Raw genomic sequence first — 56,157 nt, 5'->3', positions numbered from 1 at the left:
AAAAAACGGAGAGACCAAGGCGAAAGTGCGCAAGAAGTTGCGCAGTACTGCGCAACTTCTTGCGCACTTGGCTGCAGACCTTGTGCGACGTGGCTTTCAGCGGTTTTATCAGGCTTTTTTACAAAACAAGTGCGCAACTTCTTGCGCACAGTGGCTACGCGCCATCATTTGGGTCGAGGCGGCTGATTAAAACTTTTAGATCAAAAGATCGCAGCCTTCGGCAGCTCCTACATTTGGAATGTATTTTTCCTGTAGGAGTTGCCGAAGGCTGCGATCTTTTGATTTTTCAACGCGCAAATCGGGACAGACAATCATCAATCGAACGCTGCTGCGTCGCGGCATACAACCCCAACTCATCAATGGTCGCGCGCTCCAGCGCCCGCTCGAAGGCCTGCCGATTGGAGTGCTCGCCATAATGCGTCTGCGCAGCATCGCCGAGGTTCGACTGAAAAATCCCCGCCGCGCTGACCGGCAGGAAATCTTCGTACACCAGTGGCTCCGCTTTCACATGGCCATCGCGGAGCAAATCCTCCAGCGAGGTCTGCGCGAGACTACCTGTCGCGAGTCCTTTTTCCGTAGCGAAATAGCGAAAATACGCCAGCCCTTGCTCACGCATGCCTTCGACGCTGTCAGGGAACTCGCCAAAGTGCCGGGTCATCAGCGCGTTGTAGCGTGCGGCGTTGCCCTCGTTAGGGAAGTCTCCCAGCTCATCTCGCGCGGCATTCAGCAAACGGTCATACAGCGCACGGCCCTTGGGCGTCAGCGCCGCGCCGCGTTGTTCGATTTCGCCGAAGCGCGCGCTGTGGCTGCCACGGGATTTGTTCTGGTCGGTGAAGGCGACGGGCTCGTCCAGCGCCTTGAAGCTGGTCTGGCGCAACAGGATCGGACACTGCCGGCGCGGCGGGCCTTCGATGACTGCTTTCGGCGTAATGCCATGGGCCGGCATCTGTGCTTGAACGATGTCGATGTCGAGGGTGCGCGGTGTCAGGTGATTGATGTGCGGGCCTTTGAAGGCGACCACGTCGGCGATCAAGCGGTGCTGGGCGCTCAGCGTCTGGTACTGCGCAGCGGTGACCGTTGCGCTGTGATGCCAGCGAAAGGTCTCCAGTGCCTGTAGGACAAACTCCTCAGACTCGTCAGTGTTCAAGCCTCCGACCGTTTCGGCGCGTTCGATCAGTTGCAGGGCGGCAGGGGTGAAGATCGTTCGCTTGGCCAACACCGATTCGGCAAAGGCGCGCAGTTCGGGGTCTTCAATCAATTCAAGACGCAGCAACGAGGTAAACACTCGAAACGGGCTGATCTGCAGCGCGTCCTCATGCACCGCGCGAAATGCCGTGGAATGCACCGGCACACCCGCTGGCGTCAGGTCGTAGTAACCCACCGGTTGCATGCCCATCACTGCAAACAGGCGGGCGAGGGTGGCCAATTCGCTGGCGGTGCCGACGCGAATCGCCCCATGGCGTTCCATGCCCAGCCGTTCGATTTCCCCGGTGCTGTGCAGTTGTGCGGCGATCGGCGGATCGCGTTCGAGCACGTCGCGGTTGGTCTGCTCGACCAGTTCCAGCAGTGCGCCGTACAGCGGCACTTCTTCGCGGTACATGTCGGACATCGCTTTGGAGAAGCGCTGGCGGATCAGATCGGGGCTGACGAAAGGCTGCACGGTCATGAAAAAAATTCCTGCCACGGTCACGTAAAGGATGCTGGAAAAGATCGCAGCCTTCGCCGACGTCGGCAAACGAAGAATCCTACGAACTTCATTCTGCCAATGACTGATCCCGCATTCTGTCAGTGTGCCTGTTGCCCGAGAAACTGCCGATACAAGCGCGCAGTGCTTGCCGGATGTTCGACCATCGGCATGTGGCCCACGCCTTCCCAGACTTCCACCTGCAGATTGGCGATGCCTTTGCTCCAGATCGGCACGCTACTGACGTCGATCAACCGGTCCTTGCGCCCCCAAAGCAAGAGCGCCGGGCATTTGATGTCGACCAGTTTCGGCTCCATCGGCGGGCTGGCGCGAAAATCGCGGAAGATCTCCTCGAGATCATCGCGTTGTTGTTCGTAGCGCTGCGCGATCGCGTCCAGCACCAGGCCGGGCACCCACGGCGGCGACGACATGGTCATCGCATAAAAACGCCGGAATTCCTCACGGGAGTTGATCAGGAAGGGGTTATGTCCGCGTGCCAGATGGCGTTCCATGTCGCTGGCTTCGGGTGCCGTAACTCCGGCCGGGTCGATCAATGCCACCGAGGCAATTCGCTCCGGGTAGGTCGCTGCCAGCCACGCGGCGATGTAGCCGCCCATCGAATTGCCGATGACATGCACCTTCTCCACGCCGCAGACGTCGAGGAGTTGAATCATGCGCTTGGCCTGCAACGGAATGTCGTAGCCGCCGCCAGCCTTGAAGCCGGTTTCACCGTGGCCGGCGAGGTCCGGGATGATCACCCGATACTGGCGCACAAAGTGCCGGGAAAAGCGCAGCCACAGGTTCTTGTCGGCGCTGTAGCCATGCAGCATCAGAATCGCGCTGGCCGCTTCGTACGGCCCTCCTTGCCAGGTCGAGACGGTCATCTCGGCGATCGGCACTTCGATCTTGTGCAATTTGTACAACTTGGCCTCGATGGCCATGTTCAGGTCGTACAGCCAATGACCGACCGCCGGATAACTCAACCAGCTCCAGGCCACGAAAACCGCGAGGGCGACAAACAGCAAAAGCATCGACGTCTTCCTTTTACGTGTTCAGGACAGAATGTGGTCGGCCGGTTTCAGCGCTCGGGTCAAGCGGTGATAGCTGAAACTGAAGCCGGGAAACATCGCGATCACATGACCGCTCTTGCTTTGATACCAACTGTGGCAACCGCCGGACTTCCATACCGTGCGCTCCATCTCTCGATGAATCATCTCAGTGTAGGTACGTTCCGCTTCACGGCGCACTTCGATGCTGCGCAAACCCTTCGTCTGCACGGTGCGAATGCAGTCGAGGATGTAGTTCATCTGCGATTCGATGATGAACAGCGCCGAGGTGTGGCCGATGCCGGTGTTGGGCCCGGTGACGATAAACAGGTTGGGGAAGTCCGGCAGGCTGGTGCCGAGATACGCGCGCGGGTATTGCGCCCAGACATCTCTGAGTTGCACGGCGTTTTTTCCGCTGACCGGGTAGGAAATAACCCCGTCGGTGGCGTCATAACCGGTCGACCAGACGATCAGATCAACATCGATGTGCTGACCGTCCTCGGTGTTGATGCCGGTTTCGTCAATGGAAGCGATGCCTTGCTCGCGGGTATGCAAGGTGACGTTGGGGCGACTCAGCGCCGGGTAATAGGTGCTGGAAACCAGCACCCGTTTGCAGCCAATGGTGAAGTCTGGGGTTAGTTTTTCTTGCAGCACCGGGTCCGGCACCTGGCGTTTTAGAAAGCGCAGGGCGTGCTGCTGGACCATGTGAATTGCCGCTTTCGAGTATTTGAACGCGATGACCCGGGTTTCGAATTGCCAGTAAATCAGCCAGCGCAACAGTTTGTAGGCGGGTTTCAGGCCGAGCAGCCAGCGTTGCAGCGGCCCGAACTGACGATCGGCGCGGGGCAGCACCCAGTGTGGCGTGCGCTGAAACACGTGTAGGTGATCGACTTGCGGCGCAATCGCCGGAATCACCTGCACGGCACTGGCGCCGCTGCCGACAATCACCACACGTTTACCGCGGTAGTCGTAGCTGTGATCCCAATTGTTTGTATGAAAAGTCTTGCCTTGAAAGCGATCCTGGCCGGGAAAGTGCGGGATGACCGGTTGGCTCAATGGCCCAGTGGCATTGATCAGGAACTGCGCATAAAAGGTGCCTTTGCTGGCGGTGTGCACGTTCCAGCGTTTTTCCGTGTTGTCCCATTCGATGCGCTCGACATTGGCTTGCAGCTCCACACGTTCGCGCAGCCCGAATTGCTCGATGACATGCTCGGTATAGCGGTGCAGTTCGGCCTGTCCGGCGAACATCTGCGACCAGCGGTACGGCGCAAACGACAGCGAATACAGCGGCGACGGCACGTCCACCGCCGCGCCGGGGTAGGTGTTCTGGCACCAGGTGCCGCCAAAGAAGTCCCGCCGCTCCAGAAGGCGAAAATCATCGATCCCGGCCTTGAGCAGGTTGACCGCAGCACATTGACCGCCAAAACCGCTGCCGATGATCAACACGTGATAGGTGTGCATGGGCCTCCTTCTTATAGTTGTTTTTCCATTTTGCTCCTTTCATGTATAGCCAAATATTTGCACTGCGTGCGGCCCTGATGTCGCTCTATTCAGCCCGCTGGCCGGTGATGGCTATTTAACGTCGCCCTGTTAGACTTCCAGCACATCCGTCCTGCGGTGTGCGTGATCGAGGTCCTTATGGGAAATACCGGAGGAAAGGGACTTTCATTGGCCAGGAGGCTTTATACATCGCGCATCCTCGGGTTGATTCTCGGGCTCGTGTGCGTGAGCGTGGCGATTTACTCGCTCGATCCGCCGCTGTGGGTCTGGGCGTTGATGTTCTTCAACGGCCTGGTCTGGCCGCATCTGGCGTTTCAATGGGCACGCCGCGCCCGGGTTCCTTACCACGCTGAACACCGCAATCTGTTGATCGATGCCTTTTTCGGCGGCTTTTGGCTTGCCGCCATGCATTTCAATCCGCTGCCCACTGCCACGACCATTTCAATGATGGCGATGAACAACGTCGCAATCGGTGGTTCACGCTTTCTATTGGCAGGCTCGGCGGCGCAGTTGCTCGGGGTCGGCGTCGGGCTGGTGGTGTTTGCTCCGGCATTCATTCCGCAAACCACGCCTGCGCAAATGTACGCCTGTTTCCCGTTACTGCTGCTGTACCCGTTGGCGCTGGGCTGGATCTGCTTTCGCCAGGCCTACACCCTTGGCCGGCATAAACGCGAATTGCTTGCCCTGAGCCGCACTGACAGCCTGACCGGGTTGCTCAATCACGGCGCCTGGAAGGATCAACTGGAGATCGCTTTTCAGCGTTGCAAGCGGCAGAAGCAGGGCGCAGCGATTGCGTTGATCGACATCGATCACTTCAAGGCGATCAACGACACCTACGGCCATGTTGCCGGCGACATCGTGTTGCGTCAGTTGAGCAAGTTGCTCAAGCAGAACCTGCGGGCGACCGATGTGGCGGGGCGCTACGGTGGTGATGAGTTCTGTGTGATTTTGCCGGATCTGCCACTGTTCAACGCCGCGCAGGCCATGGAGGCATTGCGCGAGCGTTTCGCGATTCTGGGTTATGAGCAGAATCCGGCGTTGAAGGTCAGTTTGAGTATTGGCCTGGCGGCGTACGATCCGGCGCATGCCGACGCGACACGCTGGCTCAATGATGCCGATCAGGCGTTGTATGAAGCCAAGGCGAGCGGGCGCAACCGGGTGATCTGCAATTGCGATGGCAAGCCCCGGCGGACGTTGTTGGATTCGGTTTGAGCCCTGACCACAATCCCCTGTAGGAGTGAGCCTGCTCGCGATAGCATTGTGTCAGTCACCATCAATGTCACTGACAGAGTGCTATCGCGAGCAGGCTCACTCCTACAAATTTGTTCGGTGTCGATCTGGAGGAGGTCGCATTCGGTGTAGAGCCGCGCGCCGATGTCGGGTACGGTTAAATCCCCCCCGACGCGAAACAAGGATCGCTTCATGACGTTCTCATTTTCTCGCTCCCTGCTGGCAGCCAGCCTCGGCCTGTCTCTCGCTTTCTCCGCTGCCCACGCCTTCGCCGAACCGCACAAACAAGTGCTCGCTGATGCCGAACAATACCAGCCAGAAGCCCTGAAGCTGCTGGAACGGCTGGTCAATATCGACTCTGGTTCCGGCTATGAACCCGGCCTCAAGCAAGTCAGCGACATCGCTATCGATGAGCTGAAAAAACTCGGCGCCACCATCGAACTGGTACCCAACACGCCGGAAAAATCCAACCATGTACTCGCGACGTTCAAAGGCACCGGCAAGGCGAAAATCCTGCTGATGGCGCACATGGACACGGTGTTCAAGGAAGGTTCGGCGGCCGAGCGGCCGTTCCACATCAAGGACGGCCGTGCTTACGGGCCGGGGGTGATGGATGACAAGGGCGGCATCGTCGCCGGGATCTATGCGCTGAAGGTTCTGAAAAACCTCGACTTCAAAGACTATGCACAAATCACCTTCCTGCTCGACGCCAGCGAAGAAACCGGCTCGGACGTCGCCACCGACCTGATCAAGAAAACCGCCAAACAGCACGACGTGACCCTCAATCTCGAGCCGGGTCGTCCGGCCGATGGCTTGGTGGTGTGGCGCAAAGGCAGCGCGACGGCGTTGGTCGAGGTCAAGGGCAAAGCCGCTCACGCCGGCGTCGCACCCGAGTTGGGGCGCAACGCCGCGATGGAGGCGGCGCATCAGATTCTGCAACTGGGCAAACTCGGCGACGAGGCGAAAAAAACCACGATCAATTTCACCGTGCTCAAGGCCGGCGACCGCACCAATGTGATTCCCGATCAAGCCACGGCCAAGGCTGACGTGCGCGCGGCGGTGCCGGAGGAGTTTGACCGGATCGAGAAGGATCTGGCGCGGGTCTCGCAGGACAAATTGATTGCTGAGACGGAAGTGAAGACTTCGTTGCAGCGCGGCTTGCCGCCGATGCCGCAGACGCCCGAGTCGGATCGTCTGATGGCCATGGCTCAGGGGATCTACGGCGAGATTGGCCGCAAGTTGACCGAGGAGGGCAGTGGGGGCGCGGCGGATGCGAGTTTGTCTGCCGGGGTTGGCACGCCGACGCTGGATGGCTTCGGGATTGTGGGCGGCAATATTCATACGCCGGAGGAATACGCTGAAGTGGCGAGCGTGGCACCGCGGATTTATTTGTTGTCGCGGATGATTATGGAGTTGGCCAAACCGCGGTGAGGTATCGGTCGTTTCCAGGCTCTGCGTGGGAATGCCTCAACGGACGCTTTGCGTTCGCTTTGTGTGGGACGCAGAGCGTCCCGGGCTGCATTCCCACGCGGAGCGTGGGAACGATCATTAAGCCGCGGTGAGGTGGTTTGCGGTGTGATGAGGTCGGCGGGGTGCCAGATAAATCGGCCCCTCACCCTAACCCTCCCGAAACGTCGGACCGCCCAGAGGGAGGGTTAGGGTGAGGGGCTTTTGTGAAAAGTGGAAGGCGCGGGCGGCGCACAACTTTCCAAGACGTTTCCTACAACGTACCCTGTTGCCGCGTTTCGGTATCGACCCCTATAGTTCGGTGCTCTTCCTCAACACCCACTCAGAACTCAGCGACATGGCCGCCTGTGCGATGCACCGGTTTGCGGTCGTGCGCGATCTGGCCGACACCTTCGCCAGTCTCAACCTCAAGGGCATTTCCGATTGTGATCTGACGCGGGTGACCAGCGCGGTGCATCTGTTGATGCGCGAGGGCTGTGCGATTCTGAATGTGATTCAGGCGCGGGCGGTGCAGCGGGAAGAGGCTTACAAGACGCCGGTTTAGCGGTGTAGCGGCTGTTGCTATCGCGAGCAGGCTCACTCCTACATTAGATCTTCAGTGCACACAGTATTTGTGTTCAACACTGATCAATTGTAGGAGTGAGCCTGCTCGCGATGGCGTCAGCCCGGCCAATCCATCACTCCTTGACGCTCATGTATTCCTTGGCCCAGAGAATGTATTCCTCCGGTTGGGTATAGGTGTGCGTCAACTCGGTCGCGCTCAGGTCCGAAGCCTGGGTAAAAATCTGCCGCTGTTCGCGCAGGCTATCGTACGTCGCTTTGATCGCCGCAAAATAAGCGCCATGGCCATCAATGGTCACGCGTACACCGAGTTCGGCCAGACGTTTGTCATCGCGCAACGCCGGGTTGCCGTAGGTCACCAGCATCAACGGTACGGTCAGGTGTTCGGCGATTTGTTCCAACTGATCAAAATCCTGAATCCCGACCATGCAGATGCCGTCAGCCCCGGCCGCCTGATACTGGCGAGTGCGGCTGATGATTTCCTGGTTCGGCAGAATGCCGGCGTTGGTCCGGGCAATGATCGCCATTTCCGTATCGACCCGGGCTTCCAGCGCTGCGCGGATCTTGCCGACACCTTCGGCGACGGTGATCAGGTCGGTGGATTTGCGCCCGAACTGGGCAGGCAGCAAGGTGTCTTCGATGGTCAGGGCGGCGACGCCGGCGCGTTCCAGTTCGACGATGGTACGCATCACATTGAGGGCGTTGCCGTAACCGTGGTCGGCGTCGGCAATCACCGGCAGTTGGGCGACGCGGCCGATGCGGGTGGCCTGTTCGGCGAACTCGCTCAGGGTGATCAAGGCAAAGTCCGGTGCGCCCAGCACCTGCAACGAAGCGACGGAACCGCCCAGAATTCCCACTTCAAAACCCAGGTCAGCGGCAATGCGGGCGGACATCGGGTCGAACACCGAAGCGGTGTGATAGCAGGTGTCGGAGGCCAACAGCTGACGGAAACTACGGCGCAAATCTTGATGAGAAAGCCTGGTCATACGAGTTCCACCAATACAAAGGAATGGAAAGGCTTGAGCAAATGTGTCAACGCCGAAGAATGAAAAGGCTATCACGCGAATGGGTCAAGGATCATGACGAATTTGCAAGGCTGACGTTTGCCGATGAGCGCTTTGCTGAAAGGATTAATCTGATCGGGCGAAATTTGGCCGTATTGAGGGGGCAGGTAACAGCTTGACTGCATGGATTGAGGCGGGGCGGCGGTTCAGGCCGCCACCGCCTGTCGCTGTTGATTGGGCAGCATCACCGCGCGCACCGAATTACCCGGCTGAAGTTGCAGGCGTTGGGCGGTCATGCGGTCGATCGCCAGGCTGCTGCCGACTCGACGGGCGCGGGCGACGGTGATGCGGCAGTTTTCCAGGCGACGGTTGTGAATCAGCCACAGCGGCGCCAGGTCGTCCGGGGTGCCGAGGCTCAGGGTCAGTTCGAGGCTGTCACGCACGGTACGGATGTTGCGCAGCGGCGCCTCAATGACCGGGCCTCCATCAAAAATGTCGATATAACCTTTGTGGGCAAAGCCTTCGGCCTGAAGGATTTTCAGTGCCGGCTCGGTATTCGGATGCGCCTGCCCGATGGCGGCCTGTGCCTGTGCGGTGAGCAGGCAGGTGTAGAGGGGCTGACGCGGCATCAATTCGGCGATGAACGCCTTGTTGCCCAGCCCTGACAGATGATCGGCATGGCTGAAGTCCATCTGGAAAAAGTGCCGGCCGAGGCTGTCCCAAAATGGCGAACAACCTTTTTCATCGGCACTGCCACGCAGTTCGGCGATCATCTTCTCGCCAAACAGGTGCGGGAACTCGGCGGCGAACAGCAAGCGCCCGAGTGACAGCAGACGGCCGTTGCTGCCGGTGCGTTGATCGTGGCGCAAGAACAATGAGCACAGTTCCGATTGCCCGGTCAGTTCGTTATTGAGGAACAACGTCGGGATCTGCCGTTGAATACCCAGATCCGGCGCCGAACTCACCGTCAGTCCGACCCGATAGTTGTACCAGGGTTCGCGCAAGCCAACCGCGCCGGCCAACGCGCTGACGCCAACCACGCGCGTATCGTCGTCTTCGAGGACGAACAGATAATCGGCATCGGCGCGCTCCACTTGCTCGGCGAACGCTCGTTGCGCCCAGCGCACGCGGTGGGCCAGGCGATCTTCGTTGGCCGGCAGGGTGGTGAATCCCGGGCCGGCTTGTTGAACCAGTGTCATCAATGCAGGCAGGTCGCTGACGTTGACCGGGCGAACAATCATGCTGTAACTCCTTCTGCGCGCCTGTTCGGGCACGCTCGTTGGCTGCGGAACCGGGCGCGGTTCAAAGGGCAATCAGCCGTATCTGGCTGCCATCGGTTACGTTCAGCGCCGCACACATTGCAGGAGTGAGGGACAGCGGTTGATCGGGTTGGTAATCCAGTTCGGCAACGATGGCCCGGTAGCCACGCCACGCGTCGTTGCTCAACAGATAGCGGCCACGCGCATCGATTTCTGGCAACTGCTGCACCGGGGCCGTCTGGCTGCGGGCAATCGAACGGATATTCGCGGTGCGCGCATACAGGGTCGGGCCAGCATCGAACAGGTCGATGTAGCTGTTGGTTTCAAAACCTTCGCGCTCAAGGATGTCGAACGCCTCTTGCCCATCCGGGTGAATGCGCCCGATACACTCCTGCGCCGCCTGCGGCAGCATCGGTACGTAAATCGGGTATTGCGGCATCAGTTCGGCGAGGAATGAGCGGCTCTGCAACCCGCACAGGCGCTCGGCCTCAACGTACGGCAGGTCGAAGAAGTGCTTGCCCAGCGCATCCCAGAACGGTGAATGGCCGTGTTCATCGCTGTACCCGACGATTTCGGTAATCACCGCTTCGGCAAAACAGGGCGCATGGGCGGCAATGAACAACAGGCGCGCCCGCGAAAGCAATTCCGAGAACGGCGTGCGGACCAGCGCTTTGTCGATGTGAAAACCGCGCAGCAGCGTATGGTCGTTGAGGTCATGGCACAGCGACAATGCCGGCACACCGTGTTCGATGTTCAGCTCGCGCGAGGCACTGGTGAAATGGCGATTGCGCAGGCTGTAGAACGGCTCTTTAAAACCTGCCTTGGCAAGAATTTCCGAGCAACCGACCAGACGCTGCGTGTTGCAATCTTGCAGCACGAAAAAATAGTTTTCCGGCCCCTGCGTCCGTGCCGCGCTGTCGAACGAGGCGCAGGACGCGGCGATTTTGTCGCACAGGCGCTCGCTGTCATCCGGCAGCGAGGTCACTCCGACCATGCTGTCGCGGGCCAGTTGTTGCAATTGCGGCAGGTCGGTTGGCTCGACTGGGCGTAAGACCAGCATGGATGCACTCCTGTATCAAAGGGTTCGGCGAATTCACGAACCTGACTATCACTGTCGGTTTCCACGCGTTAAATCGGCGGTCGCCTGATTTGTTGTCAGACGCCGCTCTTTTTCTTGTCAGCCATTGCTCGGGTCAGGCAACGCGGTACTGGCGCCGAGCTTGTTGAGAAAGAACAGGTACACCAGGCCCAGAACGATCCAGATCAGGCCGAGTTTCTGCGCATCGACGCCCATGTTGTACATGATGGCCGCAACGATGATGAAGCCGATCACCGGGCAGATCAGGTGACGCACAACCTGACCGGACTTTTGCCGACGCCAGTAGTAGTTGATCACGGTCAGGTGCAGCAGCATGAAACCGCTGAGTGCGCCGAAGTTGACCAGCGAGGTCAGGGTGTCGACCGAGTTGATGAACAGGTAGCAGATCACCAGTGACAGCACCGCCACCAGATAAATGCTCAGATATGGCGTGTTGTGTTTCGGGTGCACCCTGGCCAGCACTTTCGGCAGTTTGCCGTCGCGGGCCATGCCGAACAGCAGGCGCGACACCGCAGCTTGCGAAGTGATCGCCACGGCCACACCCCAGGCCAGAGCGGTGGCGACAGCGGTCAGGGTGGCCAGCCAGCTACCAGCGGCGATTTCGGCAATTTCATAAAACGCGGTATCGGCGGATTTGAAGCCCATACCGGCTGCCAGATCGCTGGCAATCCAGGTTTGCGCAACGAAAATCACGCCCATGACCACCAGAGTGATCAACGCCGCTTTGCCGACGCTCTTGCCCGGATCACCCTTGATTTCTTCAGCGAGCGTCGAGATCGCATCGAAGCCGAGGAACGACAGCACCGCAATCGACACCGCTTGCATCAGCAGGGCGAAGTTGAACGTTTCCGGGTGATACAGCGGCGCCAGGGTCAGCTCGCCGTTACCCCCGCCGTTGTGCAGGGCGTTCCATGCATAGAACAGGAAGATCCCCAGTACCACCAGTTGCGCGAGCAGGAAGATGATGTTCATCCGTGCGGTGAAGGTGATGCCGCGCAGGTTGACGAACGTGGCGCTGACCAGGAACGCCAGAATGAAGCCGACCTTCGGAATGTCCGGATACAAGTGGTTGAGCGCCATGGCTGCGTACACATAAAGCAACGGCGGAATCAGCAGGTAATCGAGCAGCATCAGCCAGCCGGCGATGAAACCGACGTGTTGATTCAGGCCGCGCTGTGCGTAGGAATACACCGAGCCGGCAATCGGAAAGGCGCGGGCCATGCTGCCGTAGCTCAACGCGGTAAACAGCATTGCCATCATGCCAATGATGTACGCCAGCGGCACCATTCCCGGTGCCTCGGCATTGACGTAGCCATACACACCGAACGGGGCGATGGGGATCATGAAGATCATCCCGTACACCACCAGATCGGTGAGCGTCAGGCTACGTTTCAACTCTTGCTTGTAGCCGAATTCTTCAATTTCCATGAAGCGCAACTCCTTGTCAGCCAATCGGTTGTTTTAGTTGTTATGTCGGTCCATCGTTTACAGCGTCAGCATTCGATACGGCAGTGATTACAGCAATGGCGCAAGGTATCCGGCCCAGAGCGATACCGCTTGCGGGCTACGCAGCAAATCGTTGCGTACCTCGACCAGCACCGAGTCCAGGCCTCGGGCGTCGCCGTGCACCGGTACCGTCATGTCGCCCAGCGGGTCGATCTTGTACGGCTGATTGCCGGCCACTTGCAACGAATGTTCGCCGAGACCGTTGAGCAGCCGTTGCGCGTACGCCTTCGCCTGACCGAACAGCACGCCGATCTCCAGTGTTCGCGGCTGGCCGTAATACACCGGGGTGAAACTGTGAATCCCTACTACGCGCACCGCTTGACCTTTGGCGAGGCGTTCGTCGATCAGAGTCTGCAAGCGCGCATGGAACGGCTTGAACAGCGTCTGACGGCGGTACTCGCGAGTGGCTTCATCCAGCTCGCGGTTGCCCGGTATCTGATAGATCTCGCTCTGCGCCGGAATGCTGTCGGGCGCATGCCGTGGGCGGTTCAGGTCGATCAGCAGTCGCGAATAATTGGCGCTCAACAATGTTGCGCCGAGTTTTTCCGCCAACTGTTCGGCCAGTTGCAGCGCGCCGATGTCCCAGGCGATGTGTTCACCAGCGGCGGTATCATCAAGGCCCAGATTGTCGAGGGCTTCGGGGATGTAGCGACTGGCGTGTTCGCACACGAGAATCAACGGATTCGTCGAATCCTCGCGGCTCAGGTGGTAGACCGGTCGGGTGTACAACCCAAGCTCGGCGGATTCAGTACAGGCGTGCATAGTGCTCACACAGGTCAGCGGGCGAGAGCTGTTCCGTCAGCGCCAGTTCCTCGGTTTTAAGGGCGTGATAGGTATCGAGCAACGGCTTGGGCAGGCATTCGTTGAAGGCGCCACTGTTGCGCAGGCAATCCAGTGCCTGGGCCAGCGAGGCGGGCAGGGCGACAATGCCCCGAGCCTTGCGTTGCTCGTCGTTGAGTGAATCGGGAACTTCATCGGTGATGGCGTTAAGAGCCAGGCGCTGTTCGATGCCAAGGCGTCCGGCGATCAGCAGTGCGGCCATGGCCAGATGCGGCGAGGCCGTGGCATCCATGGCGCGGAACTCAAGGTTGAACTGCGTCGCCACCGATTTGCCGCCCAGGGTCACCGTCGGGCAGATGCGCAGCGCCGCCTCACGGTTCTGTTGACCCAGGCACGCGTAAGACGCGCTCCAGTGGTGCGGCTGCAAGCGCTCGTACGACACTGGCGTTGGCGCAGTGAACGCGCACAGCGCCGGCAAGTAATGGAGGACTCCGGCGGCCCAGTGCTGGCCGAGGCTCGACAGGCCATTGCTGGTGCCAGCGTCGTAAAGCATCGGCTGTCCGCCCGGATCGAGCAGGCTGACGTGCAAGTGCACGCCGTTGCACACGGCATCGGCGGCGGTCTTCGGCGCGAAACTGAGTTCGAGCCCCATCTGTCGGGCGATCTCGCGGGTGATTTCGCGCACGTTGACCGCACGGTCGGCAGCGGCTACGCCGAGGGTCGGCCGGCAGGTGATTTCGTATTGGTGCTTGCCGTATTCGGGGAGGAACATTTCCGGTTCGACACCGCCGGCGCGCAGAGCGCTGAGCAACCAGCCGCCGAACGCTGCGCCTTGGCGCTGAGCCTGCAGCGAAAACGCCAGGTGCTCGGCAACACCTGCGTGCAGGTTGAATTCGTGTTCGAACGCGGCGTTGACCTGTAAACCCAGTTCGTCGCGATAGCGTTCGACTTCATCGCGCAGCAGCGTGCGTGGACAGGCGCCCCACGGCCGGCCATCGGTTTCACGAATATCACCGTGGATGAAGTCCAGCGCCGGTGCGTCGGCATCCGGACCGTTGGCGACGGTGACGCGGCTGGCCAGATCCGGAATCAGGCGCAGATCGCCATAAGCGCCCCACGGATTGGTCGAGGCAATGATGTCTTGCGGGGTCAACGCGCTGTTGGCCGGCACCCAGCCACAACCGGCCGCCTGATAATGCTCAAGCTCATCGGTGGGAAACGAGCGCCCCCGAGTGATACCGATCAGGTCAGTGGTGACGATGGTGGTCATCGGCACAGCCGCCAGGCGCGAAGTCACGGCTGCATCTCCCGCAAACGGCCGAGCACGGTATTGGTGTCGGTGATCCAGCAATAACCCTTGATCGCATTGAGGCAAGCGTGATGACGTTCGGCGCTGTAAGTGGCACAGGCGTCTTCGACCAGAGTCACCAGATAACCACGATCGGCAGCGTCGCGCACGGCCATGTCGACGCACTGGTCGGTGACGATACCGGCGATGATCAGGTGACGGGTTTGAAGGTTGCGCAGCACGTAGTCGATGGCGGTCGAGTTGAACACGCCGGACGAGGTTTTCGGCAAGACGATTTCGTTGTCGCCCGGGGTCAGTTCGCCGATCACTTGTGCCTGCGGACTGCCCTTGGGCAGGTGCATGTCCGAAAGTTTATGGTCCAGCGAGCGATCGCGACCGTCGGCCGTCAGGCTTTCGATCAGAGTGTGCAGCACATTTTGCCTGGCCTCGCGAAAGGCGCTGAGCAACCGTTGCTGGTTGGGCACCACCTGCGTACGTGCGCGGTTGAGGAAATACTCGGCGTCCGGCTCACTGAGGTGCGGATCGAACTGCGGTTCGAGCCAGGCGCGCTGCATGTCCACCAAGAGCAATGCAGTGTGGTCGGTGACAAACGGCAAGTCCCGCGGCGAGCGGTGGGGAAGGCTGAACATCCTTATTTTTCCTCCAGCAGGTGAGTGGCGAAGTCGTTGCGCAGGGCATCGATGCCCTCGAGGCGATCGGCCAGATCCGGGCTGCGCAGGGTCAGGCAGGCAATCAGCGCTTCGACCTGTGCCAGCGCCGGGACCATGGTGTCGAACGGCGAGGCCGATTCGACCGGAGCGCTAATGATCAGGTCGGCCATTTCGCGCAGTGGTGAGGCATAAATGTCGGTGAACAGAACCACGCGGGCATTGTTGTTTTTTGCCGCTGTGGCGACACGCAGTGCCTGGGTCTGATAGCGGCGGTAATCGAATACCAGGACGACGTCCTGGCGCTGCAGATCGAACAGGCGGTCGGGCAACAGCGCGTTGTCTTCCAGGGCAAAGCAGCCGGGGCGCAGCAGACGCAAATGATTGAGCAGGTAAGTCGCCATCAGGCTGCTGAAGCGGCCACCGAAGCAGTACACCTGATGTCGGGCATCGAGCAGCCAGTCGGTGAGGATTCGCACGTCTTCGGGCTGGGTCAGCGATTGCGTGTCGACCAGCAGGCGATGGCTGTCAGCGAGGTAATGAGCCCAGGCGTCGTCTTTGTTTTGCTGCGCGCGCGGTTGCAACAGCGTGCGCGGCGAGCGCAGGCGATGGTCCATGTCGCTGAGCAGGGCGTCCTGGAATTCGGCATAACCGCCGAAACCGAGTTTTTTCACCAGACGCACGATGGTCGGATCGCTGACGCCGGCATGCTCGGCCAGGCGCGCCATCGGTCCAAGACCATTGCGCGGATACTGATCGAGCAAGGCGCGAACGACTTTGCGCTCCGATGGCGTGAGTTCCAGGCCGGGATCGGTGATCAGGTCTCTGAGAGGGGGCATCCGGGCTCCTGCTGGATGGGGGGTGTCGAATTCGCTTCATAATCCGTTAAAACAGTATTTATGTAACTCACGCTACATGTCTAGCGAATTTTTCGTCGTGTTTAAAAGGCTCCAAAATGGCGCAGGATGCCCGCGTCATAAGGGCTACACGGAAGTCGACAGGTGTTGTAGTCCATTGCCCATAGCTATGTCAGATATCGCCGCTTTTCTAACATCCAGAGTTCGCTCGGAAACGTATCGATCCCCCCGGCAACCGTTGGTTTACGGCACAATTGCCTTCAATCCGGCTCTACGCCGTTGATGTTTCTGATCCTCGGCAGAGTGAGCCCATCGTGCAGACCACCCGCTTGACACTGATTTGCCACGCACGAACCGTCGCACAGAAATTGGCGTGTTTTCCTACGAACGAGCCCGTTGAAGATGTTGCTCTGCCGCTTGGCACAATGGCTGCTCGCTTCAATGCGGCGCGACGTTTGCTCTGCGGCCCCGAACTGCGCACCCGGCAGACAGCCGCCTGGTTCGGGGCGGATGCTCGGGTTGACGAGGCATTGCGCGATTGCGACTGGGGAAATTGGCACGGGCGATCAATCAAGGACCTGCAAACGACGCAAGCGCAGGCTTTGCAAGCGTGGCTGACAGATCCGCATGCAGCGCCCCCCGGCGGCGAATCAGTGACGGATCTGGCCACGCGAGTCGCGGCATGGCTGCAAAGTTTGCAAACGACGCCGGGGCATGTGGTGGCGATCACCCACCCGTACATCGTGCGTGCCGTGCTGATGCAGGTGATGCAAGGCGCGGCGTTCAATGCAATCGACGTCGAACCGCTGTCAGTCATCGAGTTGCGCTTCAACGGGATCTGGCGGCTACGCTTGCCGGGCATCGACATCGAAGGAGCATGCTAATGAAACAACTGCTGGTGATCGGCATCGGTGCCGGTAATCCGGACTACATCACGATGCAGGCGGTCAAAGCGCTGAATCGGGTCGATGTGTTCTTTCTGCTGGATAAAGGCCAGAGCAAGGACAAACTGATCGATCTGCGCCGCGAGATCTGTGAACGCTACATCAGCGATCCCGCCTACCGTTTCGCCGAAGCCGCGAGCCCGGAGCGCGAGCGCGGCGATGTCGACTACAACGCGAGCGTCGATGAACTGAACTGCGCCAAGCAAGCGACCTTCGAGCGGCTGATCAATGAAGAATTGTCTGACGGCCAGTGCGGCGGTTTTCTGGTGTGGGGCGACCCGGCGCTGTACGACAGCACCCTGCGTATCCTTCAGGCGATTCTGGATTCGGGTCGTTGTCAGTTCGAGTTTGAGGTCATCCCCGGCATCACCAGCGTTCAGGCGCTGGCGGCGCGGCATAAAGTGCCGTTGAACAGTATTGGCCGCTCCGTCGAGATCACCACGGGCCGGCGTCTGGCGGCGGGGCAGGTGAGTGATGCCGACAGCCTGGTGGTGATGCTTGATGCCGAGGATTCCTACCACCACGTGGCCGACCCGCAAACTGCGATTTACTGGGGCGCGTATCTGGGCACGGCGGATGAGATCCTGATCAGCGGCAAACTTGGCGATGTCGCCGATGAGATCGAGCGGGTGCGCAAGGCTGCACGGGCGGAGCATGGCTGGATCATGGATACCTATCTGTTGCGCAAGTCCTAGATTTTCGCTGGCCTCATCGCTGGCTTGCCGGTGATGAGGCCCACCAGATCACCTCAAGACCTGACAAGGGCGCCACGCCCGAACCGCTCCCGATACACCGACGGCGGCACGCCCACCACGCCGCGAAACGCCACCCGAAAACTCTCCACCGAGCGATACCCGCAACGCTGCGCAACCTGTTCGGTGTTGTCCGTCGTGCTCTCCAGCAACTCCCGCGCCCGCGCCAGTCGTTCATGCTGTAGCCACGCCTTGGGCGACTGCCCGCAGGCTTCGGTGAAACGCCGCAAGAACGTCCGCTCGCTCATCGCCGCTTCGCTGGCCAGTTCGCGCACCTCCAGTGGTTCATGCAGGCGTTCGCGCGCCCATTGCATGACCCGTGACAAATCGTTGCGCGGCGTCGGGCTGACCGGCGTCGGAATAAATTGCGCCTGACCACCGGTGCGCTGCGGCGACATCACCAGCCGCCGCGCCACCGTATTGGCAACCTGAGTGCCAAAGTCACGGGCCACCAGGTGCAGGCAGGCATCGATTCCGGCGGCACTGCCCGCCGACGTGATCAGCTGTCCCGAGTCGACGTAAAGCACATCGGCGTCAACAGCAATCATCGGGAAGCCTTGTGCCAGTTCCGCCGCGTAGCGCCAATGCGTGGTTGCCGCATGGCCGTCGAGCAGACCGCTGGCGGCCAGCACAAACACCCCGGAACAGATCGACAACAGTCGCGCACCCCGGCCGTGAGCCTGGCGCAGAGCATCGAGCAACGCTTGCGGCACCTCGGCATTGCGGTCGCGCCAACCTGGAATGATGATGGTGCGTGCGGTGGCGAGCAGTTCCAGGCCGCCATCGGCCAGTACTTGAATGCCACCCATGGCGCGCATCGGGCCTTGATCGACCGCGGCAATCACGTGTTCGTACCACGGGAATTCGAACTCCGGCCGAGCCAGACCGAAGATCTCCACGGCAATGCCGAACTCGAACGTGCAGAGGCCGTCGTAGGCCAGAATCGCAACCAGTCCTGGAGAGGCAGGCATTTGGCGGAAAACTCCCGATGAGTGTCTTGTGCGCCACTGTAGCGATTCGCGTCGTCTCGATAAAGTCTGTTCATTCCCATCGATACGTAGGAGCAACACCACATGCCGAGCCTGGTTCGCGAAATTCCTGCCGCCCCTTCGGCGATTGCACTGATGCATTTCAGCAATCGTCTGACCTTCGAAACCGATTGTTCCGACGTGTTCGGCAGCCAGCAGGCCGGCGAGGTCGATTTTGTGTTGGTGGACGTGCGCGGACCACTGGCGTTTGAACGCGGCCATGTACCGGGCGCGATCAATATTCCCGGACGGTTGCTGACGGCAGAAGGTTTAGCCAGCTACCCGAAGAGCGCGCTGTTCGTGGTCTATTGCGCGGGCCCGCACTGCAACGGCGCCAACAAGGCTGCAGTGAAACTGGCGGCGCTGGGTTATCCAGTCAAAGAGATGATCGGCGGCATTACCGGTTGGCTGGATGAAGGCTTCGAACTCAACGTGCCCAAAACTGCAAACACCCCCATCAACTGCGCCTGCTGATCACCTGTAGGAGCTGCCGCAGGCTGCGATCTTTTGCCGTTGTTTTCAAAAAAAACACCAGATCGCAGCCTTCGCAAGCCCCCGCATAGGGCTTGTCCTACAGCCTTTGCACCACGACAGAGCAGCCGTTGACCCCGGTCAATGGTCGCGCCGAATTTTTGTAAGTATTTGTCGCTTAAACACAATTTACCCTGTGCGCGCCGCCATAGACTGCCGGCCACTTCGGTATTTGCCGTTAAAAGGCCATGACCGAACGCTGAATCGAAGCTGCCAATAAAAGCCTCCGCACACAGGAGTTATAAATGAAAAAGCTAGTGATGTTCGGTGCCCTGGCACTGTCGATGTTGTCTCTGACCGCTGTGGCCGAAGACGCCAAGCCGATCCGCATCGGTATCGAAGCCGGTTATCCGCCATTCTCGATGAAAACCCCTGACGGCAAACTGACCGGTTTCGACGTCGATATCGGCGATGCGCTGTGTGAGCAGATGAAAGTCAAATGTACTTGGGTCGAGCAGGAATTCGACGGTCTGATCCCGGCGCTGAAGGTGAAGAAAATCGACGCGATCCTGTCCTCGATGACCATCACCGACGATCGCAAGAAGAACGTTGATTTCACCATCAAGTACTACCACACCCCGGCGCGTTTCGTGATGAAGGCAGGCTCGGGCGTGAAAGACCCGCTGACCGAGCTCAAGGGCAAGAAAGTCGGTGTGCTGCGCGCCAGTACTCACGACCGTTACGCCACTGAAGTGCTGGTTCCGGCCGGGATCGACCTGGTGCGTTACGGCTCGCAGCAGGAAGCCAACCTCGACATGGTTTCCGGGCGTATCGATGCGATGCTGGCCGACTCGGTCAACCTCAGCGACGGTTTCCTGAAAACCGAAGCTGGCAAAGGTTTTGAATTCGTCGGCCCGACCTACGAGGACGCCAAATACTTCGGTGGCGGCGCCGGCATCGCGGTGCGCAAGGGCGATACCGCGCTGGCCGAGCAATTCAACCAGGCCATCACTGAAATCCGCGCGAACGGCAAGTACAAGCAAGTGCAGGACAAGTACTTCGACTTTGACGTGTACGGCCATTAATACGCCGTCAAAAAGTGGCCCCGTGTAGGCGGAGGCCACTTTTTTTATGGCCATGATTTATCCTGCCCCACACCTTCCAACGCAGGAGCCTGCGGCAGCTCCTACAGAGATAGCGGAGTTTTCTCATGCAACGTATCGACCATGTTCTACCCTGGAGCCATTTGGGCAGCGAACGCTCTCTCAGCGTATTCCGTTACGGCGCCGGCGACCGCAAGGTGTATATCCAGGCCAGCCTGCACGCCGATGAGCTGCCAGGCATGCGCACCGCATGGGAACTCAAGCAACGCCTTAACGACCTCGAACAGCAGGGCCGCCTGCACGGTGTGATCGAGCTGGTGCCGGTGGCCAACCCGATCGGCATGGACCAGCATCTGCAAGGCAATCACATGGGCCGTTTCGAAATGGGCAGCGGCAAGAACTTCAACCGCGCGTTCGTCGAACTCAGTGCGCCGGTCGCCGCTTTGATCGGCGCGCAGTTGGGTGCCGATGCCGAGACCAATGTCGTCCTGATTCGCCAGGCCATGGGTCAGGTGTTCGATCAACTGCCGGCTCCCGCCTCGCAACTGGAAGCCCTGCATCGACTGCTGCTGCGCCACGCCTGCGACGCCGATATCACCCTCGATCTGCATTGTGATTTCGACGCTGCGATCCATCTTTATGCGCTGCCGCAACATTGGCCGCGGTGGCAATCTCTGGCGGCCCGTCTGCAGGCTGGCGTGGCGTTGCTGTGTGAGGATTCCGGCGGCAGCTCGTTCGATGAATCCTGTTCGACGCCTTGGCTGCGTCTGGCGCAAGCCTTCCCCGCTGCGGCGATTCCGCCAGCGAACCTCGCCACCACGCTGGAGCTGGGAAGCATGGGCGACACCCGGGTCGATCAGGCTCAGGCCAATTGCGAGGCTATTCTCGGTTTTCTCGCCGAGCAGGGTTTCATCAGCGGAGAATGGCCGGCGGCGCCGAGCGAATGCTGCGAAGGCATGCCGTTCGAAGGCACCGAATACCTGTTCGCGCCGCACCACGGCGTGGTGAGCTTTCTGCGCCGCGCCGGCGAATGGGTGGAAAAGGGCGATGCCTTGTTTGAAGTGGTTGATCCGTTGCAGGATCGTCTGACCACCGTGTATGCGGGGACCAGTGGTGTATTGTTCGCGATTGATCGCGGGCGCTATACCGAACCCGGGATCTGGCAGGCGAAGGTGGCGGGACGGGTGCCATTTCGCACTGGCAAGCTGACAAACGACTGATCGTCGCCTGGCGCGTTTGCCGGCTGGTTACCGGCAGATGACGCCCCTTGATCGTTCCCCCTCGCGCGTTATCTCGCCGGCCGGCGGCGGTGTAGGACAGCTGAGGCATTCGGCCAGTAAAAAAACCACTGAAAAGCGGCAAATTGCTGGCCCCCGAGGCGCATCTTCATCGGCAAAATCGCCTTTTTTCAAAAGGTTAGGTTGGCTATATGCGGACGATTGTCATAACCGTTGCAACGCTTTCCCTGGCTGTTCTTGCCTCGGGCGTCCAGGCAAAAGAGTTAAGCAAGAGTCACCGGTTTGCCTGCATCTGGGGTTCCGATATCGCCGCCGGCGCACAGCAATCCAAGCTGTCGGGCATCTCCCTGTATGGCGCGCGCAAGCAGTTGCAGGTGCGCAGGTTTCAGCAGCCATGGATGCGCATGACGGCGATGGGCATCACCGAGCAGACCTACAACAGCACTTCAAAGCTCAAGCCTGCGGCGGTCAAGCAGACTTACTACGAGCAGTGCGTCAGGCACGAACTGGCGCAGCGTTGAAACACCAGCGAGGAACCCTTGTCGTGTGAAATTCAGTGTTGGCGCTGGAGTACCATGAGCCATCTTTATCACCTGCAGAGTCCATTACCGCATGCCTGATCTAACGCGTATCACGTCCTTGTTCGATCAGGCGCAGCGGGCCATGCGGCTGGTCTGGGGGACATCGCGAGGCTTGTTTCTCGGGCTGGTACTGGCAACGCTGGTTGCCGGGCTGCTGCCGGCACTGGCCGCATGGTTGGGGCAGCGGATCGTCGATGCCGTGGTTGCGGCGATGCAGTTGCACGCGCAACAGGGCAGTGCGCCGCTGTGGCCCGTGTTGCGTTATGTGTTGTTGGAAGCCGGGGTGTTGGCGTTGTTATCCGGCACCCAGCGGGCGCTCTCGGTGCAGCAGTCGCTGTTGCGGGTGCAACTGGGACAGAAGGTCAATACGCTGATTTTGCAGAAAGCGCAGACCCTGTCACTGGTGCAGTTCGAAAACTCCGAGTTTTACGACAAACTGGTGCGTGTGCGTCGCGAGGCTTCGACCCGGCCACTGGCGCTGGTCATGAAGTCGCTGGGCTTGACTCAGAACCTGATCATGCTGATCAGCTTCGGTGTGCTGTTGGTGCATTTTTCGCCGTGGGCGCTGGTGTTGCTGGTGGTCGGTGCATTGCCGGTATTTTTTGCCGAGGCGCATTTTTCCGGTGACGCCTTTCGCCTGTTCACCCGCCGAGCGCCGGAGAGCCGGCAGCAGAGCTACATCGAAACCTTGTTATCTCACGAGACCTATATCAAAGAGGTCAAGCTGTTCGGCTTTGCCCCGTTGTTGCTGCAACGCTACCGCGACACGTTCGCCAGGCTGTATGCCGAAGATCGACGCCTGACGTTGCGGCGTGATGGTTGGGGTTTCGGCCTTGGCCTGCTCGGAACCGCAGCGTTTTACCTGGCCTACGCCTGGGTGGTGACCGATGCCGTGCATGGCCAGATCAGTCTCGGCCAGATGACCATGTATCTGGTGCTGTTCAAGCAAGGCCAAAGCGCGGTGAGCAGCAGTCTGAGTGCGATCAGCGGTCTCTACGAGGACGGCCTCTACCTGACCAGTCTGTATGAATACCTGGCCGAACCGGTGCAGGTCGATACCGGTCACCTGACGGTCGGCGTCCGCCCAGGGGATGGCTTGCGTTTCGAAAACGTCGGTTTCCGTTATCCCGGAGCCAGTCGGCCGGCATTGGAAAACATTGACCTGCAACTGTTGCCAGGCCAGAGCATGGCGTTGGTCGGGGAAAACGGTTCTGGCAAGACTACGCTGATCAAGCTGCTGACCCGGCTTTACCACCCCGATCAAGGGCGCATTCTGCTCGACGGCAGCGATTTGCAGGAATGGCAGGAAACCGCGTTACGTCGGCGCATTGGCGTGATTTTTCAGGATTACATCCGCTACCAGTTCACTGTCGGCGAAAACATCGGCGTCGGCGATACCCTGGCGTTCAGCGACCAGCAGCGGTGGCAGGAGGCTGCTACCCAAGGCATGGCGGCACCTTTTATCGAAGGGCTCGACAAGGGTTACGCCACGCAATTGGGACGCTGGTTTGCCGGTGGTCAGGAACTGTCCGGAGGGCAGTGGCAGAAGATTGCCTTGTCCCGCGCGTACATGCGCCGTGATGCAGACCTTCTGATCCTCGATGAACCGACTTCGGCTCTCGACCCGGCGGCGGAAGCGGCGGTGTTCGAGCATTTCAGCCAGCACAGCGAAGGGCGCATGACCTTGCTGATCTCCCACCGTTTTTCCAGTGTGCGCAATGCCGATCACATCATCGTGCTGCAACAAGGGCGGATTCTCGAGCAGGGTGGCCACGATGAGCTGATTGCCACTGCCGGGCATTACGCGCAACTGTTCGATTTGCAGGCGCGCGGGTACCGCTAGGTGTCCCGCGAGCTGCGCACGCTCGCAGGCCCGGCCACCCGAGGGGCGGTTTTGCTCTGCATCAAGCTGTCGAGCGCCTTGCGGTAATTCTGCCCGCCGAGGGCCATGCTGTTGTTGTGCGTGGCGCCCGGCACCAGCAACAGGCGTTTGGGTTGCCGGGCGGCGTTGAACAACTGTTCGCTGAAGCGCGGCGGCACGAACGCATCAGCCAGACCATGCACCACCAGTAAAGGCATATGGATGTCGGCGATTTTGTCGATCGAATCGAATTTTTGCGACAGCAACCAGCGCACCGGCAAGGACGTATTGGCCACTGCGGCCGCAACATCGGCCAGGGATGTGAAGGTCGACTCGATCACCAGCCCCCGCACCGGCAGTGGGACGTTTTTACGCGCAGCATCCTTGCCGAGTTCTGCAGCCAGATCGATCGCGACAGCGCCGCCGAGTGAGTGGCCATAGATCAGCCGTTTGCTGGGATCAGGTTGCAGCAGCTTGAAGCGTTCCCACGCCACCCGCGCATCTTCGTAAACGCTGCTTTCGGATGGCAGATCACCCTTGCTCTGGCCGAAGCCACGGTAGTCGATGGCCAGCACCGAATAGCCCGCCGCGCGCAGTTGTTCGATGCGGAACAGCTGTCCGGTGAGATTCCAGCGTACGCCATGCAGATACAGGATGGCCGGGGCATTGGGTTTTTCCGCCGGCCACCACCAGGCATGGATGTTTTGTCCGGCCTTGAAACTCTTCGGTTGCAGATCGAGTTCCTGCACGCTGCCGGGCAGGCCGCGATACCAGCCGGCCGTGCCCGGTTCAATGCGAAACAGCAGCGTGCGCTCGGTGTGTTCGAGCACGGCACAACTCGTCGGCACGCCGATAATCAGCGCAGCCATGCAGGCGAACGCCAAGCGACGGCGACGCAGACGGGTCATGAAGGCGAGGAACATTAAACGTTTCACCAAAGGTCGGACAAAGAACGCTTTTTACCAGATGCCTTGGCCTGCGGCGTGACATTTTCGACCACCGTACCTGCGCAACGATTACAAAATGCTGCAACAACTCAGCAGACCTGCAGCACGATCTTGCCGATATGGTCACCGGCCTCCATGTGCGCGTGGGCCTGGGCGGCGTCGGCGAGCGGATAGACCTTGTCGATGAGTGGCAGGCAGCGTCCGGCGGCCAGCGCTGGCCACACGTGCTTGCGCAGTTCACTGGCAATCGCCGCTTTTTCTGCAGCATTGCGCGCGCGCAGCAGCGAGCCGGTAATCACCGCACGTTTGGCCATCATCGCCAACAGATCAAAGTCGTTGGCCTTCGCGCCGCCGAGGAAACCGAGCATCACCAGCCGGCCGTCCATCGCCAGGGCACTGACGTTATCGTTGAGGTAGGAACCGCCCATGATGTCGAGAATCACATTCACGCCCTGACCAGCGGTTTTCTCGGCGATCACTTTGGCGAACTCTACTTCGCGATAGTTGATCGGCTGGCCACCGAGCGTGCTGATCGCCGCGCATTTCTCAGGGCTGCCAGCGGTGGCGAAGGCTTCGATACCGAATTCGCGGCAGAGCATCAGGGCGGTGGTGCCGATGCCGCTGGTGCCACCATGGATCAACGCGCGCTGACCTTTGCTGGCGCCACCGAGACCGAACAGATTGGCCCACACGGTGAAAAACGTCTCCGGGATCGCGGCGGCTTGCACCCAGTCGAGCCCCTCGGGAATCGGCAGCGTTTGCCCGGCCGGCACAGCGGCGTACTCGGCGTAGCCGCCACCATTGGTCAGCGCGCAGACGCGGTCACCGACGGCGAACGGGCTGACGCCGGCGCCAAGGGCCACAACCACCCCGGCAACTTCCAGGCCGGGGATCGGGTTCATGCCCGGTTTCATCGGGTATTTACCGGCGCGTTGCAGTGCATCCGGGCGATTGATCCCGGCGGCGTGCACGCGGATCAACACTTCACCTTCGGCGACGTCCGGGAGCGGCACGCGTTTGGCTTGCAAGACGTCGGGGCCACCGGGTTCGGTGATTTCGATGCGGGTCATTTCGTGGGGTAAGGACATAGTGCTTCCTCCTGATAAAAGTGCGTGTAGATGGGAGTCGTGCATCCCTCGATAAATTCAGGTCAATCCCGATAACCCTGTGGGAGCGAGCTTGCTCGCGAAGGCGCCGGGACAGTCAGTGCAGGGTTGTCAGATAAAGCGCTTTCGCGAACAGGCTCGCTCACACGTTGGGTTATGCGGGCCCAAACGTTCATGGCCTGTTCCAACAGCAACGCCACGCCAATCGCACCGCAGGCAATCATGAACAGCATCGCGTGGTGGCCGCCATTGACGTTGAACAGCGCCGAATAGGCAAACCCGGCCAGCGCCTGGAAAGTGGCAAACGACACCGTGGCGCGGCTCCAGGCGATTTGCTGGCGAGCGTGCTCCGGCACCAGTTCGTGCACCCGCGCCAACGCCAGCGGCACGATGCCCGGCGGGAACGAGCCGAGAATCACCGCGAGCAACGCCAACGCCAGGAATGATTGGGAAACCGCCAACAGCCCGAGGGTAATCGCCTGAATCACCAGCACCAGGCGAATGCTCAACCGCGCGCCGAGCTTGTCGGCCAGAAAACCATAACTCACCGGGCCGACAATCGCGCCCAAACCGTACATCACCCACACCAGCGCGCCGACGTGCGCGCCGGCACCGAGGCCGCGGGCCACGTAATCCACCAGAAAGACCATGGCTGGCACCAGTCCCGCGGCCATAAAGGCGTACTGCGCGAACAATACATAAACGCCGGCAGGTGTCGGTGCAATCACGGTGTTTTGCGCAACAATCGGCGCCGGCAGATCAGCGGGCCAGCCAAACCAGCTCACCGCTGTCAGCAACAGCGCGATGGCACCGAGCCCCAGCCATGTGGCTTGCAAACCGAGGTTCAGCAGTGGCGGCACAATCGTCCCGGAGCCGGCAATGCCGAGGCCGATGCCGAGGAATATCGCGCCACTGGCCAAGCCCTTGCGAGCCGGTGGAACATGTGGCAGCACCGTCGCCGCGACCAGCACCATGATTGCGCCCCCGGCGATGCCCGACAGCAAGCGCCAGCCGAAAAACCAGCTCACTGACAATGGGAACGCACAGGCGAAGAATGCCGCCGTGACCACCAGCATCATCAGGCGCAGGGCGTTTTTATTGCCGAGATGACGCGCCATCGGGCGGCCGAGCAGGGCGCCGATCAAGTAGCCAATCAGATTGGCTGCGCCGAGATACACCACATCGTTGGCAGAAAACCATTGCGCCTGAATCAGCGCGGGAATCAGCGGTGTGTAGGCAAAGCGTGCCAGTCCAATGCTGACCAGGCTGGCGCAGAGCCCAGCGAAGATCGGCAGCCAGAGAGCGCCGGAAGTTTGAGTGCGCATGATATTGACGTTTCCGAAGAAGGTTTATGGCACCCAGCATATCGGCTATCGTTGCTGCGTTTATGCAGCGAATTTCCATTGTTGTGATGCGAAATTGCATCAAGGGGAGGCAGGGTGAATTGGGATGATGCTCGGGTGTTTCTCGCGGTTTGCCGCGCGTCGACATTGCGCGGGGCCGCGCGTGTCCTGAATGTGGATCAGGCGACGGTCGGGCGGCGCCTCAGCGCACTGGAAAAGTCCCTTGGCGCGACGTTGTTCCTGCGTACCTCCGACGGCTACGCCTTGACGGCGGTAGGCGAGGCGGCGCTGAAGAATGTCGAGAAAATGGAGCATTCAGCACTGGAACTGGAGCGGCAGATCCAGGGGCTCGATGATCGACTGACAGGCAGTGTGCGGGTCAGTACCACCGATTCGCTGGCCATCGATTTCCTGATACCGGCCATGGCCCGCCTGCATGAACTGCATCCCCAGGTACAGGTGCAACTCGACGCCTCTACGCAAATTCTCAGTCTGGCCAAGCGCGAGGCGGATATCGCGGTGCGCAATACGCGACCGGACAACCCGGATTTGATCGCCCGGCGAATTGCCCGTTGGCCCGTAGGACTTTTCGCAACTCAGGCATATGTCGATAGCAAGGGCGCACCGGAGCCGGGCACGGCATTTGAAGGCCATGATCTGGTGGTCTATCAACCATATCTGGCGAATAAAAAGGACCTGACCCTGGTCTCTGAACCGATGAATCGCGGGCGGATCGTCGCCAGTCTCAGTTCAAGTCTGCTGGTACGCCGCTCGATTGCAGCAGGCCTGGGCGTTGGAGAAATCCCGGTCTACATGGGCGAGCGCGACGGTCTGGTCAGAGTCTGGCCAGAGCGTACCCGGCCAGAGCCCTATGAGGTGTGGCTGGTGACCCATGCGGATCTGCGTCATACCGCGCGGGTGCGGGCGGTGATCGAGCAGATAGTCGAGGCGTTTGCACTGGAGAACGAATAGGTTCCAGGGCGGTTTTGGCAGAGCTACAAGGCCTGATGAAACGGCCTACGTCCGGGTCAGAATCCGCTGGCTTGTGAGTCTGCGGGGAGAGCTCTATCGTTGACGTCAATGGCCACGGAAGGTCTCGGTAACCCGAAAGGTGTCGAATTGAACGTCAGGGAAGTGCTTCAAAATCCAGTGTGTGACACGTCGAGCGAAAGTCGGAATAGCCAAGCCATGAATGACATCAGACGCGAAGAGTTCAATGCCAGGATCGAGACCATCGAGGCACGGATGGATGCCCGCATCAGCGAGGTGTCGACAAAAATCGATACTGGGGTGAATGAACTGTCGACAAAAATCGATACCCGGGTGCGTGAAGTGTCGGCAAGAATCGATGCGTTTCTCGTCGCTCAGGCTGAGCGGGACAAGTGTCAACTCGAACGAGATAAACGCTACGATTTGCTTTCGATGGAAATGCGAGAAATTGCCAGGAGGACAGAGGAATCTGTCAGGCAAGGCGCTACGGTAAAGGCTAATGTCTGGGCGGCCACTGCCGTGCAGTTGGTTGGCATCGTGGCGATCGTTGTCGGTGCCTACTATGCCAACCAGGCCAACATGTATGTCGCGATGCAAACGACACTGGCAGCGATTCAGGCGGGCAAGGAGTTCAGCGTACCCAATCCCTTCGAGTTTTCATTGCCTGAATCGGCGCAATAAAAAAACGGCCTTCAGTGAAGGCCGTTTTTTGTGGGCGTTAATAAACTGCCTCATGGCATCTGCGGCAACTCCTGGGGCCGCAAGTCAAACACCAGCACTTCGGCATCCACGCCATTGCTCAAGGTCAGTGCCTGTTCTTCACGAACCCGCACGCCGTCACCTTCGCGCAATTGCACGCCGTTCAGTTCGACACTACCGCGTGCCACATGCACGTAGGCGTAGCGGTTGGCCGGCAGTTCCAGGGTGGCGCTTTCCTGGCCGTCGAACAGCCCTGCGTAAACCCGTGCATCCTGACGAACTTTCAGCGATCCGTGACTGCCTTCCGGCGAGATGATCAGTTGCAGACGACCGCGTTTTTTCTGCGCGCTGAAATGCTCCTGCTGGTAACGCGGTCTGGCGCCGCTGACTTCCGGCACGATCCAGATTTGCAGGAAATGCACAGGCTTGCTCGCCGAGTGGTTGAACTCGCTGTGCGCCACGCCGCTGCCGGCGCTCATCAGTTGCACGTCGCCAGGGCGGATGACGGAACCGGTGCCCAAAGTATCCTTGTGTTCCAGCGCCCCTTCGAGCACGTAGGAAAAGATCTCCATGTCGCGATGCGGGTGCTGGCCAAAACCTTTGCCGGCCGCCACGCGATCATCGTTGATCACCAGCAGGTCGGAGAAACCCTGCTCACGCGGGTCGCGGTAGCTGGCGAAAGAAAAGGTGTGGAACGACTTCAACCAGCCATGATTGGCGAGGCCGCGATCGGAGGCTTTGCGAAGAGTCAGCATGATGAAATCTCCTTGCGGGACGTGAATTCGTCCGAGTGAGGAGAAGGTTACTGTTTACCTCTCTGCACAATAAGTAGATGGAAATTGAAAGACTGTCCTGATCAGGTTGACAGTTTTGCGGCGCCGTTCACGGAATTTCTTGCCCCGGTATCGTCGCACTTGGCCATAATGTTCGGCCTGTCTGACACGTTTATCTTTTTTTGATCACAGTGATGGTTCCCATGAAAACCGTGGCAATGGTGCTGTTTCCAGACTTTCTTCTGCTCGACATGGCCGGGCCGATGGAAGTGTTTTCGGTGGCCAACCGTTACTTGCAAGCCGAGTCGCACTATCAACTGTTTACCCTTGGCACCGAGCACGGGCCATTGCGCGCCTCCAATGGCGTACGGGTGCAGGCCGATCGGCACATTGATGACGCCAGTGATCACTATGACTTGCTGCTGGTGCCGGGCGGCCCCGGCGCCTACAACGAAAGATTTCCAGGATTGTGCGCCTGGCTGCCAGGCGCGGTGCAGCGTGCTGCCTGCTATGGCTCGATCTGCACCGGTGCGTTTGTGCTGGGGCATGCCGGATTGCTTGACGGCTATCGCGTCACCACCCACTGGAACTACACCGAGCGTTTGATCAAAGGTTTCCCCAAGGCCAGCGTCGCGACCGATCAGATTTTTGTCGAGGATCGTAATCTGATCACGTCCGGCGGGGTCACCGCCGGGATTGACCTGGCACTGGCCGTGATTGCCCGGGACCACGGCAAGAAACTCGCCCAGGACGTGGCCAAAGTGCTGCTGGTGGTGATGAAACGTCAGGGCGGTCAGGCGCAGTTCAGCCCGTTGATGGCTGCCGTGGCCCCGCAGGAAACGCCCGTCACGCGGGTGCAGAACCATGTTCTGGAACACCTCGACGAAGCGTTCACCGTCGAGCGCATGGCGAGTCTGGCGAACATGAGCGCGCGTCACTTCGCACGAGTGTTCGCCCGTGACGTCAACATGACCCCGATGGAGTTCCTGCAAAGTGCGCGCATCGATTGTGCGCGAAACTTGCTCGAAACCAGTGATCTGCCGCTGAAAACCGTGGCCTATAAAAGTGGCTTTGGCAGCGTGCGGCATATGCGCTCGCTGTTCGCCGAAAAGCTCGGTCTGACCCCCGCACAGTACCGCGAACAGTTCAGCTAGAGCGGTTCTGTCCGTCTGGCGCACCCGGATGTCCGTGCTGCGCCCTGCGTGGTGGTTGTACCGTCACCTGAGGCTGCCAAGATACTTGGCATGAACAGCCATTACGATTTGAACCCGGCGTCGGTGCTGCGTTTCGGCCCTTACGCGTTTCATTTGCGCCAGCGGCTGATCCTCGACGGGGATCGGCAATTGCGCATGGGCGGTCGCGCGCTGGACATTCTGCAAGTACTGGTCGAACGCGCCGGGCGAGTGGTCAGCAAAGAGCAGTTGATCGCTCTGGTCTGGCCGACGTCGGTGGTCGAAGAGATCAACTTGCGTGTGCACATCGCTGCGCTGCGCCGCGCATTGCGCGACGGCGAGAACGGTCAGCGCTACATCGTCAATGTCCCGCAATGCGGTTACAGCTTCATTGCGCCGGTGCATTACGACAGCACGGCGCAATTGGTTTTCGAGCACTTGCAAGCGCCGCAACACAACCTGCCCGCCAGACTGACACCGGTCACTGGTCGTGATGCGCTGGTCGGCAGCCTGGTGCGGCAACTGCCACTGTGCCGGATGATGACAATCACGGGCGCGGCGGGCGTGGGCAAAACCACCGTGGCGCTGCGCGTCGCAGAACTGTTGCTCGAGCATTTTTGCGATGGCGTATGGCGGGTCGACCTGGCGTCGTTCGACAACAGCACGCCACTGCTCGAAGCCGTGCTCGACACGCTTGAAACCGACTTCGCCACACTCACGCAGCGCCATGCCTTGTTGGTGCTGGATAACTGCGAGCACCTGCGTGAACGCTGTCAGGCGCTGGTGCAACACTTGCTCGACGCCGCACCGCGCCTGTCGGTACTGGCAACCAGCCGCGAGGCGTTGCGGGTCAATCTGGAAACGCTGCAGCCGTTGCGGCCGCTCACGGTGCCCAAATCGTCCGAGTTGATCAGTGTCGAGGAGGCGATGAGTTACTCGGCGGTGCAGTTGTTTGTCAGCCGTGCGCGCACCCGTCAGCAGGGATTCATGCTGCGTGAACAGGATCTCAAAGCGGTCTGCGATATCTGCCGTCGACTCGATGGATTGCCTTTGGCAATTGAACTGGCGGTGACGCAGATCGATGCGCTGGCACTGGTCGGGCTGCAGGCGCAACTGGGCAATTGCCTGCAGTTACTCAGTCATGGTCGGCGCACCGCCGTGCCGCGTCATCGAACGCTCAAGGCTGCGCTGGACTGGGGATATCAAGGCCTGAACGACGCCGAGCAATTGGCCTTGCAACGGCTGTCGGTGTTCCCGAAAGCCTTCACGCTGGATGACGCATTGGTCGTTGTCACCTGTACGAATCTGCCGGCGCAGGTGCTGGTGGCCGTGGTTGCGCAACTGGTCGCCAAGTCGTTGCTCTGTGTCGAGCGGGGCAGTGGAATAGCGCGCTACCGGATGCTCAACACCACGCGCAGTTACGCCCGCGAGCAATGGCCTTCACAGGCACAGCGGGCCGACATCGAGCAGCGCCATGCGCGCTACAAAAGCCGCGCTTCAGAGATTCAGTTGGCGGTTTAATTCATCCAGCAGGCTGCGCACTTTGTGCAAGTCCGGGGTGGCGTAGCCTTCGGTGAAGCGTTGATAGATCGGCGCCAGCAGTTCCAGCGCTTCGCGATAGCGGTGTTGCCGCTGCCACAGTTGCGCCAGTGAGGTGGCACTGCGCAACTCCCAGGCCAGTGCGCCTTGGGTTTGGGCAATGGACAGGGCTTGGAGGAGGATTTCCTCTGCTGTCTCAAGGTTATCGCTAGCTGAACTGACGTCATCGCTGGCAAGCCAGCTCCCACAATGATTTGCAGTTGAATCCAAATCTTCAGAACACCCCGCAAACCTGTGGGAGCTGGCTTGCCAGCGATGGGGGGCTGGCAGACTGTGCCGATCCGCAGCCAACAGCCGATCCGCCCGCGCCCGCAAAATCTCCGCCGTGCTCCAACCCGCTTCGCCGCTGCGCGCTCGCTCGACCAGCGCCTCGTCGACAAACCGATCATCCAGCGTGACCATGATTTCCCGGATCAAGCCACTGTCTTGTGCCTGCACCGGCGCAGCGTTTTCGGCATCGATCACCTGCGCGTAATGCCGCGCCCACGTATGGAACAGCAGTACCGAATGCTTCTGCGATTGTTCGAGCAGCAACTGCAACAGTGCGCGGGCGTTCTGCTGGTCACCGTTGTAATGAGCGATCAGGCACGTGGCCAAGGCCAGGGTGTAACAGATCGACGTGCCGTGGTTGATCTGCACGGCGATGTCGAGCGCCTGCCGCGCGGTTTTCCAGGCTTGCTCGGGGAAGCCTTGCAGCCACAGCACCCGCGCCAGTACCGTCAGCGAGGCAACGCTCTGGTCATATTGCACGCCAAAGCCGTGGGTGAACCGATTGAGGTGGCCGCTGTGGGCCATGCGCTCGATCACCTGTTCGGCGTGCTCCCGGGCCTGCGGCTGGTCGCCAGCGTAATGCAACGCCAGCACCCGCAACCGGTGTGTGCTCAGGGACAACAACGGATCACCGTGAGTGCCGAGCCGGTCGAACTGTTCGCTCTGTACCAGAGCCTTGCGGTAATGCCCGCAACTGAGGTTGACCGCCATGTGCCCGGACACCGCACGCAACTGTGCGGCGACATCGCCATGCTCCTGCGCCAGTGCGTCAGCCTTGACGAACGCGGCGATGGTTTCCGGCGTGCCGCCCCACGTGTGATAGCAAGCGCTACCGAGGGCCAGTTGCAGCGCAATGTTCAGGTGCGGGCAGGGTGGCTGAATACCTTCAAGCAGATTCAACGCCTGGCGCACGTAGCCACCGTACTCCTTGAGCAGCGACAGCTCCTGCCAGAGCGGCGCCGACGCTGCCGTCAGGCGAATCCCCAGATCGTCCGGTCCTTCATCGTTCAAACACCAGCCCAGTGCTGCGCGCAAATCTTCCAGACCTCGGGCGTAGCGTTCGATCCACAATGTGGTCGGGGTGTTTTCCCAGTCCGCCTGCGCCAGATGCATCAACGCCAGACAACGTTCGGCATGGCGTTCACGGGTTTCAGTCAGTTCGGCAGCCTGTTCGAGTTTTTCCAGGGCATAGCGGCGGGTGGTGTCGAGCAGACGGTAGAAGACCTCTTCATCACCGACCTCGACACTGAGCAGTGATTTGGCGGCCAACTGCGTGATCGAGGCAAACACCGCACCGGGTTCGATCTGCGGGCCAACGATCACTGCCGCCGCAGATTCCAGAGTGAAACCGCCACGAAACACGCTCAAGCGACGCAGGCCAGTCTGCTCACAGCGGTTGAGCAAATTGAAGCTCCAGTCCAGCGTGGCGCGCAGGGTCAGATGGCGCTCCAGGCTGCTCTGATTACCCGGTGCCAAGGGCGGCAGACGCCCCTGCAACTGGCTCAGCAATCCCGCCAATCCCAATTCGGCGACCTGCGCCGCAGCCAATTCCAGCGCCAGGGGAATACCGTCCAGCCGATGGCAGATTTCAATCACCAAGGGCAACTGGGCATCGCCTAATACGAAGTTTTCCTGCGCCGCCGTGGCGCGTTCGACGAACAGTTGCGGGGCTGAGAACGCGAGCGCTTGCTGGTGATCCAGCACGGTCGCCATCAATGGATAATCGAGGGAATCCAGACGCTGCACATATTCGCCTTCTGCCCGCAGGCTCTCACGGCTGGTGGCGAGAATGTGCACCTTCGGCGCCCCGCGCATCACGCTCTCGCTGAGTGTGGCAACGGCATCAATCAAATGTTCGCAGTTGTCGAGCACCAGCAGCATCTGGCGTTGACTCAAACCATCGACCAGACACGCCAGCGGATCACTCTCGTTCAGTGTCAGATCGAGCAGGGCGGCCACGTGCGAGCAGATCAGTCGAGGATCGTTGAGCGGCGCCAGATCCACCAGTCGAACGCCGTCACGATACCGCTCTATCAGTTGCTCGGCGACGCGCAGGGCGACGGTGGTTTTGCCGATCCCGCCGGGACCGACGAGGGTGATACAACGCTGGCGTGGCAGGTGCGTCATCAGGCTGTCGACCAGCGCCTGGCGCCCGATCATTCGCGTGCGGCGCAGCGGCAGGTTGTGCCGGGTGGTCTTGTCGGCTGAGCGTGGCTCAATGGATTGCGAAAGAATCGGTGCGACGAAACTGTAGCCGCGCTGGGCCACGGTAATGATGTAGCGCTGGCCGGCCTGCCCATCGCCAAGGGCTTTGCGCAGCGCCGCCATGTGCACACGCAGGTTGATGTCTTCGACCACACTGTCCGGCCACACCGCCGCCATCAACTGCTGCTTGCTCAGTACCTCTCCGGCATGCGCGAGCAACGTCAACAGAATGTCCATCGCCCGGCGGCCCAAGCGCAAGGGTTGGTCGCCTTCGAGCACCAAGCGTTGAACAGGATCAATCCGATAGGGGCCGAAACCGATGGCCTGATTCGGGGAAAGACTCAACAGCTCGCTCCTGCGGTGATGCGGCGGACAAGACGAATCAGGGCCGGGCGCGCGCGCAGGCCTTCTGATCCGGGGTGTCCCGGCATAATCCTCAGGTTTTGGCGTCAGCGCAACGGCTGGCGCAGAAGCGAACGTCAAAACAGGGCAGGTTGTGGACGGCGGGTCTTCGGTTCACGCATGGCCTGACAGCGCCAGGCAAACGGGTTGATGCCTTCGCTGCGGGTGAACATATGGCAGAAATGCGCCTGATCACAGAAGCCGCATTCCAGACTGATCTGCGTCAGGCTCAGGTCGGTGTGCTGGATCAGCAGCTTGGCGCGGGCGATGCGCTGGGTGCGGATCCAGTCTTGCGGCGATACCCCGGTGCTGCACTTGAAGGCGCGGGAGAAATGGCTGCGTGACAGCGAACAGGCGCGGGCCAGTTCGGTCACCTCAAGGCTTTCGCCCAGGCGTTCGAGAATCAGTTGTTTGACCTGTCGTTCGCGTTGTGGACTGAGTCCACCAATGGCGCTTTTGCGCGGTTCGCAGGCAGGGGCGAGGGCGACGGTTTGCTGCAAATGAGCCATGGCCAAGGTCCGTGTCGGTGGGGAAGGCGCGGGCAGCGCGCTCCCACAGGTCAAAAATCAACGCTGCGCAGAGGCACTCATTGTTGGACGGGGCGTGGTCAGTGACGAGTTAATCGTTGTTAATTTCGCTCAGGCCCCACGTTCACAGGGCCGCGGATCGCGTAAAGTGCGCAGCACTTGCGTCTGGTTGGCTATAAGGAATCCGTGCCCATGAACCGTAACGATCTGCGCCGCGTCGACATGAACCTGCTGGTGATCTTCGAAGCACTGATGTTCGAGAAGAACCTGACCCGCGTCGCCGAAAAACTGTTCATGGGCCAGCCGGCGGTCAGTGCGGCGCTCGGGCGTTTGCGTGATCTGTTCGATGATCCGTTGCTGCTGCGCAACGGTCGCGGCATGGAGCCGACAGCACGTGCGCTGACCATCCTCAAGGAGCTGCAGCCGGCGATGGACGTGATTTCCGGTGCGGTCAGCCGGGCCAAGGAATTCGACCCGACAACCAGCTGTGAGGTGTTTCGCATCGGCTTGTCGGATGACGCTGAATTCGGCCTGTTTCCGCCATTGCTGCGCCAGCTTCAGGAGGAAGCGCCGGGCATTGTCGTGGTCGTCCGTCGCGCCAATTACCTGTTGATGCCGGCATTGCTGGCGTCCGGCGAAATTTCCGTTGGCGTCAGCTACACCACCGATCTGCCGGCCAACGCCAAGCGCAAGAAGCTGCGCGACATTCCCTGCAAAGTCCTCCGTGGTGATGATCGTCCGGGGCCGCTGACCCTCGACGAATACTGCCAGCGCCCGCATGCGATGGTGTCGTTCTCCGGTGATTTGAGCGGCAATATCGACGTCGACCTGGCCAAGGTCGGCCGCTCGCGCCGCGTTGTGCTGGGAGTGCCGCAATTCAGTGGCTTGCGTGCCTTGCTTGCCGGCACCGAGATGATCGCCACCGTGCCGGATTACGCCGCCTGCGCTTTGGTCGAGGGTTGTGCCTTGCGCGCCGAAGACCCGCCGTTCCCGATCGATGCGGCACAGTTGTCGATGGCGTGGAGCGGGGTGCATGACAATGATCCGGCGGAGAAATGGCTCAGATCGCGGATCAGTCAGTTCATGTCGGCTGCGCTGGATATCGAGCAGAAATGAGGCTGTGCATAGTCCCTGGATCAACCTGGGCCGTTCGTCGGGAACATGCCTTGACCTGTAACTTCTGACAGTAGCGCCAATGCACATTCCAATGTGTGATGAGGTGGTGTCCTTTGGGGCCATATCAATCATGCAAGGAGTGAATGATGAACCGTCCATTGGCCACGATCACCACTCACGACTTGCCACCACCTTTCGTTCGGGAGAGCTCGGCTCCCGCCCTCTTGAATCCGGCGCATGCCAGGTTTTCGCTGACGATCGTCGTGGAAGCTGTCCTCGAGTCCACCGACAGAATCAGTGTCAAATGGCAGGGCGCACCGGGTACTCCCGCCGAGGGCTCATACACCTCGGGCTTTTCGGAAGTGGGCGACAGACGCCCGGTAGAGCAGAAGTTTTTGTCTTCGTTGGTGTCTATCAACCAAAGCAGGACGGTCACGCTGACCTACGACATCATTCGCGGCAACGCCGCGCCAGTCACGTCTCAACCGCTGATTCTGTACGTGTTGCCGTTGGCACAGAGTGATCTGCCCAGGCCCTTTATTGAGCAGGCAGAACACGCCGGTGAGGGACAGCTGCTGTTTGTGCACGACCTGAGCCTGTTTGCGTTGAGAATCAATGCGTGGCTGCTGATCAGGCGAGGTCTTTTTTTCTGGGCCTGGCTCAAAGGCACCAACGCCAACGGCAGCGTATTTGAACAACGTTACTGGTTTGCTCCCGACAACATGGTCGACCTGGACTTCTTCCGCTTTGGCTTTTTCAGGCAAAACTTCCCCGCTGATCCGCTTAAGGGACTCAAGGATGGTAGTGTGCTGACGGTCGAGTTCAGTGTTTCGTTCGATGGTAATCTGGTCGAGGCTGATGCAATCCGCTTCGCACCGCGCCACTACATTGTCAAAACCAATGCGCCTCCCACTCCGGGAAAACCCGCCATCCTCTCGGTTAAAGATGCCGCCGGCCAAGACATTGCCAATGGCGGCGAGACGACCGATACCGGCGTAACAATCAGCGGCAGCGCGACGGCCGGCGAACAAGTGGAGGTTTTTGACGGGAGTGACTCCAAGGGCATGGTTCGCGCCGATTCCGGTATTTGGCAGCTTCCCTTGTCTCCTCTGAGTGTCGGTCCGCACCCGTTCAAGGCGCAGGCTTTGTATGGCGATGGAGAGATCTCCGACCTATGGACGATCACCGTCAAGCAGGTTCAACGTGGTGAGCTGTCCATTCAGGAGTCTGCCGATAGCGTCAATCTCGACCCGCTGAATGCCACCGCTTCCCTGACTGCAGTGCTGGATTACGACCAGCAACCCACCGATATGGTTTCTGTCACGGTGAAGGCCGCTGACGGTACCCCCGCTGTGGGTTCACATACCTCCACGCCGATTGCCGCGGGCACAACAAGACCTTTGAAGATCAATTTGCCGGTGTCGCTGGTGGCATTCAGCATCGGAAAAATAATGGAGGTGACCTTCACCTATACCCGAGGCGCTTCTGCCCCGGTGACTTCGCAACCTCTGCGCCTCAACGTTTTGCCGATTGCCCGCGATCGACTCACGGCGCCACTGATCACTCAGGCCAACGGCAGCGATATTCTCGATCTGAAAGACGTTCAATCCGGCGCAAATCTGTTGTTTGGTGTCTGGCCGCACATTTCTGTGAATCAACGTATCTGGCTTGATCTGGAAGGACAGAGAGACACCGGGACGCACAACCTGCAGATGTGGGTAGGGACGACGAACTTGGTGCATCGAGCCTGGGTTACCAATGGCAGCATCAGGCCTGTGGTCTCGGCCAGCTATCTGCGACTGCTGAAGGAAGGCAGCAAGCTGGTCATTCGCTTCAGGGTCAATCTGGATCAGGTTGCGAACCTCGATACGGCAGCGATCTTTCAAACGCGTGAGTACACCATTCGGGCTGTGCCTTAGCCAATTCGAAACCTGTCCGTTCTACTGTGTGATGAGCCGGGGAGATTTGTCTTTCCAGACGATACCGTTCGTCTTGAATTGGCACACAACTGTCAGAACTGTCAGGTGCGCAATGCCCTGATTCGCGATCTGCTAGGACCTGTCCATACCTCACTGCACAGGAACCTGGCACATGAGTACGTCCCGATCCAGCGACACCAGCGTGTTGGCACTTTTTCCACCCGACATCCCTGAGGCCGACCACTCGGTGGTGGGCGCAGACGTTGGCATACCGTTGAAAATATCCGATCAGGTCGCCGACGGGCTCGGGGCAACGGTCCGCGTTGACCCGATTGCCAGTGGATCGATAAATCCAGGCGACGTCATTCAACTGTTTCGCGTGGGTGAGTCGGCATTGCTGGACAGTCAAATCATCTCTGACGTCAATGCGGTCATTTTTCTGCGCATTCCGAATGGACGGCTGTCTTTCGACCTGGTCAATCGGGTGTTCTTCAATATCGTGCGCGGTAGTCAGAACATCGCCACCTCGCCGAATCTGACCGCGCTGTACAACAAGATTCGCCCAGGACTCAAGGACACCCAGCCCACAGTCGAAGGCCATAGCGAACTGCACTTGGTGTTGCCCGATGCCATTCTCGAAGGCGTTGGAGCTGACTTTACCAGTGCTCAGGTTTGCGTCAGTTATCCGTATTGCCGGGCTTACGACGTGATTACCTTGAAGTGCAACGCTAGCCTTCTGAATTACACCGTCAAGCCGACTGAGGCGCTACCGCCGCCCAATCCGGGATCGGCCGTTCCCATCACCGTTTGTTTCCCCGTGACCCGGGCCTTTCTCGACAGCGCCAAGCGGCCGGACCAGACATTGGAGTTCGTTTTTACCGTCACCGATCAACTTGGCAACACCGTCGATCCCGATGCGCTCTGGTCGGCTTCGCAGATCGTCGACGAAAATCTGGAGGGTACCCGGTTCGCGCCCCTGATCTTTCGGGAGAGCCAGGCGGACAGCGGCGATGTCTCGGAAATCATTGACCGGGAGAAACTCGGTAAAAACCCGCTGCTGTTGATTGTACGCACCGTCGACATCCGTCTGCGCTCAGACGACATCATTCGGGCAACCTATCGCTCCCAGGTCGCAGGTCAGCCGGACGTAGTGGTTGACGGCAAAATCGAAGCCGACGATTTCGGACAGCTCAAGCCCGTCATCTTGCAAGTGGCCAATGACCAAGTGATTTCCGGTGATGCGGTAAGTGGGTTTTATCAGGTATTGCGTAACGGTGTGCTGCTCGGCATTTCCAGCACCGCTACGGCACGGGTGGTGGGCGAAGGCTTGCCGGAGCTGCAACCGCCGCGATTGCAGAAGTCTGTCAACGGCGTGCTCGATCCAACGGATCCTGCCAACCTTCAAGGGGCGAACGGGCAGGTTGAAGTTCTTGGGTTTCAGCCGGGCGATACGGTTCGGCTGATTGTCGAAGGCGCTCCCGGCGCAGGATCGCCAGTGTTTGAAGCGAAGCCTCTGAACGCCAACAGCCGGGCCAACTTTCCTCTGGATCTGGCCTTCATCGCAGCGAACAGGGGTAAACCGGTCAAGCTTCATTTCTTGTTACTGCGCAATGGCCGGATATTCGAATCGCCATCGTTGTCGGTTTTCATCAGTGAAGCACCGAGTCTCGTTGTGCCTCTGGTCATTGGCTCACGCGGGACCACGGTCAGGTACTGGTCGAATAAAGGCAGTTCGCGGATTCTGTCGGCGCTTGATCCGGTCAGTCTCCAGCCGATGGAAACAGTGTGGCAGTACGAAGGCGATAGCCGGCAGTTTCGAGGTCAGCGTTTCGATGATGTCCAACCCCGGCGTTTGCTTCGGGTTGGCAGCGCTGGATATCAGGTGGTGTTGCAACGTGCCAATATCTTCGGCAACGGGTGGGGTGATCCCGCTACGCCTCGCGAAGAACATGGGGTGCTTGTCGCCCTGAGGGATTCCGACAGTCTGGTGGCATGGGGCGATCGCGGCTACGGGGGAATTCTGCCGCCTGCCATTGCTGCACTGCGCGATATCACTGAGGTGTTCGGTGGTGCACGGGCTATTGCGGCATTGCGCGCTAATGGTTCTGTCGTCGGCTGGGGAGACGCCGGTTTCGGTGGTGTGGTGTCCGCCGAAGTTTCGCGCTTGACCGACGTCATCAACGTCACACCCGGCGGCTATGGCTTCGCGGTCATTCGCGCCAACGGTCAAGTGCAGGCATGGGGCGACGCCCGCTTTGGCGGGGCAGTACCGGCGGCCATCGCGCGGCTCAGCACTGTCGTCAGCGTTTTTGCGACGGTCTCGGCATTCGTGGCGTTGCTCGCCAGTGGGCAAATTGTCGCCTGGGGCGATGCGCGTTTTGGTGGCGCCTTGCCCGCAGAGATCGCCGCGCTGCGCGACATCGTCGCAGTCACCTGCAACCACAACGCCTGCGTGGCGCTCAGAGCCAATGGCACGGTAATGGGTTGGGGGGAGGGGCGTTCTGGAGGGGAGGTGCCCGCCGACATTGCCCGACTCACCAATATTGTCGAAGTGACCAGCTCCGGGTCTTCGTTCGCGGTGCGGCTGTCCAGCGGGCGAGTTGCCGCGTGGGGTAATCCGGCCGCAGGTGGCCTGGTGCCGTCGCGAATTTCCGCCTACACCAACGTCATCGAACTCATTGGCGGCGGCTATGGTTTTGCGTTACGCCTGGACAGCAACAGGATCGATACATGGGGCGATCAGGACCAAGGCGGCAGGGTTCCGGACACCGTGGCGCGGCGGGACGACATCATGCAGATCGCCAGTACCAATGGTGCCTATGCGGTGTTGTATGCCGACGGCACAGCCGATGCTTTCGGCAATCCGGTTTGGGGGGGCGATGTCCGTTCAGTTGCCAGTCAATTGACAAGCGTCAGGGCGATTACCGGTAACGCCCAGGCATTCGCCTTCCTGACGGCTGACGGCAGAGTGGTGACCGCCGGACTCCCGGGGGGCGGAGGGAATAGTGATGCGGTTCAGGATCAACTGTTCCGCCAGCTTTCCTATTACCTCGTTTAGCCATCAGACCGCTGACGATACAGGCGTTGCTGCAGCTTTCGGCAGCGCCTGTACCGGTTGAGGCTTTCACTTTAAAGAGAGCACGTACATTCAAGTTTTCCCCTCCCGGCCTCGGCATCATTGCGTTCGATAAGAATTCAAGGGCGTGAGGTCATGAACACTTCGCAACAGAATGAACGGGCGCGCGACCTCGGTCTGCTGTTCCTGCGGGCCAGCGGCGGGCTGTTTCTGCTGTGGGTTCACGGCTTGCCCAAGCTGCTGGACTTCACCGCACAGCTGCAACTGATCGAAGACCCGTTCCACCTCGGTGCCCACCTCACGTTGATCCTGGCGATCTTCGCCGAAGTCGTCTGTCCGTTACTGATCGTCGCCGGATTACTGGCGCGATTGGCCTGCGTGCCTATTCTCTTTGTGCTGCTGGTGGCGCTGCTGGTCGTGCATCCGCAATGGAGTGTGGCCGAGGGGCAGTTCGGCTGGTTGCTGTTGATCCTGTTTACCACTGTGTTGATCGCCGGGCCGGGACGGCTGGCGATTTCTGTTCGTTTGCCCGGAGTGTTGCGTTATGCCTGAAGTCCTCAATCCACAAGTACCGGGGGCCGATGAGACGGTCACGTTGATCATCAAACACCGGGTCAAGGCCGGTTTCGAGTCGGCATACGAGGCCTGGCTGCGCAATATCGTCCGTGTTGCGGGGCAACGCGAAGGGCATCTGGGCGTTGATGTGGTGCGCGGCAAGCGCGGCCGTCTGGACTTTTACACCTGCGTGCTGCGCTTCAGTTCCACCGAAGCGATGCAAGGCTGGCTGGAATCGCCGCAGCGTCAGGCGCTGGTCGCCGAAGCCGCGCCAATGCTGGCTGATGGCGATCAGACCGAAGTCGCGCCGGTCAATGAATTCTGGTTTACCCCGCTCGCCGATGCCGCGTCACCGCCACCGCGCTGGAAGCAGGCCGTGGTCACGCTGCTGGTGATTCTGCCGCACACCTTGCTCGTACCGCTGATCTGGGGACCGCTGCTGGCGCTGCATCCGCTGCTTTCCAACTACGTGGTCGCCACGTTCCTGATCACCCTGACCATCGTCCTGTCGGTGGTGTACGTGGTGATGCCGCCGGTCACCCGTTTGTTTACGCCGTGGCTCGAAGCCAGCCAGGCCCATGAACACCTCGATTCCCAAGAAACCTCGCCGCGCTGAGCGCGCGGGGTTTGCTCCTTTTCACTTTGCTTGAGGAACTGCGATGAGCGCCGATCTGATTCTGTTCAATGGCCAATTTCACACCGTCGACCGCACCAAACCACTGGCCAGTGCCGTGGCCATCACCGACGGCCGTTTCGTGGTTGTTGGCAACGATAATCAAGCCATGGCCCTGCGTGGGCCGAACACGCAAGTGGTCGATATGCACGGCCGCTGCGTCATCCCTGGCCTCAACGACTCGCACCTGCACCTGATCCGTGGCGGTTTGAACTACAACCTCGAACTGCGTTGGGAAGGCGTGCCGTCGCTGGCCGATGCGTTGCGCATGCTCAAGGATCAGGCCGACCGCACACCGACGCCGCAATGGGTGCGTGTGGTCGGGGGCTGGAACGAGTTCCAGTTCGCCGAAAAACGCATGCCGACCCTGGAAGAAATCAACCAGGCCGCGCCGGACACCCCGGTGTTCATCCTGCACTTGTATGACCGCGCCTTGCTCAACCGCGCCGCCCTGCGTGTGGCCGGTTACACCCGTGACACGCCGAACCCGCCGGGTGGCGAGATCGTCCGCGACAGCAACGGCAACCCGACCGGCATGCTGGTCGCACGGCCGAACGCAATGATCTTGTACTCGACGCTGGCCAAAGGGCCGAAGCTGCCGCTGGAGTATCAGGTCAACTCGACCCGCCAGTTCATGCGCGAACTCAATCGCCTCGGCCTGACCAGCGCGATCGATGCCGGCGGTGGTTTCCAGAACTACCCGGACGATTATCAGGTGATCGAGCAGCTGGCCAAAGACGACCAGTTGACCGTGCGCATCGCCTACAACCTGTTCACCCAAAAGCCGAAAGAAGAGCTGAGCGACTTCCAGAACTGGACCGGCAGCGTCAAGTTGCATCAGGGCGATGACTACCTGCGCCACAACGGCGCCGGCGAGATGCTGGTGTTCTCGGCGGCGGACTTTGAAGACTTCCTCGAGCCGCGTCCCGATCTGCCGCAAACCATGGAAGAAGAGCTGGAGCCGGTGGTGCGCCATTTGGTCGAACAGCGCTGGCCGTTCCGTTTGCACGCCACTTACAACGAATCGATCAGCCGCATGCTCGACGTGTTCGAGAAGGTCAACCGCGACATTCCGTTCAACGGTTTGCCTTGGTTTTTCGACCACGCTGAAACCATCACCCCGCAAAACATCGAGCGCGTGAAAGCGTTGGGCGGCGGCATCGCGATTCAGGATCGCATGGCGTTCCAGGGCGAGTACTTTGTCGACCGCTACGGCAAGCAAGCCGCCGAAGCGACTCCGCCGATCAAACGCATGCTCGCCGAAGGTGTTCCGGTCGGTGCGGGCACCGATGCGACGCGGGTGTCGAGCTACAACCCGTGGACCTCGCTGTACTGGATGGTCAGCGGTCGTACCGTCGGCGGTCTGGCGCTGTATGAAGAAGGTCTGCCGCGCACCACCGCGCTGGAACTGTTCACCCACGGCAGCGCCTGGTTCTCCTCGGAGCAGGGCAAGAAAGGCCAGATCAAGGTCGGGCAACTGGCGGATCTGGCGGCGCTGAGCGCGGACTTCTTCCATGTCGAAGAAGAAGCGATCAAGTGGATCGAGTCGGTCATGACCGTGGTCGGCGGCAAGATTGTCTACGCGGCTGGCGACTTCGAAGACCTCGGCCCGCGTTCGATTCCGGTGCTGCCGGACTGGTCGCCGGTGGTGAAGGTTCCGGGCCACTGGCGGCCGAATTCGCCGTTGCAGGCGCAGGTTCACCAGTGCAGCGGCCCGTGCGCCGTGCACACCCACAGCCATGAAAAGGCGCGGATGTCGAATGCGCCGGTCAGCGACTTCGCCGGTTTCTGGGGCGCGTTCGGCTGTTCCTGCTTCGCTTTCTGATTTCCCCTGAAGCGCCGGCCATCCGGTCGGCGCTTCACGCTTCATCCATCCGTCCATCCAGGAGTTTTCCCATGAGCGTTCCTTACACACGTCTGAACAAAGATGATGCGGTTGTGCTGCTGGTCGATCACCAGACCGGCCTGATTTCGCTGGTCCAGGATTTCACCCCGAACGAATTCAAGAACAACGTGCTGGCGCTGGGCGACATCGCCAAGTTCTTCAAGCTGCCGACCATTCTGACCACCAGTTTCGACGCCGGCCCGAACGGCCCGATCGTGCCTGAATTGCGTGAGCAGTTCCCGGATGCGCCGTTCATTCAGCGTCCGGGCCAGATCAATGCCTGGGACAACGAAGACTTCGTCAAGGCGATCAAGGCCACCGGTCGCAAGCAACTGATCATCGCCGGTGTGGTGACTGACGTTTGTGTGGCATTCCCGACCCTGTCGGCGATTGCTGAAGGCTATGAAGTGTTTGTCGTGACTGACTCGTCGGGCACCTTCAACACTACCGTGCAACAAGCGGCGTGGGCGCGGATGTCGGCGGCGGGTGCACACCTGCTGAACTGGTTCTCGGTGGCGTGCGAGCTGCAGGGTGACTGGCGCAACGACATGGAAGGTCTGGCGCATTTGCTGTCGGAGCGTCTGCCGAACTATCGTAATTTGATCAACAGCTATACCAAGTTCACTGCCAAGTAATCGGCTGATCTTGAAGAGCCCCTCATCGGAACGCCGCCCGCCTAACCCTCTCCCGGAGGGAGAGGGGACTGACCGAGGGGTTCTCTCGATATACGCCGACGTGCGATACCGAGCCGAACTTCAGTTTTGAACAGCTTGAAGATCGGCTCCCTTTTCCTCTGAGATCTTGGGGAGAGGGGACTGACCGAGGGGTTCTTTCAAGGTACGCCGACGTGCAATACCGAGCCGAACTCAGGTTCTGGATTGCATGCGGTCTGCTCCCTTTCCCCCTCGCCCCCTTGGGGGCGGTCCGACGTTTCGGGAGGGTTGGGGTGAGGGGGTAGGCTCTTGATCTTAAAATCCTCGCATCAACGCTTTTGCAACCAACCCAGAAACCCGCCTTTCCTCACCGACACCGGCTTGACCATCAACGCGAGGCGACTGTTCTGTTGACGCACCGCCTGCAATTTATTCAACGCCCGACCCACCTCCGTGCGCTTTTCCATGCACTCACGAGTCAGGTTCTTGTCGAGGCGATAAATGATGCTCGACGTCAGCGCCGTGAACGTCGCCTGCGACGGCGTATCCGCCAGAATGCTCTGTTCACCCATGACCTCACTCGGCCCCATGCGCCCGGCCTCGATTTTGCTGTCGCCGTCCGGCACGGTCGCGCTGACCACGCCAGTGGCAATCACAAACAGACTGTCCGGCACTTCGTCGAGATCCAGCACCACCTGGCCCGCCGTGTATTGCTGCGCGACCATCGACTCGGCGAGCCGATCACGTTCCTCGCTGTTCAGCGAACGGAAGATTTTCACTTCATCGAGCAGCGCACGGGCGCGGGTCGAGGGTTCGATCACACCGTCGGGATGCCGGGAAATGCCTGCGGCTTCAAGGTGCCGGTGGGCGAGGTCGAACAACTGATTACGCACCTCGCTTTTCTTGCCCAGCTCAGCAATGAAACCGCTGGCCACGTATTCCGACATGGTTTCGCCGGCCTCTTTCAAAACGGCCTTTGGCGCCGGGCTAAGGAGCAAACTGCTACTGCCCTGCAAGGTGCGGTCGAGCGCATCGAGCACTCGGCGCGGACGAATGTGGTTCGGCACTTTGATGCTGATCGACACGCCATGCATGTTGTTCGGGCGACTGAGGTTGACGATTTTCGCCTTGGCCGCCACCGAGTTCGGCACCACGGCCATGGTTCCGGCGCTGGTCAGCAAGTGCGTGGCGCGCCAGTCGATGTCGAAGACCTTGCCTTCGACGCCGTCGATCATCACCAGATCGTCCACCTGATACGGCTTGGTGGTGTTGAGCACGATCCCGGAAAACACATCGGCCAAGGTGCTTTGCAGGGCCAGACCAACGACGATGGCGACCACGCCGGAGGTCGCCAGCAAGCCTTTCACCGGCAGCTCCAGCACGTAACCTGCCGCTGCGACCGTGGCGATCAAAAACACCAAGGCGCCGATCACATCTTGCAGCAAGCGACCGCTGTGGCCGATACGACGCATCAGCGCCAGGCCGATGACTTCGGTCAGCACCCGCGCAGCGTACAGCCACCAGAGAATCCCCAGTGCCGTCGCGCCCAGTTGTGCGACCCGGTCATCGACGAACACCGGCGCTTGCAACGGACTGACACCGGCGTTGATCACCAGCGCCGTGAACGCCAGAAACAGCACCAGCCGCACACCCACTCGCGGGGCGCGATGGGTGAAGGGCGAGAAGTGCCAAAGTACCGCGTCGAGCAGCAGCAGGGCGGCGCTCCAGGACAGCAGGTGAGTGTAGAAAAGGGTCATGACCAGTGCTCCGCGACGCTGGTGGGAAAAAAGATCGCAGCCTGCGGCAGCTCCTACAGGAGAACGTATTCCCATGTAGGAGCTGCCGAAGGCTGCGATCGTTTGCCGTTATGGATTCAGGTGGGTTTTCAACTCAGCCGCCGCCTGACGCACGGCCGCTTTCACCTCAGGAATCTGGCTCAGCGGATTGAGCAGGCCGAAGTCATGAATCATCCCGTTGTAACGTACCGAGGTCACCGCCACACCGGCCGCATCGAGGTGCCGCGCATAGCCTTCGCCTTCATCACGCAGCACGTCGAACTCGGCGGTCTGCACCAGTGCAGCAGGCAAGCCTTTGAGCTGTTCGGCGCTGGCGTTCAGCGGCGAGGCATGGATCTGCGCACGCTCGGCCGGGTTGGTGGTGTAGTTGTCCCAGAACCACTGCATCATGCCTTTGGTGAGGAAGTGACCCTCGGCGAATTGCTGGTACGAACCGTCATCGAACTGCGCGTTGGTCACTGGCCACATCAGCAACTGGAAGCGCAGCGCCGGGGTTTTCTGTTCCTTGGCCATCAACGCCACGACCGCCGCCATGTTGCCGCCGACGCTGTTGCCCGCTACCGCCAAGCGCTTGCCGTCGACACCGATATCTTTGCCGTGCTCGGCTACCCATTTGGTCGCGGCGTAGGCCTGGTTGATTGCGGTCGGGTACTGCGCTTCCGGCGACGGCGTGTAATCGACGTACACCGCGACAGCGCCCGAGCCCACCACCAGATCACGAATCAAGCGCTGATGCGTCGGATAATCACCGAGCACCCAGCCGCCACCGTGGAAGAACATGAACACCGGCAACTCGCCTTTGACCTTGGCCGGCCGCACCACTTTCAGGTTGATCGTCTGGCCATCGACCTTGATCGCTTTGTCGCTGACTTCAACGCCGGACAAGTCCACCTTCACCGAAGCCTGCGCGCCGGTCAGTACCGCACGGGCGTCTTTCGGGCTCAGTTGCTCAAGGGGTTTGCCACCGCCGGCGGCGAGGGCGTTGAGGAAGGCTTGGGTGTTGTGTTCCACGCCAGGGCTGCCGGCGGCAAAAGCGCTGCTGACGGAAAGGGCGAGGAGGGAAGCGGTGAGGGTTTTCTTGACGATGTTCATGGTGGAAATCCTTTTGAATAATTTTGATTTTTTGCCTGAGTTGCGGGCTGCTGTGGCGCTGGGCTTCAGGCCTCAGCAACACCGTGAGCACAGATTAATGAGCTGCTTGAAAGTGAAAAAGCGGCTATAAAGCGTTTAACTGTCCACCAGAGAGTGACAATGAACCCGTTCGAAGACATGCGTATTTTTTGCCAGGTCATGGACTCCGGCAGCTTTACCTCCGCGGCCGATCAGTTGGGGCTTTCCAAGCAATTCGTCAGCCGGCGCTTGATGCAACTGGAAGAACGCCTTGGCGTGCGGTTGTTGAACCGCTCGACGCGGCGTCTGGACGTCACGCCACTGGGGCAGAGCTATTACGAATCGGCGCTGCGGCTTTTGGGCGAGGTCGAGCAAGTGGAGCAGGGCATCGCCGGGCAGACTGCCGAGCCGCGCGGAACGATCCGCTTGAGTGCGCCGCTGTCGTTTGCCGTGGCGCATCTGGGTTGCCTGCTGCCGATGTTTTTGCAGCGCTATCGCGAGGTCACGGTGGAGGTCGATCTGAGTGATCGGCCGGTGGATTTGCTCGGCGAGGGCTACGATCTGGCGCTGCGCATTGGCGTGCTGGAAGACTCGACACTGATTGCCCGACGCATCGCGTCGATCGAACGGGTGTACTGCGCCAGCCCGGCGTATCTGGCTGAACGTGGCACGCCCCTCGAGCCGGAAGACCTGCATAGCCATGACTGTTTGCCGTACGGGCATAGTCGTTCGGTGCAGTGGCGCTTCAACGCGGGGCAGGGCAAGCCGTTGTTGGTCAATGTCACCGGACGCATGCGCGTGAACAACGGCGAGTTGCTCAGGGATGCGGCGGTGCAGGGGATGGGCATTACTTATCTGCCGACGTTCATCGTTGGCGCAGCGTTAAAGGATGGCCGGCTGGTGCCGGTGCTGGATGATCTGCGGCCGGAGCCGCTGACGCTTTCAGCCGTTTACCCGCAACACCGCCAAGCCTCCAGACCGGTGCAGGCGTTGGTCGAGTTTTTGCGTGAACGCCTGAACGAGAGCCACGTCGCCCTCTGAGCCTTACGCAAATCAAAACTGTAGGAGTGAGCCTGCTCGCGATAGCGTTCTGTCTGTCACAGCTTCAGTGTCTGAATGACCGCTATCGCGAGCAGGCTCACTCCTACATTGGGATTATGGTTGTCTGCGGAATATGTAAACGCCACAAAACCCTGTGGGAGCTGGCTTGCCAGCGATGGCGGTGTGTCAGGCAATACAATTTTGTCTGACCCGGCCTCATCGCTGGCAAGCCAGCTCCCACAGGGGGTGTGGTGTTTTCAGGATGGATCAGTTGGCGCGCTTGTCATCGCCCGGCTCGCCGCCTACATGTACGCCACGATCATCGCCGACTTCGCCTGCAGCATGCACGCCACGATCATCACCGACTTCACCCGCGCGGTGGACGCCATGGTCATCTCCCGCTTCGGCGTGCGTGCCGCTGCGACCGGATGAGCCGCTGTCGCCCGAGTGTCCCGAGCCGTGGTCGCTGCCGCTGTGGCCACTGTTCCCGCCGCCACCGCTGCCGCTATTACCTCCTCCGCCGTGACTGCCACCGCCACCGCTTCCGCTTCCACCATTTCCACCGCTGCCACCGCCATTTCCACCGTGACTGCCGCCACCGCCACCACCACTTCCTCCACCACCACTCCCGCCATCCTTGGCATAAGCACTGGAAACCCCGGACAAGCTATCCGGAATCAGTACCGTAGACGCCGACAGAACTGCGCCGATGGCCATTGCGAGCACGAGCTTTTTAAGGTGCATATCGTTCTCCGTCTTTGTGGTCTTGTTGGGAACGTAAAAGTGCCTTGTTACAGGGCCCGGACCCGTTCCCGGAGTCAGTGAATACTCGACGCCAGTTCGAAAATCGGGATGTACATCAGGATCACGATGACCCCGATCAGCAGGCCGATAAACGTCATCAACAGCGGTTCGAACAACTTCACGAACCACTCCAGCCAGCGGCTGATTTCCTCGTCATAGAAGTCGGCGCTGCGCTCCATCATCTGCCCGAGGTTGCCCGACTGTTCACCGGCGCGCAGCAGGCGCAGGGACACCGGCGTCACCAAGTGATTGAGTTCCAGCGCGGTAGACAACGATTGCCCCTCGCGCACCCGCTCGCAGGCCTGATCCAGGCGCACTCGCGAAGCGACGGTGAGCAAGCCGCGCACCATGCTCATGGCGGTCACCAGCGGAATCCCGCCTTGCAGCAGAATCCCCAGCGAACGATAAAACCGCGCCAGTTCATACATGAAAATCCGTTGATGCACCGCAGGCAGTTTCTCCACCAGCCGATCCAGCCCACGGCGAAACGCCGGTTGCTTTTGCAGCACGGCGAGGGCGATGACAATCGCTGCCAGCGCACCGAAAAACTCAGCCTGATGCGCATGCAGAAACATGCCGCTGCTCATCAACACCTGCGACAGCCACGGCAGGTTATTGCCCAAGCCTTCAAACACCAGGCTGAAGCGCGGCACCACATAACCCATCAAGAACAACACCACGCCACCGCCGACCACCAGCAACAGCATCGGGTAGATCGAGGCGCTGATGATCTTCTGCCGCACCTCGTCCATGCGCTGGCGATAGCTGACGTAGCGCCCCAGCGCATCGCCGACCGCGCCGGTCTTTTCGCTGGACTGCACCAGCGCCACGTACAACGGCGGGAACACCGCCGACAACTGGCCCAGCGCCTGCGAAAACGATTTGCCCTCGTACAGCAGGCGCACCAGCTCACTCAAGGTTTTCCGGGCAGCCGGGGCGGTTTCTTTTTCGGCGAGGCTTTCCAGCGCATCGATCAACGGCAGGCCGGCATTGAGCAAAGTGGTCAGTTCCTGGCTGAACAACACCAGGTTGAAGGTCTCGCGCTGGCGCAGTTTCAGCGAACGCCAATGCTTGTCGGCGTGCGAGCTGAGCACGCGCAAACCTTGGTCCTCGGCGATCCGCCGCGCCTCGCTGTCACCCGGCGCTTCCACACTCAAGGACACCACGCCAGCCTTGCCAACCGCTTTCAAATGAAATCGCATGGGCCGCGCTCCGCTTACTGCCAGTTGGTCACTTCGGCGTTCTCGCCTTCGCCGCCGGGCTGGCCGTCCTTGCCCATCGACAGCAAGTCGTACTCGCTGTTTTCGCCGGGATAGCGGTAGGCGTAATTACGTCCCCACGGATCCTGCGGCAGTTTTTTCTGCAAGTAGGGGCCGGTCCATTTCGCCTCGTCGCTGGGTGCGGTGACCAAGGCCTGCAAGCCCTGTTCGGTGGACGGGTAATGGCCGACTTCCAGTCGATAGATGTCCAGTGCCTTGCTCAGCCCTTCGATCTGCGCCTTGGCCACTTTCACTTCCGAGCGGCCGAGTTGGGCGAAGTATTTCGGCGCGACGATCCCGGCCAACAGGCCGAGCACCACCAGCACCACGAGCAATTCGAGCAGGGTAAAACCGCGTTGGCTACGCGGACGAAATTGCAGCTTCATGATGACCTCCCGTGAGTGGCAGCCGTGTCGCCAGAAGGGCTTATGCAATTGCCATGCTCAGCCCCCACTGAAAATCACCTGATTGGCTGAAGCCCTTATGATCCGGGCATCTCAAGAGTCGGCACAGTGCTTGCGTATGGCTCAAACGTGATCGGCCATTGGGGCATTTCCCCCAATTTATCGGGGTCGATCCGGGGAGGCCCGACATGAAATTTCTCGCCAGCGGATTGCTCGGATGTGTGCTGCTCAGCGGCGCCGCGCAGGCCGATGTGTTCATCTCGGTGGACGCCAAGGGCAGCTATGTACTGTCCAACGTGCACCGGCCCGGACGCACCTACGAACGGGTGATCCGCGAAGCTGAAGCCACTGTGGTCAGCCTCGATCAGCAGCCGCAAATGATCGCCAACCAGCCCTACGCGGAACTTGTTTCGGCAGCCGCCAAAGTCAATCAGTTGCCTGAAGCATTGCTGCACGCGGTGATCAACGCCGAGTCCCATTACAACCCCGGCGCCACGTCGCCCAAAGGCGCCGGCGGGCTCATGCAATTGATGCCCGACACCGCACGGGAGTTGGGGGTGACCGACGTCTACGACCCCAAGGCCAACATCCAGGGCGGGGCCAAATACCTCAAGCGCCTGATGACCCTGTTCGACAACGACATCGCCCTCGCCGTAGCGGCTTACAACGCAGGTCCCGACGCGGTGCTCAGCCGTGGCCGGGTGATTCCGCCGTTCGCCGAAACCCAGCGTTATGTACCGAATGTGTTGCGTCAGTACCGGCGTCTGCAGGGCCTGGCGATGGACGCGCCGTTGTGACCCCAACCCGGTTTCCCCACTTTCGGGGCAAACCGGATAGACCCGAAAAGTGGGGAATAGGGGTGGGGAATATTCCCCGGATTCTCAAGTGGTCGCGGTAACTGACTGAACATTAAAGCAATTTTTTGTGGCACGCGGATTGCTCCGAGGCATTTGTCGAGAAGTGTTCCCACGAGCACCCACTACGAGGTTCCTGATCATGGCTGGCTTCCCTCACGCTCCGTCCCTGATTAACTGGCTGCTGATTCTGGCCTCGATGCTCAGCGTCGAGCTGGCCGGCGCGGCCGTGCGTTGCGAGCGCAACCTGGTGGCCAACGTCGTCGCCTTCGATCAACCGCTGATGTTCAACCGCCTCGGTGCGCAGAACATCAACGGCATGATGTTCGCCCTGCGTCGCGACGTGGTGGATGAGCATGAGCAGTCGCTGGCTTACGGCGGCGCCGCGGTGCCGGGCAAAGTCTCGCTGCGCCCGGACAAGCGTCCACGGCCGCTGGTGCTGCGCGTGGCTGCCGGCGATTGCCTGACGATCAATCTGCAGAACCTGCTCGACTATCAGGCCAACCCGAACAAGCACTTTGAGAACGAGGGCGAAGAAGAGGGCGCGGAAAACGCCAACGGCGCCGAAGACTTCAAAGTCGATGAGCAGGTGGCGGATCGTCACGTCGGTTTCCAGGTCAACGGCCTGCAAGCGGTGAACAGCATCGATGACATTTCCTCGTTCACCGGGCGGAACGCCAATACGTTGGTGCCACCGGGCGCGAGTCGTTCTTACACCTTGTACGCCGAACGTGAAGGCGCGTTTGCCGTCAGCAGCCGTGGCGCGACGTTTGGCGGCGAGGGCGCGGCCGGCAACGTCGCCAATGGTCTGTTCGGCCAGGTCGTCGTGTTGCCCAAGGGCGGTCGCACCTATCGCAATACCCTCACCGAAGAAGAAATGCGCCTGGCCACCACCGGCCGCGCACCCACTGGCCAACCGATCGTTGATTACCAGGCGCGCTACCCGCAACGCGAACCTTGGTTGCGCGAGGGCAAGGCCGGTACGCCGATCATCGGCATGGTCGACGGCAATGAAATCATCTCCAGCGAAAGCGATGCGATTGTCATGGGCAGCAACGCCGACGGCAGTTTCCCGTCCAGCACTTATCCGCTGGAATCGGTGGGCAAACGCAACCCGGCGATCCCCAACCGCCTCGAAGCGTTCCGCGATTTTGCCTCGCAGTTCCAGGACGAAACCGCCGCCACCCAAGCGTTCCCCGCGTACTGGGCCGACCCGGTGATGGCCCATGTGCTGGAGCCGACCCGCGACTCGTTCATGATCAACTATGGCTCCGGCGGCATGGGCGCCGAAGTGGTCGCCAACCGCTTGGGCGTGGGGCCGATGCACGATTGCCTGTCGTGCGCTTATGAAGAATTCTTCCTCAGCTCGCACACCGTCGGCGATGTGGCGATGCTGGTGGATGTGCCGGCCAACACCGGGCTTGAAAACATCGGCCCCGGCCAGATACCGCGCGCCGATCAGATCGGCGTGAAAGCCACCATGGCCCTGTATCCGTCCGAGCCGTCGAACGTCAACCACAGCTACATCGGTGACTTCGTCAAATTCCGCAATACCCACAACGGTCATGAGCAGCACATCTTCCACCTGCACGGCCATCAGTGGCTGTTCAACCCCAACGACGACAACTCCGATTACGTCGATGCCCAGGGTATTGGCCCGGGCGCCGGTTACACCTATGAAATCGCCAACGGTGGTTCGGGCAACCGCAACCGCGTGGCCGGCGATGCGATCTATCACTGCCATTTCTATCCGCACTTCGCCCAGGGCATGTGGGCCATGTGGCGGGTGCACGATGTGTTCGAAGAAGGCACTCGACTCGATGTTTCGCAGCAAGGCGCCGACGGTTACCACAGCGAACCGTTTGCCTTGCGCAGCGGCAAACCGGCGGCCGGCGCGCGCGCCTTGCCTGACGGCGAGATCGTTGCCGGCACACCCATTCCGGCGATTGTGCCGCTGCCGGGCAAAGCCATGGCGCCGATGCCGGGCAAAGTCGTGGTGGTGCCGAAAATCGGCGAAACCCTGGTCGCCGGCAATGATGACGACGATGACGAAGAAGAGGGCGATGACGACGGCGAGCACCATGGCGGCAACGCCGGCGGTCAAGCCATCGGTTCACTGGCGCTGGTCGATCGCAGCGAAGCCAACCGCAACGCCGACGGCAGCCTGAAAAACCCTGGCTATCCGTTCTGGATCGGCGGCATGGAAAGTTCGGTCGGCCAACGTCCGCCAACCCCGCCGCTGGACATGCTCGACGCCGCCACCGCGCAGTCTTTGAAGGCCAGCGGCAAAGCGCTGTGGGCCAACCTTGACCCGGCGCAGTCTGGCGGTTGGGATGGCGGCTTGCAGCGTCATGCACTCGACGGCGTCGCGGCCGGTGGCGAGGCGCACACCGTGACCACTTCGCTGGATTTCTCCAAGGAAGTCACCCGCGCCAAACCGATTTACCTGCCGGAAGAAGGCACCGAAGTCGAACAGGCGGCGATGGCTTTCCACGCGAAAAAAGATCACCCAAGTTATGCCTTGCTGCCCGGCAATCAAGTGGTCGCCAAAGCGTTCCGCACCAATGGCGCTTTGCCGATGGCGGGCGCGCCGTACTACGAACCGTGCATGGACGATCGGCAAAAACGCCTGACCGCCAGCGCTGGCAGCGGTGAGTTCGCCAGCGGTGAGCGCATCGACGGCATGTCCTTTGTTGGCGCCTCAAGCTTCACCGCCGACCGCCCACGGATCTACAAAGCCGCGAACATCCAGTTCGACGCGGTGTACAACAAGGTCGGTTATCACTTTCCGCAGGCGCGCATTCTGGCGCTGTGGGAAGACGCCTGGCCGGTGATCACCAAGCAGCGTCCACCAGAGCCGCTGGTGATGCGCATGAACACTTTCGATTGCGTGCAATACCAGCAAACCAACCTGGTGCCGGCCACCTATGAGATGGACGACTATCAGGTGCGCACGCCGACCGATGTGATCGGCCAGCACATTCACCTGCCGAAGTGGGATCTGACCTCGGCGGACGGCTCGTCCAACGGCTGGAACTACGAGGACGGCGTG

48 protein-coding genes (1 of these 48 running past the window's edge) are annotated in these 56,157 nt (G+C 60.4%); 25 read left to right on the top strand and 23 right to left on the bottom strand.

Annotated elements, in window-relative coordinates:
• Window positions 1-190: hypothetical protein (locus tag CQ009_RS30150; protein ID WP_218275802.1), on the top strand; the 190-nt coding region annotated here is incomplete at its 5' end.
• A gap of 96 nt (window positions 191-286) precedes the next feature.
• Here the strand turns inward: CQ009_RS30150 and CQ009_RS25195 are convergent.
• The 3 genes from CQ009_RS25195 to CQ009_RS25185 all read right to left on the bottom strand — a co-directional run bounded on the left by CQ009_RS25195 (window position 287) and on the right by CQ009_RS25185 (window position 4,191).
• Complete coding sequence (locus CQ009_RS25195) at window positions 287-1,666, bottom strand: VOC family protein (protein ID WP_105709060.1); 1,380 nt, start codon at window positions 1,664-1,666, stop codon at window positions 287-289.
• Between the two features lie 119 nt (window positions 1,667-1,785).
• Entirely contained in the window at window positions 1,786-2,715 is a 930-nt protein-coding gene (locus tag CQ009_RS25190; RefSeq protein WP_064392531.1) for an alpha/beta fold hydrolase, read from the bottom strand.
• 21 nt (window positions 2,716-2,736) lie between these two features.
• A complete protein-coding gene (locus CQ009_RS25185) occupies window positions 2,737-4,191 on the bottom strand; it encodes an NAD(P)/FAD-dependent oxidoreductase (RefSeq protein ID WP_105709059.1) in 1,455 nt (484 codons plus the stop codon).
• A 177-nt stretch (window positions 4,192-4,368) separates the two neighbouring features.
• Between CQ009_RS25185 and CQ009_RS25180 the strand changes: the two genes are divergently transcribed.
• The 3 genes from CQ009_RS25180 to CQ009_RS25170 all read left to right on the top strand — a co-directional run bounded on the left by CQ009_RS25180 (window position 4,369) and on the right by CQ009_RS25170 (window position 7,471).
• A complete protein-coding gene (locus CQ009_RS25180) occupies window positions 4,369-5,442 on the top strand; it encodes a diguanylate cyclase (RefSeq protein ID WP_105709058.1) in 1,074 nt (357 codons plus the stop codon).
• A gap of 210 nt (window positions 5,443-5,652) precedes the next feature.
• A complete protein-coding gene (locus CQ009_RS25175) occupies window positions 5,653-6,891 on the top strand; it encodes a M20/M25/M40 family metallo-hydrolase (protein WP_105709057.1) in 1,239 nt (412 codons plus the stop codon).
• 301 nt (window positions 6,892-7,192) lie between these two features.
• Window positions 7,193-7,471, top strand: coding sequence for a hypothetical protein (locus CQ009_RS25170; RefSeq protein WP_105709063.1), 279 nt, complete (start codon window positions 7,193-7,195; stop codon window positions 7,469-7,471).
• A gap of 133 nt (window positions 7,472-7,604) precedes the next feature.
• Here CQ009_RS25170 and CQ009_RS25165 read toward each other — a convergent pair whose 3' ends face one another.
• The 8 genes from CQ009_RS25165 to CQ009_RS25130 form a co-directional block, all read right to left on the bottom strand.
• On the bottom strand, window positions 7,605-8,474 hold the full coding sequence (locus CQ009_RS25165) for an oxaloacetate decarboxylase (protein ID WP_064392540.1): 870 nt from the start codon (window positions 8,472-8,474) through the stop codon (window positions 7,605-7,607).
• Between the two features lie 224 nt (window positions 8,475-8,698).
• Window positions 8,699-9,733, bottom strand: coding sequence for an arginine N-succinyltransferase (astA, locus tag CQ009_RS25160; protein ID WP_105709056.1), 1,035 nt, complete (start codon window positions 9,731-9,733; stop codon window positions 8,699-8,701).
• Window positions 9,734-9,794: 61 nt separating this feature from the next.
• Window positions 9,795-10,811: an arginine N-succinyltransferase gene (locus CQ009_RS25155; protein WP_064392541.1), complete on the bottom strand. Its 1,017-nt coding sequence runs from the start codon at window positions 10,809-10,811 to the stop codon at window positions 9,795-9,797.
• A 117-nt stretch (window positions 10,812-10,928) separates the two neighbouring features.
• Window positions 10,929-12,278 carry an APC family permease gene (locus tag CQ009_RS25150; protein WP_105709055.1) on the bottom strand — a complete coding sequence of 450 codons (1,350 nt, stop codon included), beginning with the start codon at window positions 12,276-12,278 and terminating at the stop codon, window positions 10,929-10,931.
• Window positions 12,279-12,365: 87 nt separating this feature from the next.
• Entirely contained in the window at window positions 12,366-13,118 is a 753-nt protein-coding gene (locus CQ009_RS25145) for an N-formylglutamate amidohydrolase (protein ID WP_105709054.1), read from the bottom strand.
• Window positions 13,102-14,433, bottom strand: a complete 1,332-nt coding sequence (locus CQ009_RS25140) for a glutamine synthetase (RefSeq protein WP_064392545.1) — start codon at window positions 14,431-14,433, stop codon at window positions 13,102-13,104. The genes CQ009_RS25145 and CQ009_RS25140 overlap by 17 nt, the downstream gene beginning before the upstream one ends.
• Entirely contained in the window at window positions 14,430-15,074 is a 645-nt protein-coding gene (locus tag CQ009_RS25135; RefSeq protein ID WP_064392547.1) for an isochorismatase family cysteine hydrolase, read from the bottom strand. The genes CQ009_RS25140 and CQ009_RS25135 overlap by 4 nt, the downstream gene beginning before the upstream one ends.
• A 2-nt stretch (window positions 15,075-15,076) precedes the next feature.
• Window positions 15,077-15,931, bottom strand: coding sequence for a MurR/RpiR family transcriptional regulator (locus tag CQ009_RS25130; protein WP_064392549.1), 855 nt, complete (start codon window positions 15,929-15,931; stop codon window positions 15,077-15,079).
• Between the two features lie 332 nt (window positions 15,932-16,263).
• Between CQ009_RS25130 and CQ009_RS25125 the strand changes: the two genes are divergently transcribed.
• Both CQ009_RS25125 and cobF read left to right on the top strand, forming a co-directional pair.
• Complete coding sequence (locus CQ009_RS25125) at window positions 16,264-16,833, top strand: histidine phosphatase family protein (RefSeq protein ID WP_064392551.1); 570 nt, start codon at window positions 16,264-16,266, stop codon at window positions 16,831-16,833.
• Window positions 16,833-17,588, top strand: a complete 756-nt coding sequence (gene cobF / locus CQ009_RS25120; RefSeq protein WP_105709053.1) for a precorrin-6A synthase (deacetylating) — start codon at window positions 16,833-16,835, stop codon at window positions 17,586-17,588. Before CQ009_RS25125 ends, cobF begins: the two co-directional genes overlap by 1 nt.
• Window positions 17,589-17,641: 53 nt before the next feature.
• Here the strand turns inward: cobF and ftrA are convergent, their stop codons facing one another.
• Window positions 17,642-18,616 carry a transcriptional regulator FtrA gene (ftrA, locus tag CQ009_RS25115; RefSeq protein ID WP_064392554.1) on the bottom strand — a complete coding sequence of 325 codons (975 nt, stop codon included), beginning with the start codon at window positions 18,614-18,616 and terminating at the stop codon, window positions 17,642-17,644.
• A 102-nt stretch (window positions 18,617-18,718) separates the two neighbouring features.
• Between ftrA and CQ009_RS25110 the strand changes: the two genes are divergently transcribed.
• The 5 genes from CQ009_RS25110 (at window position 18,719) to CQ009_RS25090 (ending at window position 23,909) form a co-directional block, all read left to right on the top strand.
• Window positions 18,719-19,147: a rhodanese-like domain-containing protein gene (locus tag CQ009_RS25110; protein ID WP_064392556.1), complete on the top strand. Its 429-nt coding sequence runs from the start codon at window positions 18,719-18,721 to the stop codon at window positions 19,145-19,147.
• A gap of 302 nt (window positions 19,148-19,449) precedes the next feature.
• Window positions 19,450-20,229 carry an ABC transporter substrate-binding protein gene (locus CQ009_RS25105; RefSeq protein ID WP_064392559.1) on the top strand — a complete coding sequence of 260 codons (780 nt, stop codon included), beginning with the start codon at window positions 19,450-19,452 and terminating at the stop codon, window positions 20,227-20,229.
• Between the two features lie 125 nt (window positions 20,230-20,354).
• On the top strand, window positions 20,355-21,467 hold the full coding sequence (locus CQ009_RS25100; RefSeq protein WP_105709052.1) for a succinylglutamate desuccinylase/aspartoacylase family protein: 1,113 nt from the start codon (window positions 20,355-20,357) through the stop codon (window positions 21,465-21,467).
• A gap of 209 nt (window positions 21,468-21,676) precedes the next feature.
• Entirely contained in the window at window positions 21,677-22,006 is a 330-nt protein-coding gene (locus tag CQ009_RS25095) for a hypothetical protein (protein WP_064392564.1), read from the top strand.
• 91 nt (window positions 22,007-22,097) lie between these two features.
• Window positions 22,098-23,909 carry an ABC transporter ATP-binding protein gene (locus CQ009_RS25090; protein WP_064392566.1) on the top strand — a complete coding sequence of 604 codons (1,812 nt, stop codon included), beginning with the start codon at window positions 22,098-22,100 and terminating at the stop codon, window positions 23,907-23,909.
• Here CQ009_RS25090 and CQ009_RS25085 read toward each other — a convergent pair.
• The 3 genes from CQ009_RS25085 to CQ009_RS25075 all read right to left on the bottom strand — a co-directional run bounded on the left by CQ009_RS25085 (window position 23,906) and on the right by CQ009_RS25075 (window position 27,305).
• Entirely contained in the window at window positions 23,906-24,850 is a 945-nt protein-coding gene (locus CQ009_RS25085) for an alpha/beta hydrolase (protein WP_064392568.1), read from the bottom strand. The two genes, CQ009_RS25090 and CQ009_RS25085, sit on opposite strands and share 4 nt — an antisense overlap.
• Before the next feature lie 113 nt (window positions 24,851-24,963).
• The gene (locus CQ009_RS25080; RefSeq protein WP_105709051.1) at window positions 24,964-25,962 is read right to left on the bottom strand and encodes an NAD(P)H-quinone oxidoreductase; all 999 of its coding nucleotides are present in this window, start codon (window positions 25,960-25,962) and stop codon (window positions 24,964-24,966) included.
• Window positions 25,963-26,024: 62 nt separating this feature from the next.
• Window positions 26,025-27,305, bottom strand: coding sequence for a YbfB/YjiJ family MFS transporter (locus CQ009_RS25075; RefSeq protein ID WP_105709050.1), 1,281 nt, complete (start codon window positions 27,303-27,305; stop codon window positions 26,025-26,027).
• A gap of 114 nt (window positions 27,306-27,419) precedes the next feature.
• On the opposite strand from CQ009_RS25075, the gene CQ009_RS25070 reads away from it, so the two are divergent.
• A complete protein-coding gene (locus CQ009_RS25070; protein WP_105709049.1) occupies window positions 27,420-28,295 on the top strand; it encodes a LysR family transcriptional regulator in 876 nt (291 codons plus the stop codon).
• A 216-nt stretch (window positions 28,296-28,511) separates the two neighbouring features.
• Complete coding sequence (locus CQ009_RS25065) at window positions 28,512-28,994, top strand: hypothetical protein (protein ID WP_105709062.1); 483 nt, start codon at window positions 28,512-28,514, stop codon at window positions 28,992-28,994.
• A gap of 50 nt (window positions 28,995-29,044) precedes the next feature.
• Here the strand turns inward: CQ009_RS25065 and CQ009_RS25060 are convergent, their stop codons facing one another.
• Window positions 29,045-29,767: a pirin family protein gene (locus CQ009_RS25060; RefSeq protein WP_064392577.1), complete on the bottom strand. Its 723-nt coding sequence runs from the start codon at window positions 29,765-29,767 to the stop codon at window positions 29,045-29,047.
• Between the two features lie 221 nt (window positions 29,768-29,988).
• Between CQ009_RS25060 and CQ009_RS25055 the strand changes: the two genes are divergently transcribed.
• Together CQ009_RS25055 and CQ009_RS25050 are read left to right on the top strand one after the other, a co-directional pair.
• A complete protein-coding gene (locus CQ009_RS25055) occupies window positions 29,989-30,939 on the top strand; it encodes a GlxA family transcriptional regulator (protein WP_105709048.1) in 951 nt (316 codons plus the stop codon).
• A gap of 90 nt (window positions 30,940-31,029) precedes the next feature.
• Window positions 31,030-32,478 carry a winged helix-turn-helix domain-containing protein gene (locus tag CQ009_RS25050; RefSeq protein WP_105709047.1) on the top strand — a complete coding sequence of 483 codons (1,449 nt, stop codon included), beginning with the start codon at window positions 31,030-31,032 and terminating at the stop codon, window positions 32,476-32,478.
• Here the strand turns inward: CQ009_RS25050 and CQ009_RS25045 are convergent.
• Window positions 32,455-35,376 (bottom strand): winged helix-turn-helix domain-containing protein, encoded by a 2,922-nt coding sequence (locus tag CQ009_RS25045; protein WP_105709046.1) that lies wholly within the window; start codon window positions 35,374-35,376, stop codon window positions 32,455-32,457. The genes CQ009_RS25050 and CQ009_RS25045 overlap by 24 nt on opposite strands.
• A gap of 134 nt (window positions 35,377-35,510) precedes the next feature.
• Window positions 35,511-35,942, bottom strand: coding sequence for a helix-turn-helix domain-containing protein (locus CQ009_RS25040; RefSeq protein ID WP_105709045.1), 432 nt, complete (start codon window positions 35,940-35,942; stop codon window positions 35,511-35,513).
• A 210-nt stretch (window positions 35,943-36,152) separates the two neighbouring features.
• Here CQ009_RS25040 and CQ009_RS25035 point away from each other — a divergent pair, with 210 nt between their 5' ends.
• The 7 genes from CQ009_RS25035 to ycaC all read left to right on the top strand — a co-directional run bounded on the left by CQ009_RS25035 (window position 36,153) and on the right by ycaC (window position 45,819).
• Window positions 36,153-37,076, top strand: a complete 924-nt coding sequence (locus CQ009_RS25035; RefSeq protein ID WP_105709044.1) for a LysR family transcriptional regulator — start codon at window positions 36,153-36,155, stop codon at window positions 37,074-37,076.
• A gap of 146 nt (window positions 37,077-37,222) precedes the next feature.
• Window positions 37,223-38,995, top strand: coding sequence for a hypothetical protein (locus CQ009_RS30110; protein ID WP_177431018.1), 1,773 nt, complete (start codon window positions 37,223-37,225; stop codon window positions 38,993-38,995).
• A 172-nt stretch (window positions 38,996-39,167) separates the two neighbouring features.
• Window positions 39,168-42,053, top strand: coding sequence for a hypothetical protein (locus CQ009_RS25025; protein ID WP_105709043.1), 2,886 nt, complete (start codon window positions 39,168-39,170; stop codon window positions 42,051-42,053).
• Window positions 42,054-42,206: 153 nt separating this feature from the next.
• Window positions 42,207-42,623, top strand: a complete 417-nt coding sequence (locus CQ009_RS25020) for a DoxX family protein (RefSeq protein WP_064392591.1) — start codon at window positions 42,207-42,209, stop codon at window positions 42,621-42,623.
• A complete protein-coding gene (locus CQ009_RS25015; protein ID WP_105709042.1) occupies window positions 42,616-43,242 on the top strand; it encodes an antibiotic biosynthesis monooxygenase in 627 nt (208 codons plus the stop codon). Before CQ009_RS25020 ends, CQ009_RS25015 begins: the two co-directional genes overlap by 8 nt.
• Before the next feature lie 43 nt (window positions 43,243-43,285).
• Window positions 43,286-45,124 carry an amidohydrolase gene (locus CQ009_RS25010; protein WP_008079742.1) on the top strand — a complete coding sequence of 613 codons (1,839 nt, stop codon included), beginning with the start codon at window positions 43,286-43,288 and terminating at the stop codon, window positions 45,122-45,124.
• Between the two features lie 71 nt (window positions 45,125-45,195).
• Entirely contained in the window at window positions 45,196-45,819 is a 624-nt protein-coding gene (gene ycaC / locus CQ009_RS25005; RefSeq protein ID WP_007913541.1) for an isochorismate family cysteine hydrolase YcaC, read from the top strand.
• A gap of 347 nt (window positions 45,820-46,166) precedes the next feature.
• Here ycaC and CQ009_RS25000 read toward each other — a convergent pair whose 3' ends face one another.
• Together CQ009_RS25000 and CQ009_RS24995 are read right to left on the bottom strand one after the other, a co-directional pair.
• Window positions 46,167-47,594 (bottom strand): mechanosensitive ion channel family protein, encoded by a 1,428-nt coding sequence (locus tag CQ009_RS25000; protein ID WP_105709041.1) that lies wholly within the window; start codon window positions 47,592-47,594, stop codon window positions 46,167-46,169.
• A 108-nt stretch (window positions 47,595-47,702) separates the two neighbouring features.
• Window positions 47,703-48,725 (bottom strand): alpha/beta hydrolase, encoded by a 1,023-nt coding sequence (locus CQ009_RS24995; protein ID WP_105709040.1) that lies wholly within the window; start codon window positions 48,723-48,725, stop codon window positions 47,703-47,705.
• 159 nt (window positions 48,726-48,884) lie between these two features.
• Between CQ009_RS24995 and CQ009_RS24990 the strand changes: the two genes are divergently transcribed.
• Window positions 48,885-49,784, top strand: coding sequence for a LysR family transcriptional regulator (locus CQ009_RS24990; RefSeq protein WP_064392600.1), 900 nt, complete (start codon window positions 48,885-48,887; stop codon window positions 49,782-49,784).
• A 267-nt stretch (window positions 49,785-50,051) separates the two neighbouring features.
• On the opposite strand, the gene CQ009_RS24985 is transcribed toward CQ009_RS24990, so the two are convergent.
• From CQ009_RS24985 to gspG, 3 genes are all read right to left on the bottom strand, one after another.
• Window positions 50,052-50,528, bottom strand: coding sequence for a hypothetical protein (locus tag CQ009_RS24985; RefSeq protein WP_105709039.1), 477 nt, complete (start codon window positions 50,526-50,528; stop codon window positions 50,052-50,054).
• A 74-nt stretch (window positions 50,529-50,602) separates the two neighbouring features.
• Window positions 50,603-51,790 (bottom strand): type II secretion system F family protein, encoded by a 1,188-nt coding sequence (locus CQ009_RS24980; protein WP_105709038.1) that lies wholly within the window; start codon window positions 51,788-51,790, stop codon window positions 50,603-50,605.
• A 14-nt stretch (window positions 51,791-51,804) separates the two neighbouring features.
• Window positions 51,805-52,233 (bottom strand): type II secretion system major pseudopilin GspG, encoded by a 429-nt coding sequence (gene gspG, locus CQ009_RS24975; RefSeq protein ID WP_105709037.1) that lies wholly within the window; start codon window positions 52,231-52,233, stop codon window positions 51,805-51,807.
• A gap of 206 nt (window positions 52,234-52,439) precedes the next feature.
• Between gspG and CQ009_RS24970 the strand changes: the two genes are divergently transcribed.
• Both CQ009_RS24970 and mnxG read left to right on the top strand, forming a co-directional pair.
• Entirely contained in the window at window positions 52,440-53,048 is a 609-nt protein-coding gene (locus tag CQ009_RS24970) for a lytic transglycosylase domain-containing protein (protein ID WP_064392605.1), read from the top strand.
• 199 nt (window positions 53,049-53,247) lie between these two features.
• Window positions 53,248-56,157: the 5' portion of a manganese-oxidizing multicopper oxidase MnxG gene (mnxG, locus tag CQ009_RS24965; protein WP_105709036.1), read on the top strand. Its footprint extends 2,925 nt past the window's final position; only the first 2,910 of its 5,835 coding nucleotides appear in the window; its start codon is at window positions 53,248-53,250; the stop codon falls past the right edge of the window.

It is taken from the genome of Pseudomonas sp. MYb2 (assembly GCF_002979955.1).
Lineage (GTDB): Bacteria > Pseudomonadota > Gammaproteobacteria > Pseudomonadales > Pseudomonadaceae > Aquipseudomonas.
Note: the sequence above shows the minus strand (reverse complement) of the source record. Positions and strands in the feature narration are given on the sequence as shown.

What these genes read in the sequence shown, in the direction of transcription:
- CQ009_RS25195 (WP_105709060.1), bottom strand. Translation starts at nt 1,666, where the DNA reads ATGACCGTGCAGCCTTTCGTCAGCCCCGATCTGATCCGCCAGCGCTTC.
- CQ009_RS25190 (WP_064392531.1), bottom strand. Translation starts at nt 2,715, where the DNA reads ATGCTTTTGCTGTTTGTCGCCCTCGCGGTTTTCGTGGCCTGGAGCTGG.
- CQ009_RS25185 (WP_105709059.1), bottom strand. Translation starts at nt 4,191, where the DNA reads ATGCACACCTATCACGTGTTGATCATCGGCAGCGGTTTTGGCGGTCAA.
- CQ009_RS25180 (WP_105709058.1), top strand. Translation starts at nt 4,369, where the DNA reads ATGGGAAATACCGGAGGAAAGGGACTTTCATTGGCCAGGAGGCTTTAT.
- CQ009_RS25175 (WP_105709057.1), top strand. Translation starts at nt 5,653, where the DNA reads ATGACGTTCTCATTTTCTCGCTCCCTGCTGGCAGCCAGCCTCGGCCTG.
- CQ009_RS25165 (WP_064392540.1), bottom strand. Translation starts at nt 8,474, where the DNA reads ATGACCAGGCTTTCTCATCAAGATTTGCGCCGTAGTTTCCGTCAGCTG.
- astA (WP_105709056.1), bottom strand. Translation starts at nt 9,733, where the DNA reads ATGATTGTTCGCCCGGTCAACGTCAGCGACCTGCCTGCATTGATGACA.
- CQ009_RS25155 (WP_064392541.1), bottom strand. Translation starts at nt 10,811, where the DNA reads ATGCTGGTCTTACGCCCAGTCGAGCCAACCGACCTGCCGCAATTGCAA.
- CQ009_RS25150 (WP_105709055.1), bottom strand. Translation starts at nt 12,278, where the DNA reads ATGGAAATTGAAGAATTCGGCTACAAGCAAGAGTTGAAACGTAGCCTG.
- CQ009_RS25145 (WP_105709054.1), bottom strand. Translation starts at nt 13,118, where the DNA reads ATGCACGCCTGTACTGAATCCGCCGAGCTTGGGTTGTACACCCGACCG.
- CQ009_RS25135 (WP_064392547.1), bottom strand. Translation starts at nt 15,074, where the DNA reads ATGTTCAGCCTTCCCCACCGCTCGCCGCGGGACTTGCCGTTTGTCACC.
- CQ009_RS25130 (WP_064392549.1), bottom strand. Translation starts at nt 15,931, where the DNA reads ATGCCCCCTCTCAGAGACCTGATCACCGATCCCGGCCTGGAACTCACG.
- cobF (WP_105709053.1), top strand. Translation starts at nt 16,833, where the DNA reads ATGAAACAACTGCTGGTGATCGGCATCGGTGCCGGTAATCCGGACTAC.
- ftrA (WP_064392554.1), bottom strand. Translation starts at nt 18,616, where the DNA reads ATGCCTGCCTCTCCAGGACTGGTTGCGATTCTGGCCTACGACGGCCTC.
- CQ009_RS25110 (WP_064392556.1), top strand. Translation starts at nt 18,719, where the DNA reads ATGCCGAGCCTGGTTCGCGAAATTCCTGCCGCCCCTTCGGCGATTGCA.
- CQ009_RS25105 (WP_064392559.1), top strand. Translation starts at nt 19,450, where the DNA reads ATGAAAAAGCTAGTGATGTTCGGTGCCCTGGCACTGTCGATGTTGTCT.
- CQ009_RS25100 (WP_105709052.1), top strand. Translation starts at nt 20,355, where the DNA reads ATGCAACGTATCGACCATGTTCTACCCTGGAGCCATTTGGGCAGCGAA.
- CQ009_RS25095 (WP_064392564.1), top strand. Translation starts at nt 21,677, where the DNA reads ATGCGGACGATTGTCATAACCGTTGCAACGCTTTCCCTGGCTGTTCTT.
- CQ009_RS25090 (WP_064392566.1), top strand. Translation starts at nt 22,098, where the DNA reads ATGCCTGATCTAACGCGTATCACGTCCTTGTTCGATCAGGCGCAGCGG.
- CQ009_RS25085 (WP_064392568.1), bottom strand. Translation starts at nt 24,850, where the DNA reads ATGTTCCTCGCCTTCATGACCCGTCTGCGTCGCCGTCGCTTGGCGTTC.
- CQ009_RS25080 (WP_105709051.1), bottom strand. Translation starts at nt 25,962, where the DNA reads ATGTCCTTACCCCACGAAATGACCCGCATCGAAATCACCGAACCCGGT.
- CQ009_RS25075 (WP_105709050.1), bottom strand. Translation starts at nt 27,305, where the DNA reads ATGCGCACTCAAACTTCCGGCGCTCTCTGGCTGCCGATCTTCGCTGGG.
- CQ009_RS25065 (WP_105709062.1), top strand. Translation starts at nt 28,512, where the DNA reads ATGAATGACATCAGACGCGAAGAGTTCAATGCCAGGATCGAGACCATC.
- CQ009_RS25060 (WP_064392577.1), bottom strand. Translation starts at nt 29,767, where the DNA reads ATGCTGACTCTTCGCAAAGCCTCCGATCGCGGCCTCGCCAATCATGGC.
- CQ009_RS25055 (WP_105709048.1), top strand. Translation starts at nt 29,989, where the DNA reads ATGAAAACCGTGGCAATGGTGCTGTTTCCAGACTTTCTTCTGCTCGAC.
- CQ009_RS25050 (WP_105709047.1), top strand. Translation starts at nt 31,030, where the DNA reads ATGAACAGCCATTACGATTTGAACCCGGCGTCGGTGCTGCGTTTCGGC.
- CQ009_RS25040 (WP_105709045.1), bottom strand. Translation starts at nt 35,942, where the DNA reads ATGGCTCATTTGCAGCAAACCGTCGCCCTCGCCCCTGCCTGCGAACCG.
- CQ009_RS25035 (WP_105709044.1), top strand. Translation starts at nt 36,153, where the DNA reads ATGAACCGTAACGATCTGCGCCGCGTCGACATGAACCTGCTGGTGATC.
- CQ009_RS30110 (WP_177431018.1), top strand. Translation starts at nt 37,223, where the DNA reads ATGAACCGTCCATTGGCCACGATCACCACTCACGACTTGCCACCACCT.
- CQ009_RS25025 (WP_105709043.1), top strand. Translation starts at nt 39,168, where the DNA reads ATGAGTACGTCCCGATCCAGCGACACCAGCGTGTTGGCACTTTTTCCA.
- CQ009_RS25020 (WP_064392591.1), top strand. Translation starts at nt 42,207, where the DNA reads ATGAACACTTCGCAACAGAATGAACGGGCGCGCGACCTCGGTCTGCTG.
- CQ009_RS25015 (WP_105709042.1), top strand. Translation starts at nt 42,616, where the DNA reads ATGCCTGAAGTCCTCAATCCACAAGTACCGGGGGCCGATGAGACGGTC.
- CQ009_RS25010 (WP_008079742.1), top strand. Translation starts at nt 43,286, where the DNA reads ATGAGCGCCGATCTGATTCTGTTCAATGGCCAATTTCACACCGTCGAC.
- ycaC (WP_007913541.1), top strand. Translation starts at nt 45,196, where the DNA reads ATGAGCGTTCCTTACACACGTCTGAACAAAGATGATGCGGTTGTGCTG.
- CQ009_RS25000 (WP_105709041.1), bottom strand. Translation starts at nt 47,594, where the DNA reads ATGACCCTTTTCTACACTCACCTGCTGTCCTGGAGCGCCGCCCTGCTG.
- CQ009_RS24995 (WP_105709040.1), bottom strand. Translation starts at nt 48,725, where the DNA reads ATGAACATCGTCAAGAAAACCCTCACCGCTTCCCTCCTCGCCCTTTCC.
- CQ009_RS24990 (WP_064392600.1), top strand. Translation starts at nt 48,885, where the DNA reads ATGAACCCGTTCGAAGACATGCGTATTTTTTGCCAGGTCATGGACTCC.
- CQ009_RS24985 (WP_105709039.1), bottom strand. Translation starts at nt 50,528, where the DNA reads ATGCACCTTAAAAAGCTCGTGCTCGCAATGGCCATCGGCGCAGTTCTG.
- CQ009_RS24980 (WP_105709038.1), bottom strand. Translation starts at nt 51,790, where the DNA reads ATGCGATTTCATTTGAAAGCGGTTGGCAAGGCTGGCGTGGTGTCCTTG.
- gspG (WP_105709037.1), bottom strand. Translation starts at nt 52,233, where the DNA reads ATGAAGCTGCAATTTCGTCCGCGTAGCCAACGCGGTTTTACCCTGCTC.
- CQ009_RS24970 (WP_064392605.1), top strand. Translation starts at nt 52,440, where the DNA reads ATGAAATTTCTCGCCAGCGGATTGCTCGGATGTGTGCTGCTCAGCGGC.